The organism is Kitasatospora sp. NPDC058243 (genome assembly GCF_042882025.1).
GTDB lineage: Bacteria > Actinomycetota > Actinomycetes > Streptomycetales > Streptomycetaceae > Kitasatospora.
This window is the reverse complement of the sequence record NZ_JBHVWW010000024.1, coordinates 1-55,886: the sequence shown is the minus strand read 5'-3', so window position 1 is coordinate 55,886 and position 55,886 is coordinate 1. Positions and strand designations below refer to the sequence as shown.

Below are 55,886 nucleotides of genomic sequence, written 5' to 3'. Positions count from 1 at the left end.
GGGACGGTGGTGCCGTTGCTCTGGGTTCTCTCGGTGCTCTTGGTGTTCGGGGTGTGCGGCGGCAGGGGGCCCCTTAGGGAAAGAGGGGTCGGCACTCCGCCGGGCTGGGGGGGGCCGGGCGGAGTGCCGGTGGTGGCGGCCGTCAGGGGCCGTTGTCCGGGTGGCCGTCCGAGGGCGTGCCCTCGGACGGCCTGACGGGAGATCAGCAGAACAGGCCGCTACAGAGCAGCACCGTGTCGCAGATCAGGACGGTGCAGACGCCGCTGCAGCCGCCGCTGCTGGCCTCGGGGGTCGGCAGGGTGGTCTCGGTGATGCGCGCGTCCAGGTCGCCGATGAGGGCGTCGAGGTCGGTGAGCGCCGTGATGTCGGGCATGGTTGTCCTCCTTCAGGAGCGGTGATGGGTGGAGACCGCCCCGGTGGCCCGCCCGCGAGGGGCGGGCGCACCGGGGACGTCGGGTTCGCCGCGCAGTGCGGCGGCGGCGGGCTCCGCGAGTTCCTCGGCGCCCTGGTCGAACGGAAGTCTGAGCAGCAGCTGGGCGGCGACGGCGGCACCGCCGTGCACGGGGTCGTGGAGCAGCAGGCCGCCCGGGTCGGGGAGCATCTCCTCGACCAGCAGGTCCGCACCTGGGTGGCGCGCGCAGATCCGCTCCAGCAGCGGGACCGCGGTCAGCGCCGCGAAGTCCACGGGAACCGGTTTCGGCTGGGGTACGGCCCGGACGAACGCGAAGCGCGGCAGCCCGGCCGAGCGCCCGAGGGCGGCGAGGGCGCGCACCTTGGTCAGGTCGCCGTCGCCGGGCCGCCACAGCTGGGCCGCCGGCACGCGCCAGACCGCGGGGCTGATGACCAGGGCGCCGCCGCCGACGGTCACCCGGGGCAGTCGGTCCGTGTCGGGGAACGCCTCGGCCAGGCCGTCCAGGCGGATCAGGCGCGAGCCCGCCGGGTGGCCGGCGGCCAGCAGCAGCCGGACCAGGACGTCGTACGGGGGCAGGGGCGTACGGGTGGCGTGGTGGACGGGCAGCAGCCGGCACCCGTCGGCCTCGGCGATGATCCGCGGGCCGACCCGTCGCAGGGTGATGCGCTCCAGCGGCAGGTAGCGGGCCGTCAGGCCGTCGGCTCCCTGGTACGGCAGGGGATCGGGATCCCCCGTCCACCAGCCGGTGATGACCGGCCGCCGGACGGCGTTGGCGGCGCGTCCGGCCAGCGGCGGCACCAGCAGTTCGACGAAGCGCGCCCCGGACAGCCGCTCGACGGAGGCGAGGAAGGCCCGGTAGCTCCGGAGGTTGTCGTAGCCGCCGTGCAGGGTGTGGAGCGCGTCGGCGAACCGGGCGTCCAGCACGCCCGCCGGTGAGGCGGTCTCCAGTACCGCGACCGGGCCGGGGCCCGGCAGCGGACGCAGCAGGCAGTCCAGGGGCCAGGGCGGCAGCGCGGTTGCGGCCGGGGGCGCCCCGAGCGTGTCCAGCAGGTCGTCGTCCAGGTCCACCGGTCCGCCGCCGGCCCGGGCGGACAGGTGGGCCAGCAGCCTCGCGTAACCGGAACCGGAGGTCTCGGCGGGGTGCCAGCCCGCGTACCGGCGTGGGGGCTTCGGCGGTGGCGGCGGGCAGCTGCCGTCGGGTAGGTGGCGCGCGAGGATCTCGCCGAGCGGGCACGGCCGTTCGGTGAGCTCCGCGAGCTCCGCCGGCAGCCGGTGCGGGTCCGGCCCCGCGAGCCGGTCGGCTTCCCGCAGCCACGCCACGCGGGCGGCGGTGCCGAGGCCCTGCTGCACCTGGCGGGCGGCTGCTCCGGAGACGGCCGAGGCTATGGTGCGGTAGGAGTCGGTGAACCACGGCCGGGAGTCGTCGGCGGGGGCGGCGGAGCCGGTGGTACGGAGCGCGGGTGCGGGTACAGCGGAATCGGTGCTCGGCGCAGGTGCTGGTGCGGGTGCCGGAGGAGGCGCCGGTTGCGGAAGGGTGCCGCGTGCGCGGACGTCCTCGGCGGCGAGCCAGCCCGTGGTGCGGCGGCGCGGGGCCGCGCAGGCCTGGAGCACGCCGAGTCCGAGCAGGTGCGCGAGGAAGCCGCGCAGCACCGTGGGAGCGGAAGCCGCCGCCCCGGTCGCGGCCGTGCCCAGCAGAGCCGCTTCGAGGTCGCCCAACGGGCGTGGGCCGTCGGCCAGTTGGGCCAGCACGTGATCCAGGGGGAGGGAGCGCCGCAGGTCGACCTGCCGCAACCGGCCCCGGTCGTGCGGGTCGGTCACCCAGCAGCGCAGGACACCGGCGCCCGGTGCGGTGCCCGCCGGCTGGGGGAAGTGCAGCGGAGCCAGGGCCAGCACCGTGGCCGGGTCCGCCGCCCGCAGGTCCAGGGCGCCGAGCCGGGCCCGCACGCCGTGGACGTTCTCCACGGCCTCGGCCGCCACCTCGCCGAGGGCCGTACCGGGCGGGACGAGCCGCAGCAGGGGGCCGTCGGCCCAGCCGCCGTTCCCGCCACTGTTCCCGCCGCCGTTCGCGCCCGCCGGGGTGACCGGCAGCAGGGTGACCTGGCCGACCCAGCCGCGCGGGGTGGTCTTCGCCGCGGCCCTACCGAGCGCCCGCCACACGTACGCCGCCCGTTTGCGCAGCCGCTTCCCGCTCCAGGACTCGCCCGCGGCCAGCCGGCCCGCCACGTCTGCGGCCGCTCCGGGCTCCACCTCGTCCAGGAAGGCCCGCATGACGGGCGACGCGCACACCAGGGACCAGCCCAGAGCGCCCACGCGCTCGCGCTCGGCCGTCACCGCGGCCTCCAGCCGCCGCAGAGCGAAGGCCGCCGACTCGGCTTCGCCGGACAGCCGTGCGGCGTCCGCGACGAGGCCGGCGGCGGCGGGCAGCCGCCCCAGCAGCCCGCAGTCGGCCGGGCCCGGTGCGGCGCCGGAGTGCAGCCGACGGCGCACGGCCAGCACGGCGCGGCGGTCGGCGGCGGTGAGGGCGGGATGCGGCACGACCACGCTGCCCAGCTGCTCGGCCAGTCGGCGGGCGTGCTCCGCCCGCCGTTCGTCCCGCCGGGCGTGGTCGGCGACCTGTGCGAACAGTTCCGGGTTGCCCGCCGCCGCCCACGCCGCCAAGGGCATGCCGGCCACGCGGAGCAGTGCCGCGGCGCCCAGTTCCCGGTCCTCGGACACGTCAGGACCTCCCGTCACCGGTGAGCGCGTGGGTCAGCAGGCTCTGCCGGGCCAGGGAGAACCGCCCCCGGTTCCAGTGGAAGACGACGTAGTGGGCGGCGGCGCGGCGCGGGCCGATCGCCGCCTCGCCGGACTCGAAGTAGCCGGTGCGCCAGCGCTCGGCGGCCCGGCGCACGGCGTCCCCGTGCACCTCGACCGCCGCTCGCCGGTGCGGCGGCAGCGGAGCGAGCAGGCTCTGTCCGTCGGCCCGCCAGGCCGCGAGGATGCCCGCGGCGGCGCGCCGGGTGTCCTCGTCCGGGTCGGTGCCCAGCCTGCGGCCGGCGTCGTCCTGGAGCACCTGCCAGACCCCGCGGTGCTCCCAGCCGACGATGCCGAGGCCGTCGAGGAGTTCACCGAGGAGGTACAGGGACAACCGCCAGTCCGCGACCGCCTCCGGTCGGCCCGGCGCCGCGACGGTGTCGTGGTGATCGAGCCAGGCCAGGGAGTCCACCGTGAACAGGTCGTGGACGTGCCGCATCGATCGCGGGCCGCCGAAGAGGTAGGTCTCCGGCTCGTACCGTCCGCACAGCGGCGGTTGCGGCTGTCCGTCCACCGCACGGAAGCGGCGCGTCAGTTCCTCGCGCAGCGCCCCGACATCGGACCGGCCCGCCTCGAACCGGACCCGCAGCCCGGGCGGTTTGTGCATGAAGAAGAAGGAGCGCGCCGCGCCGGCGGCGATCAGGTCGCGGGCCGTGTCCGCGACGGCGCGGTACGTCCGGTGCCAAGTGGCCGGGCCCGGTGCGAGGTTGATCTGCACCCAGCCGTCCTCGGGCCTGTCGTCGCGCAGCGCGGACAGCCCGGCCGTCAGGAACGCGCGGCGCGCGGCCTCGTATTCGGGGCCCGCGGAATCGACCGGTACCGTTCCCCACGGAATGTCGCGAGCGTCCTGGAGGCAGTCGGCCAGCAATCGTTCGACCTCCACCATGGTGCCCACCTCCTCGTGATTTCGGCTCTGCTCCTGGGGTTTCCACCATTCGGTCGGATTGAAAAACGGAAGGCAAATATTCATATGATGAAAAAGGGTGCGCCCGCTGCGCGCAAGGGACTTCGCGCGCTGAAGGCGCGTCCTGCGGGCGGATTCTGAAGCCTTCGCCCCCCCTGGCTCGATGATCGCCCGCTTGCTGGTGAGTTGGTGTCACTTCTGCTCGAACTCCCATTGAGCAAAACGGCGTTGGCGAGCCCGAAAGTGTCAGGAGAGCTCGGCGAGAGCGCCGGTGACGGACCGGGTGGGGTCGAGCAGGTGGGCGAGGCGGTGGGCGGAGGCGGTCCAGGACCAGTGGGTGGTGGCCCAGTCGCGGCCGGCGGTGCCCATCCGGGCGCGGTCCGCCGGCGGGGCGAGGAGGAGACGGGTGAGGGCGGCGGCCACGTCGGCCGGGTCGCGCCCGTCGACGACGGTGCCGGTGACGCCGTCGAGGACGGTGTCGGGGGCGCCGCCGGATCGGCCGGCGACGACGGGTAGGGCGGCGGCGGCCGCTTCGAGGTAGACGATGCCGAGGCCTTCGGCTTCGAGGCCCGCCCGGCGGGTACGGCACGGCATGGCGAAGACGTCGGCCTCGGCGTAGTGGGCGGCGGTGGCCGCGTGGTCGAGACCGCCGGCGAATTCGACGCTGCCGGGCTCGGTGCACCGGTGGGCGAGCGCGCGCAGGCGGTCCTCGTACGGGCCCTGGCCGACGAGGACGAGGACGGTGCCGGGGACGGCCCGGCGGATCGCCGGCAGGGCGCGGATCAGGACGTCCTGCCCCTTGCGCGGGACGAGCCGGGCGACGCAGAGGATCACCGGCCCGGTGCGGGCCCGCCGGGCGCCGGCGGCGCCGGGCCGGAAGCGGTCCGGGTCCACGCCCGGGACGAGGCGCGCCAGTTGGGCGTCCGGGCCGAGGGCGGGGGCGATCCGGGCGCGGGTGTACTCGCCGAGGTAGGTGACGACGTCGACGCTGCGGCCTATCCGGCGCAGCAGGCGGCGGGCGCCGGGGGTCCGGGCCCACCAGATCTCGTGGCCGTGGGTGGTGGCGACGGTGCGTTGGATGCCGTCGGCCTGGCGCAGCAGGCCGGGGGCCATCGCGGCGAGCGGGGCGGCGGCGCCGAACCAGACCCGGTCGCAGCCGTGGGCGCGGGCGATCTCGGCGGCGCGGCGGGTGGCCCGGGCGGTGGGCAGCAGGGTGCGGGTCCGGTCGCGGATCACCGGGAAGGGGAGGGCGGCGTCGTGCCGATCGGCGCCCGGTTCGGCGGAGGTGTAGACCACGAGGTCGGAGTGGGGCAGCCGGGTGGCCAGGGCGTGGACGAAGGTTTCGATGCCGCCTTGGCGGGGCGGGAAGTCGTTGGTGACGATGAGTGTGCTGCCCATGGGCGGGTGAGACCTCGGTTCGGTGTCGGAGAAGGCGTTGGCACCAGGGCCGGCCGGCAGCGGTCGCGGGTCCGGGGAGTCGTGCCGATTCATCACCCGTTCATTGCATCGTCGCAGGTCAGCCTGGTCATCACGGTCAGGTCGAGTCCTCTGGTCGGGTTTCCCCTACCATCCGTCGGGGCCTTCGCCCGGAGACCTTCGCATCCGATCTGACGTTCGGTGTTCGCTGGATTACGGAAAGTGCCCGCGCTCCCGCTATCGTGTCGGCGTGGTGAGGTCGTGGGATGCGGCAGTGGAGCGGGCGCAGGACCGGCTGGCGGCGGGGCCGCGGCTGCGGGCGGTCGCCGAGGGGGACGAACGGCGGTTCGCCCTCTGGGACTTGACGTCCCTGGTGGAGGGCGAGCTGGGGGAGCTGGTGGCCCCGGACGCGCTGACGCCGGAGGCCGAGCGCCGGTGGCGCGAGCGGCTGGGGGAGAGCGGTCGGGAGTGGCCCGGCGGCGAGCTCTACCGGCGCCGCTACTGGGTGCTGGACGAGGGCGGCGCCGCGGCCGGCACGGTGGCGGTGGACAACTGGACCAAGGGGCCCGGCCAACTCGCCGTCTCCTCCCTCTACTTGCTTCCGGAGGCGCGCGGCCGGGGGCTGGCCGCCGGGGCGCTGGACGAGGTGTACGCGGCGGCCGCCGCGGAGGGCCTGCCCGGCTTCCGGCTGGAGGCGCACTGGTCCTGGCAGCACGCCGTCCGCTACTACCTGCGCCGCGGCCTCTGGGTGGTCGGCTGGAAGCGTTCGCTGGCCCTGGCCCGGATGCCGCAGCTCCCGCCGTACCGGGTGTGCGAGGAGGGCGGCTGGCTGCACCTGCTGGTCGCGGACCGGGGCTGGGGCTGGGTGCCGATGCTCGCCGCCGGCTGCGAGGGCCGCTGGCTGCGGCTCGACGAGACGCCCGACTACCGGGCGGCCGACGGCTGGGTGCACGAGTACGCGCGTTCGACCCTGGCGCTGCATCTGGCGCTCGCGGGCCGGCCGCTGGTGCGCGGCCCGCAGTGGTGGGCGGAGGCGTGGCGGTGGTCGGACGCCGGGGAGCCGGAGGGGCTGGCCTACAAGATCGAGCACTTCGAGCAGCTGGCCCTGGCGGCGGGCCGCCAGGTGGTCAGCCCGTACCGCCCGGCGGTGGCGGCGTCCGAAGCGCCGACCCCGCCCCCGGCGCCGAGAGCGGAGGCCCCGGTGGCGGCGGCGCCGGGGCTGGCAGACTCGGGGGATGGCTGAGATCGAGATCGACGGCGTGCCGGCCGACCCGGCGCGGCTGGCCGCACTGGGGCTGCTGAACTATGGGCACTTCACCACCCTGCGCGTCGAGGCGGGCCGGGTCCGGGGCCTGGCGCTGCACCTGGACCGGCTGCTCCGGGACTGCGGGGTGCTGTTCGCCGCCGAGTTGGACCGGGCGGCGGTGCGGGAGCGGATCCGCGCGGTGCTGCCCGCCGACGGCGCGCCGGTGATCGTCCGGGTGACGGTGTACGACCCGGAGCTCGGCCTGGAGCGCCCCGGCGGCCCGGCGGCGCCGCGGCTGCTGCTGACCACCCGCCCGGCGGCGGTGGCCGCGCCGGCCCCGCTGCGGGTGCGCACGGTCGGGTACCGGCGGGAGCTGCCGGAGGTGAAGCACGTCGGCCTGTTCGGCCTGGTCCACCACCGCAGGCGGGCCCAACTCGACGGCTACGACGACGTGTTGCTGGTGGAGCCGGACGGCGGCGGGGTGGTCGAGGGCGCCACCTGGAACGTCGGCTTCCTCGACGGCCGCCGACTGGTCTGGCCGGACGGCCCGAGCCTGCCCGGGGTGACCGCCGCGCTGCTGGCCGGCGCGTACGGCGGGCCGCAGTCGCGCGAGCGGGTGGACGCGTCCGGGCTGGGCCGCTTCACGGCGGCGTTCGCGGTGAACGCGGGTGTCGGCGTCCGGCCGCTGGCCGCGGTCGACGGTACGGCCTTCGACCCGGCGCACCCCGTGCTCGCCGAACTCGCCACCGCCTACGGGGAGATCGCCGCCGACCCGGTGTGAGCCCGCCCGGCGCCGGCCCGCAGGCCCCCGGAGGGGGGTGGGGATATCCCCACCCCCGGTCCGCCAGCGGCCTCCATGGTCCGCCGGCCTGGCCTTTTCTAACGTGGAACCCGTCGACGACCACCGACGATCCCCGAAGGAAGGCCCACCCATGGCACGCCGCCACGACCGCCCATCGACCGAGCCGTACGCCGCCGGACCGCACGCCGCCGGACCGTACGCGACGGGGGCGTACGGCGGCGGCCCGTACACCGAGCAGGGCGCCCGTCCGGCGATCGAGCTGCGCGGGGTGCGCCGCACCTACGGCCGCGGCGCCGAGACCGTGCACGCGCTGCGCGGGATCGACCTGGCGCTGGCCCGGGGCACCTTCACCGCCGTGATGGGCCCGTCCGGCTCCGGCAAGTCGACCTTCCTGCAGTGCGCGGCGGGCCTGGACAAGCCCGACCAGGGGGAGATCCGCCTCGGCGGCGAGGACATCACCCGGCTGAGCGAGGACCGGCTCACCAAGCTGCGCCGTAGCCGGATCGGCTTCATCTTCCAGTCCTTCAACCTGCTGCCCTCGCTGACGGTGGAGCAGAACGTGCTGCTCCCGCAGCGGCTGGCGGGCGAGCGCCAGGATCGCGCCCGGGCCCGGGAGCTGCTGGCCCAGGTCGGCCTCGGCGAGCACGCCAAGCGGCGGCCCGGCCAGCTCTCCGGCGGCCAGCAGCAGCGGGTGGCGATCGCCCGCGCGCTGATCACCGACCCGGACGTGGTGTTCGCCGACGAGCCGACCGGCGCGCTGGACACCCGCACCGCGCACGAGGTGCTGGGCCTGCTGCGGCGCGCCGTGGACGACCTGGGCGCGACGGTGGTCATGGTGACCCACGACCCGGTGGCGGCCTCGTTCGCCGACCGGGCGCTGTTCCTGGCCGGCGGCGCGCTCGTCGACGAGCTGCACCACCCGCAGGCGCAGGCCGTCGCCGACCGGATGGTCTCGCTCACCGCCCGCCCGGTGGGGGTCGCGGCGTGAACGGGTGGCGTGGACCGATCGACGAGTGGAACGGGGCAGGGGCATGAGCAACGGACTGGCGCGCGCCTCGGTGCGCTTTCGACCCGCCTCCTTCGTGGGCACCCTGGTCGCCCTGCTGCTGGGCGCCGCCGTGGTGGTGGCCTGCGGCGTGCTGCTGCAGACCGGACTGACCGCGAGCGTCGCACCGCAGCGGTACGCGGGCACCCCGGTGGTGGTCGCGGCCGACCCGATGGTGCGGATCACCGCCAAGGTCGGCCGCGACACCGAGACCAGGGAGCAGACCACCCCCGAGCGGGCCCGGACGGACGCCGCCCTGGTGGGCCGGATCGCCGCACTGCCCGGGGTCGCCGCGGCCCGCCCGGACAGCGCCTTTCCGCTGCCGGCCGGCGCCGGCACCCCCGCCCTGACCGGCCGGGGCTTCGCCGCGCTCGGCATCGCCGGCCCGGCCGACCAACTGGTCGAGGGCCGTGCGCCCGGCGCCGACGAGGTGGTGCTGGACGCCGACACGGCGCGCGCCGCCCACCTCGCGCCCGGCGCGAAGCTCACCCTCACCGCCCCCGGCGGCACCGGCGACTACCGGGTCTCCGGCCTGGCCGCCGCCCAGTCGGCCGGCCCCACCGCCTGGTTCGCCGACGCCACCGCCGACCGCCTCTCCGGCCACCCCGGCCGGATCGACGCGATCGCCGTCCAGCCGCGCGAGGGCGTGGACCGCGCCGCGCTGGTCGCGCAGGTCCGCCAGGCCCTCGACGCCCAGGCCCCCGGCACCAAGGCCGTGGACACCAAGGCCGCCGGCACCCAGGCCATCGGCCTGGAGGCCAAGGCCGAGAGCGGCGGCGCCAAGGTCTTCACCGGCGACGGCCGCGGCACCGTCGAACAGCCCGCCATCGGCGAGGCCCGCACCCTGCTGATGGGGCTCGGCGGCAGCTTCGGCGGCTACGCCACCATGACCGCGATCTTCGTCGTGATGAGCACCGTCGCCCTGGCCACCGGCCAGCGCGCCCGCGAGTTCGCCCTGCTGCGCGCCATCGGCGCCACCCCGCGGCAGATCCGCCGCACCATCGCCACCGAGGCGATGCTGGTCGCGCCGGTCGCCGGGGCGCTCGGCATCCTGCCCGGACTGGCCCTGGCCCGCTGGTGGTTCGACGAACTGACCTCGCGCGGCGCCGTGCCGCAGGGCGTGCGACTGGACGTCGGCCCGCTGCCGATGCTCGCCGCCGTCCTCATCTGCACCCTCGCCGCGCTGACCGCCGGCTTCCTGGCCGCCCGCCGCCCCGCCAAGCTGCGCCCCGGTCAGGCGCTCGGCGCGGCCGCCGTCGAACCGGGCCACCCCGGCGTGGTGCGGACCGTCTTCGGGCTGCTCTTCGCCGTCGGCGGCGTGGTGGCCGCCGCCTTCGCGGCCGCCCTGGACGGCATCAACGCCGCCAACACCGCGCTCGGCGTGGTCATGTGCTTCATGCTGGCCGTCGCGCTGCTCGGCCCCTGGGTGGCGCGGGTCGCCGCCACGGTGTTCGGCGCCCCGCTGCGGGCCGGCGGCGCCCCCGGCTCGCTGGCCGCCGACAACACCCGAGCCAACGCCCGCCGGCTGGCCTCCGCGATCACCCCGATCGTGCTGGTCACCGCCTTCTGCGGCACCCTGCTGTTCCTCCAGAGCACCATCAGCCACGCCACCGGCGCGAACGTGCGGGACGGCATCGTCGCCGACCACGTGATCGGCTCCACCGGCCCCGGCCTGCCCGCGGGCACCGCCGCCCGGGCCGCCAAGGTGCCCGGTGTGGACGCCGCGGTCGGCGTGCTGCGCACCGCCGCCGTGTACACCCACGACATGCAGCTCGGCTCCGCCACCGCGCTCGGCGTCGACGGCGACCCGGCCCGGCTGTCCCGGGTGCTCGACCTGGGCGTGCGCAGCGGTTCGCTCGCCGACCTGGGCCGCGCCGCCGACACCGTCGCCCTGGACGCCACGCTGGCCGACGCCCTGGACGTCAAGGTCGGCGACCGGGTGCCGCTGCGGCTCGGCGACGGCACCCCGGTGCAGCCCGCCGTGGTCGCCGTCTACGACCGCGGGCTCGGCTTCGGCCAGGTGCTGCTGCCCCGGGCGGTCGTCGCCGGGCACGTCACCGCCGGGTACGACAGCCAGGTGCTGGTCGCCGACGCGCCGGGCGCCGACCGTACGGCGGTGGCGGCCGCGCTGGCGGGCCTCGCGGGCCCCGGCGGGGCGACCGTGACCGACCGGGCCGGATTCGTCGCCCAGTCCGACAAGATGATGGAGCTGAACGCCTGGGCCAACACCGTGATGGCCGGCGTGCTCGGCGGGTTCGCCGCCGTCACCGCCGTCAACACCCTGGTGATGACCGTCCTCGACCGGCGCCGCGAGGTCGCCCTGCTCCGACTGGCCGGCACCACCCGGCGCCAGGTGCGCGGCATGATGCGCTGGGAGGCGCTGCTGGTCGCCGCGACCGGCCTGGTGATCGGCGGGGGGATCGCCTGGATCGCCCTCGTCCCGATCGCCCGGGGCGTCGCCAACTCCTCCCCGTACATCCCGCCGGCGCTCGCCCTGCCGCTGGCCGCCGGAGCCGTCCTGCTCTGCCTCGGCGCGACCGGGCTGCCCGCCCGGGCCCTGCTGCGCACCCGCCCGGTGGCGCTGGGCGCCGCCCGGCAGTAGCCGAGGCCCGTGAAAAGCCCGAAGGGCCCCGTCCGGTACCGCCGGAAGGGGCCCTTCGGGCTGGTCACGGCACCTGCCAGGTCCTGTCCGGCCGATCTTGCCGGGCCCGCGACGCGCCCCCAGCCTGGCGGCCGGGAGGTACCCCCAGGCATCCCGCCTGGACGCACGCCCGAATCGCCCAAGTACGTCCAGTGCGAGGGCGATCCGGGCGCACGCCCAGCCGGGCGCCCACCGCCGCGGGCTGATCCGCCAAGATCGACCGGACAGGACCTAGAGGATCGCTGGACGGCCACACCTGAGCCTCGCTCGTACGGGTGACAAAAGCCGGGCCGAGTAGGCGCAATGGGGTAGCCGGGAAAGTCCAAACCCCTTTATTGGAGCTGATCGTGATGTCGGATCAGCTACGCTCTCGCCCGCCCCGTCGGACCCGCCCGACCCGCCGAAGCAGAGAGTAGCCCGACATGAGCAGTCCTCCCGCGGCCGCCGCGCCCCGCTGGCCGCTGATCCTGCTGCGCATCACCGCGACCACCCTGGCGGTCCTGGCCCTGCTCCAGGTCATGCTGGCCGGCAGCTTCCTCAACGGCACCTACGAGTCCCTCAAGGACCACGAGGGCAACGCGATGACGCTGGCCACCGTGGTCCTCTGCCAACTGGTGGCGGCCGCGCTGGTGCGCCGGCCCGGTCGCGGCCCGCTCTGGCCGCTGTGGAGCACCGCCGTGCTGACCGTCGCCGTCGTCGGCCAGATCGCGGCCGGCTACGCGCGGTCGATCAGCGTGCACGTCACCCTCGGGGTGCTGCTGGTCAGCGGGGTCCTGTTCGGGCTGGTCGGCGCCTGGCGGCTGCCGCTGCCCGCCCGCGCGGACCACCTGCCCGAGCCGGACGGCAGCGGACGCCTGCCGCGCCCCGGCGGGCCGCTGGAGGTGTCCAAGTGAACCGTCGACGGTTCCTGGGCGTCGGCGCCTCCGTCCTCGGCGCGGGCGCGCTGGCCGCCGTCGCCGGCCCCGCCGCCGCCCGGCTGTTCGCCGAGGGCCACCCCGGCCGGCTGCTCAGCAGCGGCCTCGACCTGCCCGAGCCGTTCCAGGTGCCGCTGCCGGTGCCCGCGGTGCTCCAGCCGGTGCGCACCGACGCGACGGCCGACTACTACGAGATCACCCAGCGGGTCGCCGAGCTGGAGATCCTGCCCGGCGTCAGGACCGAGGCCTGGACGTACGGCGGCACCTTCCCCGGGCCGACGGTGGTCACCCGGTCCGGCCGGGCGGCGGTGGTCAAGCACCGCAACGAGCTGCCGGTGCCGTCCGTGGTCCACCTGCACGGCGGCCACACCCCGGCCGACAGCGACGGCTACCCCGTCGACCTGCTGCTGCCGGTCGGCTCCTCCGGCGCGGGCCGGGGGGCGGCGGGCATGCCGGGGATGTCCGACATGCCCGGCATGGCGGGGATGGGCCACGAGGCCGGGCGCACCGCGGAGGGCGAGCGCACCCACACCTACCCGGGCAAGCAGCGCGCCGCCACCCTCTGGTACCACGACCACCGGATGGGCTTCACCGGCCCCGGCGTCTGGCGCGGCCTGGCCGGCTTCCACCTCGTCCACGACGACGAGGAGAGCGCCCTGCCGCTGCCGCGCGGCGACCGCGACCTCCCGCTGATGCTCGCCGACCGCTCCTTCACCGAGGACGGCTCCTTCCGCTACCCCGCCATCGACGAGGACCTCGCCTCGCCCGGCGTCACCGACGACTACATGAACGGCGTCCTCGGCGACGTCATCCTCGTCAACGGCGCCCCCTGGCCCCGCCTCGACGTCGACCGCGCCCGCTACCGGCTGCGTCTGCTCAACGCCTCCAACGCCCGCCCCTACCGGCTCCGGCTCGACCCGCAGCCCTCCGGCGGCGACGCCCTCGTCCAGATCGGCTCCGACGGCGGCCTGCTCGCCGCCCCGATCGCCCACGACGTGCTGGAGATCGCCCCCGCCGAGCGCTTCGACATCGTCGTCGACTTCTCCCGCTACGCCCCGGGCACCTCGGTGCGCCTGCTCAACCTCTTCGGCAGCGGCCGTACGGCGGAGGTGATGCGCTTCGACGTCTCCGGCAAGAAGGTCGGCGACGACTCGACCGTGCCCGACAAGCTGTCCGCGGTCGAGGAACTGGACGCCTCCGCCGTCGACGTCACCCGCAAGTTCATCTTCCGGCGCAGCGGCAGCTACGGCTGGACCATCAACGGCGACCTGTACCGGCCCGGCCACGACCTCGCCCGGCCCGCCCTCGGCAGCACCGAGCGGTGGCGCTTCACCTCCGACCTGCACCACCCCGTCCACGTCCACCTCAACCAGTTCCAGGTGCTCAGCCGCAACGGCCGCGACCCGGGCCCGTACGACGGCGGCTGGAAGGACACCGTCGACCTGCGCCCGGCCGAGGCGGTCGAGGTCCTGGTGCGCTTCACCGACTACCAGGGGACGTACATGATGCACTGCCACAACCTGGAGCACGAGGACATGGCGATGATGGCGGACTTCACCGTGCAGTGAGCCGGGGGCCGGGGGGCTTCGTCCGGCGGGCTTCATCCGGTCGGCCGAGTGCCGGAGGGCGCGCGGTGCGCGTTCCGGCACTCGTGGCCTAGCGTCGCGGGGAGACGCACCCCGCCCGCCGTTTCGCCGTTTCGTCTTCCCGCCGTCCCCGCCGTCCCGCCGACCGAGGAGCCGCGCATGACCACCCCCGCCGAACGCCGCCGGCACGGCCGGGCCGCCCGTGACCGCGTCTCCCGCTCCGCCCACGGGCGGTGGATCCCCGCCGCCGACCGGCCCGACCCGGTCGAGGTGCTGGTGCGCCAGGGCGAGGGCCGGGTCGCCCGGCTGCTGCCGATCCGCTACGGGCGGATGGCCGACACCCCCTTCGCCTACCTGCGCGGCGCCGCCGCCGTCATGGCCGCCGACCTCGGCGCCGTCCCCGACACCGGCCTCACCGTCCAACTCTGCGGCGACGCCCACCTGGTGAACTTCGGCTTGTTCGCCTCGCCGGAACGCGCCCTGCTCTTCGACGTCAACGACTTCGACGAGACCCACCCCGGCCCCTTCGAGTGGGACGTCAAACGGCTGGCCGCCAGCATCGCCGTCGCCGCCCGCGACCACGGACAGGACGAGGACCGCGCCCACCGCGCCGCCCGCACCGCCGTCCAGGGCTACGCCACCGCCATGCGCCGCCTCGCCGGGCTCGGCGAACTCGACGTCTGGTACTCCCGGATCGACGCCGGCGACCTGCTGGCGCTGCTCCGCAAACCCCGGCAGCGCAAGCGCGCCGAGGCCGACCTCGCCCAGGCCCGCCGCCGCACCAGCCTGCACGCCTTCGGCAAGCTCACCGAGGAACGCGACGGGCAGCGGCGCATCATCAGCGCGCCACCGCTCGTCGAACCGCTGAAGAAGAACGAACTGCGCGACATCGGCAAGGTGTTCAGCGACTACCGGGCCGCCCTCGCCGAGGACCGTCGCGTCCTCCTCGACCGCTACCGCTTCGTCGACGCGGCGATGAAGGTCGTCGGTGTCGGCAGCGTCGGCACCCGCTGCTACATCGTCCTGCTGGAGGGCCGGGACACCCGCGACCCGCTGTTCCTCCAGCTCAAGGAGGCCGGGCGGTCCGTCCTGGAGGACCACCTGCCGCCCACCCGGGTCGACGCCGAGGTCTCCGTCCACCGCGGCGGGCGCCGTGTCGTCACCGGCCAGCACCTCATGCAGGCCGCCGGCGACATCTTCCTCGGCTGGACCGTCGGCCCCGCCGGGCGCCACTTCTACGGCCGCCAACTGCGCGACATGAAGGGCTCGGTCGAGGTCGCCGACCTGGCCCCGTCCGGCCTGCGCGCCTACGCCGACCTGTGCGGCCGCACCCTCGCCCGCGCCCACGCGCGCACCGGCGACCGCCTCGCCATCGCCGGCTACCTGGGCGGCGCGGACGCCTTCGCCGAGGCGATCGCCGACTTCTCCGTCCGGTACGCCGACCAGACGGCGCTCGACCACGCCGAACTGGTCGCCGCGATCGACGCCGGCCGGATCGCCGCGACCCCGGGCGTCTGAGCACGGCGCGCCCCCCGGGGGGGGATACGGGGGGTGCGGAAAACGGGTTGCCCCGGCGGGCGCGGTCGGCGTTGGCTGGCCCGCATGACCGAACTGCGCACCGACCGCCTGCTCCTGCGCCCCTGGCGGGACACCGACCTCGCACCCTGGGCCGCGATGAACGCCGACCCCGAAGTCCGCGAGCACCTCGGGGACGTCCTCACCCGCGAGCAGTGCGACGCCTCGGTGGCGCGCTTCGAGGCCGGGACCGCGGCGCGCGGATACGGCTGGCTGGCCGTCGAGGTGCGCGCCACCGGCGAGTTCGTCGGCCTGGCCGGCCTCGACGAGGTCGACGAGGGCCTGCCCTTCACCGGCGTCGAGATCGGCTGGCGCCTCGCCCGCACCGCCTGGGGCCACGGCTACGCGACCGAGGCGGCCCGCGCCGTCCTCGCCCACGGCTTCGACGCCCTCGGCCTCCCCGAGATCCTCGCCGTCACCACCGCGACCAACCACCGCTCGCAGGCCGTCATGCGCCGCCTCGGCATGACGTCCGACCCCGCCGACGACTTCGAGGACCCGACCGCCCCCGAGGGCCCGCTGCGGCCCAACGTGCTGTTCCGCCTCCGCCGCGAGCAGCGGGCGGGCTGACGGCGGGCCGGGAACGAGCCGGGAACGGCCTGACGGCGGGCGCGCCCCGCGGCTCGGCGCCGTTGTCAGTGGCGTGTGGTTGGGTGATCCACATGCTGGCGATCGGGGTGCAGGAGAACGACGGGACGCGCCACCTCCGGGTGGAGGCGGCCGAGTTGGCGCGGCTGGTGCGGCGGATCGGCGCGAAGGGCGACCGCTTCCTGGTCGCCCAGCGGATACCGGACCTGCCGGACGTCTTCATCCAGGTGTGGCACGCCGAAGGCGGCGAGTACACGCTCGAACACCGCGACGGCTCCGCCGCCCGGCACTTCGAGGTGCGCACCGACGGGCCCGAGGCGGTCATCGCCGCGATGACGGACTGGGCGCGGCACGAGCCGGGCTGGGGCGACGGCCTGGACTGGCAGCCGCTCGACCTGGGCCCGCAGTCCGAGCCCGCCCCGCCGCTCGACCTGCCGGCCGAGGACCTGCGACAGTTGCACGACCGGCTGCGCCTCACCCTGGCCGGTGGCTACACCACCCGCGCCGAGCTCGCCGAACTCGCCGAGGACCACCTGGTCTCCGGCGACCACCGCCCGCCCTCCCGCGACCAGGCTGAGCAACTGGCCGACCGGCTCTGGCTGGAGCGCGTCGGCGAGCAGACCGGCTGGATCGGCGAGACCGACCCGGAACGCCTCACCCGGGCCTTCGCCGCCCTGGCGGAGGCCGGCATCACCGCCCGGGAGCACTTCAGCTGCTGCGGTTCCTGCGGCGACGCCGAGATCGCCGCCGCCGGGGCGCTGGACGCCCGCGGCTACGTCTACTTCCATACCCAGTCCACCGACTCCGCCGCCGCCGGCCACGGCCTCGCCCTCCGCTACGGCGGCTTCGACGCCTCCCCGCTGACCACCACCGCCATCGGTCACGAGGTGGCCGCCGCGCTCACCGAGGCCGGCCTGCCCGCCCGCTGGAACGCCGACCCCTCCCATGCGATAGAGATCCGCCCGCTCCTCTGGCGCCGCCGCCTGACCGGGTGAGGCTCGCGGCTCCGACGGGGAGACGGGTGGGTCACGGCACCAGGAGGTGGAGGGCGCCGGGGGCGGCGCTCACGTCGACGGGGAGGGCCGCGATGAACTCGCCGTCGGCGTAGGCGGTGATGGCGGGGGAGTCGATCCGCAGGGATGCGGTGCGGTGGGTGGTGACTTCGGGGTGGGTGGTGTGGGTGCCCTTGAAGAGGGTGGGGAAGAAGCGGGCGATGCGCAGCCGGGGCATGGCGGCGACGAGGGTGAGGTCGAGGAGGCCGTCGTCCGGGAGGGCGTCGGGGCAGATGAGCATGCCGCCGCCGTAGCTGCGGGTGTTGCCGACGGCGGCCAGGGTGAGGTCGCGTTCGATGACGGTGCCGTCGGCGAGGGTGATGCGGAAGGGCAGCGGGCGCAGGTTGGCGAACTCGGCGAGGATGGCCAGGTTGTAGCGCATCCGGCCGCGGGGCCAGCGCAGGCGGTTGGCACGGTCGCTGACCAACGAGTCGAAGCCGGTGGCGAGGACGGAGCCGTACCAGCGGGTGGTGCCGTCGGCGGCGGTGACCAGGCCGAGGTCGACGGTCCTGGTGCGTCCGGCGGCGACGACGTCGGCGGCGGCTTCGGGGGTGGCGAGCGGGAGGCCGTAGGCACGGGCGTGGTCGTTGCCGGTGCCGGCGGGTATCACGCCGAGCGGGACGGCGGTGCCGGCGACGGCCTGGAGCGCGAGGTTGACCATGCCGTCGCCGCCGACGGCCACGACGGCGTCGACGCCGTCCGCCACGGCCCGGCGGGCGAGGCGGACGGCGTCCTCGGGGTCGCGGCCGGCGTGCCGGTCGACCTGGAGGCCGAGGGTGTGCAGACGGGCGACGGCCCGGTGGGCGGCGGGCGCGGCGTGGCCGGCACCCGCCGCCGGGTTGCTGAGGACGGCCACTCGCCTGATGGCTCGCGGACCGCCGGTCACGGGATCAGCTTGCCGGGGTTGAGGATGCCCGCCGGGTCGAGTTCGGCCTTGACGGCGCGCAGGATGCGCACGCCGAGCTCGCCGATCTCGTCGCTCATCCAGGGCCGGTGGTCGGCGCCGACGGCGTGGTGGTGGGTGATGGTGCCGCCGGCGGTGACGATGGCGTCGCCGGCGGCGCGCTTGGCGGCGGCCCACCGGGTGAGCGGGTCCTCGCCGAGGGCGGCGACGACGGTGAAGTAGAGCGAGGCGCCGGTCGGGTAGACGTGCGAGATGTGGCAGAGGACGAGGGCGCCGGGCAGGGCGGTGGTGAGGGCCTCGGTGACGGCGGTCCGCAGCTGCGGGAGCCGGCTCCAACTGGTCGCGGTCTCCAGGGTTTCGCAGAGGGCGCCGGCGCCGAGCAGGGAGTCCCGCAGGTAGGGGGCGTTGAAGCGGCCGTGTTCCCAGGCCCGGGCGGGGGCCTCGCCGACAGACGTGGCGCCGGCGGCGAGCAGGGTGTCGCGGGTGAGCCGGTGGCGGGTGGCGACCTGTTCGGCGGTGCCTTCGAAGACGGTGACGGCGAGGCAGCCGGTGATGGCGGGGGCGCCGCCGATCTGTTCGGTCGTGGCGAGGTTGACCATCGTCTCGGCCTCGTCGGAGAGCCGGATGACGGTGGGGCCGGTGCCGGCCTGTTCGACGGCGCGCAGGGCGGCGCTGCCGGTGGCGAAGTCGGGCAGGCTCCAGGCCTCGTAGGCCTTGACGGCGGGCAGCGGGTGAACGCGCAGGCGGACGGCGGTGATGACGCCGAGGGTGCCTTCGGAGCCGAGGAAGAGTTCGCGCAGGTCGGGGCCGGCGGCGGAGGCGGGGGCGCGGCCGAGGTCGAGCACACCGGCGGGGGTGACGACGCGCAGACCGCGGACCATCTCGTCGAAGCGCCCGTGGCCGGCCGAGTCCTGGCCGGAGGAGCGGGTGGCGGCGAAGCCGCCGAGGGTGGCGTAGCGGAAGCTCTGCGGGTAGTGGCCGAGTTCGTAGCCGCGTTCGGCGAGCAGGGCCTCGGCGGCGGGGCCGGTGAGGCCGGCGCCGAGGACGGCCTCGCCGGAGGTCTCGTCGAGGTCGTGGAGCCGGTCGAGGCGGCGCAGGTCGAGCGAGATGACGGCGGTGAGGCCGCCGCGTTCGGGGTCGAGGCCGCCGACGACGCTGGTGCCGCCGCCGAACGGGACGACGGCGATGCGGCGTTCGGCGCAGAGCGCGAGGACGGCGGCGATCTCCTGCTCGTCGCCGGGCAGCACGACGGCGTCGGGCGCGTCCTGGGGGTCGCGGCTGCGGCGGCGCAGCAGGTCGGGGGTCGACTTGCCGCCGGCGCGGGGGAGCCGGTCGGCGTCGGCGGCGCTGACGTTGGTCTCGCCGACGGCGGCGGCGAGGGCCTTGAGGTCGTCGGCGGCGATCCGCGAGGGGTGCAGGACGACCTCGTCGGCGGCCGGTCCGGGGGTGGCGTCGCCGGTGACGCCGAGGGCGGCGGCGAGCAGTCCCTTGATGTCCGCGGACAGCTCCTTGGCGAGGGCCGGGTCGCCCCAGGCGTCCCACTTCATCGGGGGGAGCGGCAGCGCGGCGCCGGCCGGTCCCGCTTGCGTCTCAGATGCCATGCGTTACAGTTTCACACATCATGTCAAGTAGTAACGCCGAGCCCCCTGGCAGTCCCGCGCGCAGCACCGACGACGCGATCCTGGACGCCGCCGCCGACCTGATCGTCCATCTCGGCGTGCGCCGAACGCAGTTGGCGGAGATCGCCCGCCGCGCCGGGGTCAGCCGGCCGACCGTCTACCGGCGCTGGCCGGACGTCCGGGCGGTGATCGGCGCCCTGCTCACCCGGGAGATCCGGGCCACCCGGGAGGGCGTCGCCCTGACCCTCGGGGGCGACGGCGCCCCGATCGGCCGGGAGGCCTTCGTCGACGGGGTCGTCGAGGTGGCCGTCCGGCTGCGGGACCACCCGGTGCTCGGCGCGCTGCTGCGCTCCGCCGACTCCGACCTGCTGCTGGAGTACGTCGTCGAGCGGCTCGGCACCAGCCAGCGCGGCCTGCTGGAGGCGCTGCGGGCCGGCATCGAGCAGGGGCAGGCGCACGGTTCGATCCGGTCAGGGGAGCCGGTCGAACTGGCCGCCATGGTCCTGCTGATCGCCCAGTCCACCGTCCAGTCGCACCGCATGGTCGCCTCCCTGCTGCCGGAGGCTGCCTGGCGGCGCGAACTGACCAGAGCACTGAACGGATACCTCGCGCCATGACCTCGACGCCCGCCGGATCCTCCGCCGCTCGCTCCGCCGCTCCTTACGCCGGCTCCAGCCGACTCGACGTCGGCCGGCGCCGGGTGGAACTCGAAGCGCTGGGGGACCGCCCGCGGGTCGACCTGCTGGTGATCGGCGGCGGCGTCACCGGCGCCGGGGTGGCCCTGGACGCCGCCTCGCGCGGGCTGCGCACGGTGCTGGTCGAGTCCCGCGACCTGGCGTTCGGCACCAGCCGCTGGAGCTCCAAGCTGGTGCACGGCGGCCTGCGCTACCTCGCCTCCGGGCGGATCGGGGTGGCCCGGGAGAGCGCGATCGAGCGCGGCGTGCTGATGACCCGCACCGCCCCGCACCTGATCCGCGCGCTGCCCCAACTGGTGCCGCTGCTCCCGGGGTTGCTGCGCCCCGGGCAGGCCTCGCTGATCCGGGTGGGCTTCCACGCCGGGGACGCGCTGCGGCTCGGTGCCGGGACGCCGGGCGCGCTGCTGCCCCGGGTGCGCCGGATCGGCGCCGCGCGGACGCGGCAGCTGGTGCCGGGCGTGCGGACCGCCGGACTGTCCGGCGCGCTGGTCGCGCACGACGGCCAACTCGTGGACGACGCCCGGCTGGTGGTGGCGCTGGCGCGGACCGCGGCGCAGTACGGCGCCACCGTGCTGACCAGGGTGCGGGCGGAGTCCGTGACGGGCGGCTGCGCCCGGCTCACCGACACCGTCACCGGGCAGTCGCTGACCGTCGAGGCCGGCGCGGTGGTCAACGCCACCGGCGTCTGGGCGGGCGAGGTGGACCCGTCGATCAGGCTGCGCCCCAGCCGGGGCACCCACCTCCTGGTGGACGCCGCCGCGCTCGGCCACCCGACCGCGGCGCTCACCGTGCCGGTGCCCGGTTCGACCAGCCGCTTCGTCTTCGCGCTGCCCCAGCAGCTCGGCCGGGTGGCGATCGGGCTGACCGACGAGGACGCGCCCGGTCCGATCCCGGACGAGCCGCAGCCCGCCGAGAGGGAGCTCGCCTTCCTGCTCGACACCGTCAACGCCGCCCTGAGCACCGCGCTGACCAGGGCGGACGTGCGCGGCGCGTACGCGGGGCTGCGGCCGCTGATCGACACCGGGGGCGGCAGCACCGCCGACATCTCCCGGGAGCACGCGGTGCTGGAGTCGCCGTCCGGGCTGGTCACGGTGGTCGGCGGCAAGCTCACCACCTACCGGCGGATGGCCGAGGACGCGGTGGACGCCGCCGTCCGGCTGCGCGGCCTGCCGGCCCGGGCCTGCTGGACGGCCCGCCTGCCGCTGGTCGGGGCCCCGACCCACCGGGACAGCCGTCCGCTCCCGGCGGGCGCCGTGCCCGGCTCGCTGCTCGCCCGCTACGGCGGATCGTCCCAGGAGGTGGTGGCCGCCGGGGAGTTGACGTCGATCGCGGAAGGCCTGGACGTGACGCGCGCCGAGGTCGCCTACGCCGTCACGCACGAGGGCGCGCTGGACGTCGCCGACGTGCTCGACCGCCGGACCAGGATCGGTCTGGTCGCCGAGGACGCCGAGCGGGCCCGGAAGGCGATCGAGGAGATCGTGGCGCAGCGACTGTAGCGGGCAAGTCGCCCGGGAGATGGCGCTCAGCGCGCCGCGCGCTCCGGCATCGGGTGCTCGGCTCCCGCGACCTCCAGGACGCAGGAGTACGGGTGCTCGGCCGCGCCCGTGCGGTCCAGCCGTACCGAGAGCGGCAGCGGCGGCTCCTCGGCGAGTTGGGCGGCGAGCGTCAGCGGGTAGACGCCGTGCCCGTGGACGCGGTGGAAGGCGCATTCCTTGCCGTCCACCAGCAGCTCGGTCTCGGTGATCCAGCCGGAGCGGACGTTGACGGTGACCGAGTGCCCGGCCTGGTCGAAGTGGAAGCTGTACCGCTGGCGCATGGGGAACCTCCCGCGCGGGGGCCGCCGGTCGGGGCGGACCAGGGGATCCACCGCCAGTCTAGGGTGGCCACCGGGTCTCGGCCCGGCGGGTGCGGCGGCCGGGGCGGCGGGTGGTTCCCGGTGGAGCCCCTGAGAAATCCCCGGGGTGGGCCCCGACCGCAGGTGGATTCCCGTGATCTCTACAGTGTTGTAGATTCGTCCGCAGGGAGAGATCGAGGAGGGCATTGTGGGAGTTTCGCTGGCCAAGGGCGGCAACGTCTCGCTGAGCAAGGAGGCGCCCGGTCTGAGCGCCGTGATCGTGGGTCTCGGCTGGGACGTGCGCACCACCACTGGCGCCGACTACGACCTGGACGCCAGCGCGCTGCTCTGCAACGCACTCGGCAAGGTGGTCTCGGACCAGCACTTCGTCTTCTTCAACAACCTGCGCAGCCCCGATGGTTCGGTCGAGCACAGCGGCGACAACCTGACCGGTGGCGGCGACGGCGACGACGAGCAGATCAAGGTCGACCTGGCGCGGGTGCCGGCCGACGTGGCGAAGGTGGTCTTCCCGGTGTCGATCTACGACGCCGACGCCCGGCTGCAGAGCTTCGGGCAGGTCCGCAACGCGTTCATCCGGGTGCTGAACCAGGCCAACGGCCAGGAGATCGCCCGTTACGACCTCAGCGAGGACGCGTCCACCGAGACCGCGATGGTCTTCGGTGAGCTGTACCGCAACGGCGCGGAGTGGAAGTTCCGCGCCATAGGGCAGGGTTACGCCTCCGGTCTGCGCGGCATCGCGACCGACTACGGCGTCAACGTCTGATCGCAGCAGGTGGATCGCAGCAGGTGATCTGACGGGGTTTCGGCGGCCACGGGCCTGTGCGGCCCACGCTCACTCGGGACGCCCGAGGGCGTGGCCGCCGAAACCCCCGCTGCCGGTGAGCTGGCCGTGCCACCAGGCGACCATCCCCGGCTCGTCCATGGTCGACCAGTCCGGTGCGGCGGCGACCTGCTCCCGGCCGAGCCGTCGGCCCAGTTCCACCAGCTCCCGCCCGACCACGCCCCGCTCCTGGTCGTACGCGGCCAGCACGGACGGCCAGGAGTCGCCGTGCGCGGCGGCGGCCCGCCCGGCCTGCTCGAAGGCGTGCGCGTCCTGCAAGGCCTTCACCGCGCCGCTGGTGTTGTGCGGGCGGACGACGGTGGCCGCGTCCCCGCCGAGGAGAAGCCGGCCGGCCGTGCGGCGCGGGGTCTCCAGGTCGTAGACGGGCTGGAGGAAGGTCCGCTCGCGCGGGGTGAGGGTGACCAGGGCGGCCCAGTACGGCGGCAGGTGCCGTTCGGCGAGCCGGCGCAGGTCGTCCAGCTGCCCGTCGGTGAGGGTGCCCGCCGGGATGCTGGTCGGGCCGTCGAGGCGCAGCCAGGCGGGAGTGGGCGCGTAGAAGACCCAGTTCACCTGGGTGCTGCCGGGGGTGAGCCCGGGGATGCGGTAGATCACGACCTGGCCGCCGGGGTAGCAGACGGTGGCGCACTCGTCCTCCGGCCAGGCCGCGGACCCGCCGGGCAGCTCCGCCAGCAGTGCGGCGTCGTAGCTGCCGCGCCAGCACACGTACCCGGCGTATTCGGGCCGGGCCTGCGGGCAGACCGCCGCGCGGACCACCGAGCGGTAGCCGTCGGCGCCAATCACCAGGTCGTGCGGTTCGCGGGTGCCGTCGGGGCCGGCCGTCCAGGCGCCGTCCTGGTCGGTGCCGGCCGCGGTGACGGTGTGGCCTTGCCGGAACTCGATCCGGTCGGGGGTGCGTTCGCGCAGGGCCTGCCAGAGGACGGCCCAGTGGTGGGAGTGGAACGGCATCGGCTGGTTCCAGAGCACCCGCCCGCGCCCGTCCGGTCCGTCGCCGCCGCGGTCCTCGGCCGTCTCCCGGGTGACCCAGCGGCGGACGGTGAGGCGGTGGCGGCGGACGCCGTCGTGGAGGTGGCCGGCGCGGACCAGTTCGTCGAAGCGGTCGTCGTTGATGCAGATCCCGACGCCGCGGTCCTCCAGCTGGCCCTCGCTGCGTTCCAGGACCACGATCCGGTCCGCTCCCAGCCGGGCGGCGGCCCCGGCGAAGGCGCTTCCGGCGATGCTGCCGCCGATCACGGCTATCGAGCTATCCCGCATGGCGGTCCTCTCCCAGCTGCCCACACTATCGATCTGACAATACGCGGACCATGTCCGCGAGTTGGTGGGAACCGGCAGAGCGCGGGGCCCCGGCCCGCGACCCCGTTATGCAACTAGTTGCACATCGAGCCACCGTCCCCTACCCTGCGGTAACAACGACCCCCGCCGCCCCCAGGAGACGTCGATGAGCGCGTCGATGAGCACCACCCCCGGCAGCAGCCGCTACCCGCACCTGCTCAGCCCGCTCGACCTCGGCTTCACCACCCTGCCCAACCGCGTCGTCATGGGCTCCATGCACGTCGGCCTGGAGGAGGCCCCCGACGGCTACCGGCGGATGGCCGCCTTCTACGCCGAACGGGCCCGCGGCGGCGTCGGCCTCATCGTCACCGGCGGCATCGCCCCCAACGAGGCCGGGCGCCCCTGGGAGGGCGGCGCGATGCTCACCACCGAGGCCGAAGCCGACCGCCACCGCGTCGTCACCGACGCCGTGCACGCCGCCGGCGGGAAGATCGCCCTGCAGATCCTGCACTTCGGCCGCTACGCCTACCACCGCGACCTCGTCGCCCCCAGCGCCCTCCAGGCCCCGATCAGCCCCTTCGTCCCGCACGAGCTCACCGCCGCACAGGTCGAGCAGACCATCGAGGACTTCGTCCGCTGCGCCGAACTCGCCCGCCGCGCCGGGTACGACGGCGTCGAGGTCATGGGCTCCGAGGGCTACCTGATCAACGAGTTCGTCGTCGCCGCCACCAACCGGCGCGAGGACGAGTGGGGCGGCCCGTACGAGCGCCGGATGCGCTTCCCGGTGGAGATCGTCCGCCGCGTCCGCGAGCGGATCGGCGAGGACTTCATCATCGTCTACCGCCTCTCCATGCTCGACCTGGTGCCCGGCGGCTCCACCCTCGACGAGGTCGTCCGCCTCGCCCAGGCCGTCGAGGCCGCCGGGGCGACCATCATCAACACCGGCATCGGCTGGCACGAGGCCCGCATCCCCACCATCGCCACCTCCGTGCCGCGCGGCGCCTTCGCCTGGGCGACCAGGAAGGTGATGGGCACGGTCGGCATCCCGCTGGTCACCACCAACCGCATCAACACCCCGGAAATCGCCGAGCAGTTGCTCGCCGACGGCTGCGCCGACCTGGTCTCGCTGGCCCGCCCGCTGCTCGCCGACGCCGACTTCGTCGCCAAGGCGGAAGACGGCCGCGCCGACGCCATCAACACCTGCATCGGCTGCAACCAGGCCTGCCTCGACCACACCTTCAGCGGCCTGATCACCTCCTGCCTGGTCAACCCGCGCGCCTGCCACGAGACCGAACTCGTGCTCGCGCCCACCAGGTTGCGCAAGCGCATCGGCGTCGTCGGAGCCGGCCCGGCCGGGCTCGCCTTCGCCGTCTCCGCCGCCGAACGCGGCCACGACGTCACCCTGTTCGACTCCGCCGCGGCGATCGGCGGGCAGCTGAACACCGCCCGACTCGTGCCCGGCAAGGAGGAGTTCGACGAGACGCTGCGCTACTACCGCACCCGGCTCGCCGAGTTGGCCGTCACCCAGCGCCTCGGCACCACCGCCACCGCCGAGCAGCTCGCCGCCGAGAACTTCGACGAACTCGTCCTCGCCACCGGCGTCACCCCGCGAACCCCCGCCGACCTCGCGGGAGTTGACCACCCCAGCGTGCTCGGCTACCTCGACGTCCTGCGCGGCGGCGCCCCCGTCGGCGAGCGGGTCGCCATCCTCGGCGCGGGCGGCATCGGCTTCGACGTGGCCGGCTTCCTCACCGACCCGGGCGACGCGGCCAGCCTCGACCCGGCCGTGTTCCAGGCCAAGTGGGGCATCGACCCGGAGTACCGCGAGCGCGGCGGACTGCGCCGCCCCGAGCGGCCCGCACCGCCGCGCGCCGTCCACCTGCTCCAGCGCAAGACCAGCAAGGTCGGGGCCGGGCTCGGCAAGACCACCGGCTGGATCCACCGCACCGAACTCCGGCACCGCGGCGTCACCATGGTCGCCGGCGCGACGTACGACCTGATCGACGACGCCGGCCTGCACTTCACCGTCGACGGCGAGCGCCAACTGCTGCCCGTGGACACCGTGGTGCTCTGCACCGGCCAGGAGCCGCGCCGCGACCTGTACGAGGCGCTGCGCGAGCGCGGCCTGGAGGCCCACCTGATCGGCGGCGCCGACGTCGCCGCCGAACTCGACGCCAAGCGGGCCATCAAGCAGGGCACCGAACTGGCCGCCGCGATCTGACCCTTCCTTGCGCGCTGGGTCCTGTTCGGCCGGACAGGACCTGGGCACGCCTTGGGCACGCCCTAGGATCGACGGCATGTCGCTGCCGCACGCCATCCTCACCGCCCTGCTGGAGAAACCGTCCTCGGGGCTGGAGCTGACCCGGCGCTTCGACAAGTCGATCGGCTTCTTCTGGCCCGCCACCCACCAGCAGATCTACCGCGAACTGGGCCGGCTGGAGGCCTCCGGACAGATCCGGGCCCTCCAGCCGTCCGGCCCCGTCCGCGGACAGAAGAAGGAGTACGAGGTCCTGCCCGAGGGCCGCGCCGAACTCGCCCGCTGGACGGCCGAGGGCGCCGCGCCGCGCGCCGTCCGCGAACCGCTGCTGCTACGGCTGCGCGCCGCCGCGGTGGTCGGTACGGACGGCCTGGCGGCCGAGGTGCGGCGGCACCTGGCGCTGCACCGCGCGCAGTTGGACGACTACCGGGAGATCGAGCGGCACGACTTCCCGGCCGAGACGACGGCCGGGGAGAACCGCCTCCAGCACGCCGTGCTGCGGGCGGGCATCGGACTGGAGGCCTTCTGGGTGCAGTGGCTCACCGAAACCCTCGAAACCCTCGAAACCCTCGAAGCGCTCGAAACCCCCGAAACCCCCGAAACCCTCGAAACCCTCGAAGCACTCGAAGCGCTCGAAGCACTCGAAGCGCTCGAAACCCCCGGACCGCTTCCGCCGGACCAGCCGGACCAGGGGGCCTGACCTGCGGTGATCCGCGCCCGCGAGCCCCGTATCAGGCCCGGTGGGACACTGGTGCCTGTCCCTGCCCGCACTCTCGACCGGGGGGCCCGCATGTCCCACCCGAAGCCGCTCCACGCCCTCGCCGCCGCCGCCCTCGCCGCGGCGGTCGCCTTGGGCCCGGCCCACCTCGCCGCGGCCGCGACGCCCGGCCAGCCCGCCCAGGGCCTGCCCACCTCCGAGCAACTCACCGCGGCCCTGCTCACCGTCGACGACATCGGCCCAGGCTTCACCCAGGTCCCCAGCACGGCCAGCCCCAGCGCCGGCCCCAGTACGATGCCGTCCCCGGCCAACGGCTGCGACGCCCTCAGCGACCTGATCAACATGCACACCGGCATCCCCGGCCCCGAGACCCCGCACGCCGAGGCCGAACTGGACGGTCCGGGCGGCAACCCGATGGTGACCGAGTCCCTGACCGCCGAGGACGCGGGAAAGCTCACCACCGACTTCGACGCCGCCACCGCGGCCCTCAAGAGCTGCCACACCATCACCTTCAGCGCCGGCACCAACGACTCGGTGACCTTCACCGTCACCCCGGTCACCCTCGGCGACCGCCAGGACGCGCCCGCCGTCCGCCTCGACGGCACCCTGGCCGGCGTCCAGCTGAACGCCTTCGTCGGCGTCGAGCGCTTCGGCACCGTCGGCATGGCCTTCGGCTTCTTCCAGCGCGGCGGCGACTCCTCCCAGCTGGCCTCCTTCCAGTACCGCGCCGCTGTCGCCAAGGTCCAGCGCGCCCTCGGCGCCACCGCCGGCAGCACCACCCCGCCCACCGCCACGGCCCCCGTCACCCAGGGCACCTCGGTCTGAGCCGGACGACGCGACGGCCCCCGTCGGGCAGGCAGCCCGACGGGGGCCGCGGCGTGCGGTGCGCGGGGAAGCGTTGCGGCCGGTGCTGGTGGGGCTGTATCGGGCGGGTGCGGAGCCGGCGGTGTCGGCCGGTCAGGCGCTGATGCGCCGCCGGTCCCGTGCGGGGGCCGGCGCCTGGATCGGGGCCGGGGTGCGGCCGGCGAGGCGGCAGCCGAGGCAGTGGGGGTGGCCCCGGCGGCCGGCCGGGTCGGGGGTGCGCCAGTGCCGGTGGGCGGGCGGGCGCGGGCCGGTGGGCTTGCCCCAGCCGGCGAGGTGGAGCAGCCAGCCGGCGAGCGCGCCGAGGGCGGTGAGGATCCCGCCGGCCCAGAGCCCGGCGGCCGAGCCGAGGACGAGGGCCGCGCCCGCGACGGTGAAGCCGAGGATCGCGATGACGGAGCCGGTCCAGCCGGCGATGGTGTGCCCCATGTCGTGGTCGCCGTGTGCGCTCATTGCTCCTCGTTTGGTGTGATGGGCAGGTCGGGATGGACGGGTCGGCCGTTTATCTCACGAGCTAAGTAACTTAGATGCTAAGGAGATATCGAGTGAAGGGCAAGCCGCGCCCCCGGGCGACGCCCGAGCAGGCGCTCTACGCGATGGACCGGATGATCGCGCTGGCGCAGTTCGGCCAGCAGGACATCGCCGCCCGGCTCGGCCTCAACGTCACCGACCTGACCTGCCTCGGCTTCGTCATCGAGGCCGCGATGGCCGGGGAACCGCTGGCCGCCGGCGACCTCGCCGAGCGCGCGCAGCTGACCACCGGCGCCGTGACCGGCGTGCTCAACCGGCTGGAGAAGACCGGCTACGCCCGCCGCGAGGCCGACCCGGCCGACCGTCGGCGCGTCCGCGTGGTGATGGCGGAGGACGCGCAGCAGCGCATCCTCCAGGTCTACGGCCCGTTCTACGAGCGGATCGGCGTGCTGTTCGCCGACTACACGCCGGACGAGATCGCGGTGATCGCCGACTGGTTCACCCGGGCCAAGGGGGTGCTGGGGGAGTCGCTGGACGAGATCCGGGCCGAAACGCCGTAGCGGCCGACCCCCCGGGGAGGGGCCGGCCGCCACGGTCTCGGAGCAGCGTCGCGGTGCAGCGCCTCGGTGCAGCGTCGTGGAGCAGCGTCGCGGGGCGACGTCTTGGTGCAGCGCCTCTGGGCAGCGCCTCAGGGCAGGTACGTCACCTCGGGGAAGGCCGCGGACGGGCCGTCGAGGAGGCGGCTGGGGCGGCGCCGCAGGTGCAGGTCGAAGAAGGCCACCGGGTACGCCTGCTGGATCTTCACCGCGCGGACCGGGTCGAGGGTGCCGATCATGTCCCGGACCTGCTCGTCGGTCAGGCCGAGGAGCTTGGCGGCCTGCGGGATCAGCACCTGGTCGTCGCCGTACGAGACGTGCACGGCGCCCTGGGCCTGGACGTCGAGCCGCCAGCCGCGCAGGTGCGGCCAGAACTCGGCGACGGCCGGCTGGCCGGCCCGGGTGAACGCGGCGGTCATCATCATGAACGGCCGGTCCAGGTCGGTGGTGATGGTCGGCTGCATCGGGCCGTCCAGGCTCAGCCCGGCGCGGACGCGCCGGTCGGCGAGCATGGTGTAGGCGGTGGCCGTGCCGCCCTTGGACCAGCCGAACATGCCGATCCGGTCCGGGTCGAGGGCGTGCAGCAGGCCGGCGGGCAGCGGCCTGCCGTCGGTGTCGGGGTTGCGCCCGGCGGCGAGGGCGTCGACCTGGTCGAGGAGGAAGCGGATGTCCGCGGCGAAGTCCTTCGGCCCCATCGGGATGCTCCGGTCCGGGGTGAGGACCAGGCCGTCGGGGAACTCGGTGATCGCGTCGCGGGTGTGGTCGACGGTGACCACCACGTAGCCGTGGCTGGCGAGTTCCTGGACCATCACGGTGTGGTCGGCGCGGTGGCTGTGCGCGCCGTGCGAGTAGACGACGACGGGCAGGCGGCGGCCCGCGCGGTGGACCGGGGCGCCCACGCGGCCGGAGGTGAGCGGGGCGAGGGCGGGGTCGATGGCGAAGCCCGTGTCCGCGAGGAACGCCCGCAGTGCGCCGTCGGCCATCCAGGGCGCGAGCGGGTACTCCCCGGCCTCGCGGGCGGGGTACCAGACGCTCGCCATCAGCTCGCGGAACCGGCCCGGGCCGGCCAGCGGGTCCGGGCGGGAGGCGTCGAGCAGGTGCAGCGGGACGGTGCCCACGGGGTGCGGCCCGGTGGGCTCGGGCAGGGTGAGCCGCGCCGGGCCGCCGGTGGGGGTGGTGGCGGTGGTGACGGTCCCGGGTGTGGCGGCCCCGCCCGCCGCCCACGCGGGGTGGGCGAGGGCGAGCGGTGCGGCCGCCCCGGCGGCCCCGGCGGCCAGTGCGGCCCCCAGCAGGCGGCGGCGCGTCATGGCGTGTCGGCTCGTGAACGGCGTGGTGGTCATGGGCCCTCCCTGGGTGTGCTGGACAGAACCGGGCCGAGGCGCGCGGTCTTCGCAGGTGCGGCCGTCGTTCGACACCGGTCCGCCAGGGAAGCGCCCCTGACGGACCGTCCGATGGATCTCCGTGCACCTGAACGGAAGGCTGTCATCGCGGCGTACCCGGCCACATCCGACCACCGGATGACGGTGCGGCGGCGCGCATTGGCCCGGGGGTTTACATCCGTGGGCTGATGCGGCGGCGTGCCGGGGCGGGGTGGCGCATAGCGTTCACGCTCAATCCAACGCAACGGATGGCGTGACTGACGTTGCGTTAAATCCGTAACTGTTGCAACGATAATGAGATTCTGACCTGCGATGATGCTGATTGTGCGCAACATGCCTGTTGCCGTGAAGCGTGAAGGCAACGTAGCGTTTCCGTTGTCAGAAAGAACGAGCCACAGGAGAGCATCATGCAGAAGTTCGCCACCCCCGCCCCGGTCTCCGCCGTCCTCGACATCCCCGCCGGGCGCATCCGGCTCATCGCCGCCGACCGGGCCGACACCACGGTCGAGGTCCTGCCCGCCGACGCCTCGAAGAGCCGCGACGTGAAGGCGGCGGAGCGGACCACCGTCGAATACGCCGACGGCGTCCTGCGGATCGAGGCGGCGGCGGCCGAGAACCGGATCCTCGGCCAGTCCGGCACCGTCGAGGTGACCGTCCAACTGCCCGCCGGCTCCCGCATCCAGGCGAAGACGGCCAGCGCCGAACTCCGGGGCGTCGGACGCCTCGGCGACGTCACCTTCGAAGGCGCGCAGGCCTCGGTCAAGCTCGACGAGACCGCCGGCGCCCACCTCGCAGTCCTCGCCGGCGACATCTCCGTCGGCCGCCTCGACGGCCCCGCCGAGATCACCACCGCCAAGGGCGACATCCACATCACCGAAGCCGTGCACGGCGCGATCACGCTGCGCACCGAGGCCGGCGACGTGTCCGTCGGCGCCGCCCGCGGCGTCTCCGCCTCCCTGGACGCCGGCGCCACCTACGGCCGGATCCACAACACGCTCAAGAACACCGACGGCGCCGCCGCCGGCCTGAGCATCCACGCGACCACCGCCTACGGCGACATCACCGCCCGCAGCCTCTGAAGCCCCAGCCCCGGCCCGAGCCCCAGCCCGCACCCGCACACTCCGATCGCGAGACAAGGAACAACCATGAGTGAATCCCGCCACGCCGCCGAGATCGCCGTCGAGGACGCCGCAGGTCAGGACCGCCCGGAGCTCCAGCAAGCCATCCAGGAGTTCGTCGACGCCGGTTTCGCCGGGATACAGCTGCGCGTGCACGACGAGCACGGGGAGTGGGTCGGCAGCGCCGGGGTGCGCAAGCTGGGCGAGGCCGCGAAGCCGTCGGTGGACGGGAAGTTCTGGGTGGGCAGCACCACCAAGACCTTCGTCGCGACCCTGGTGCTGCACCTGGTGGCCGACGGCGCGACCGGGCTGGACACCCCGGTGGCCGACCACCTGCCGCAGTTCGGGCTGGACCGGCGGATCACCGTGCGGATGCTGCTCCAGCACACCAGCGGCCTGGCCAGCTACACCGGCGACCTCGAACCCGACGGGACGTTCGTGCCGGGGATCCCCGCGATGGGCAAGGAGTGGGTGGACAACCGGTTCCACAGCTACCGGCCCGAGGAGCTCGTGCAGTTCGCCCTGTCCAAGCCGGCACGGTTCGAGCCGGGCACCGACCAGAGCTACTCCAACACCAACTACACGCTGGCCGTGCTCCTGATCGAGCAGGCCGCCGGCCGCCCGTACGCCGAGGAGATGCAGCGGCGGATCCTTCGGCCGCTCGGACTGCGGGACACCGTGGTGCCGGGCGACTCGCCGGAGCTCCCCGCGCCGCACGCCCACGGCTACTACCGCTACCAGGACGGCGACCAGTGGAAGCTGGTCGACGTCGCCCGCCAGAACCTCTCCCTCCTGGTCGGCGCCGACGACCTGATCTCGACCACCCGGGACCTCCACACGTTCTTCGCCGCACTCCTGGGCGGCAAGCTCCTGCCCGCCCCCCTGCTGGACGAGATGCGCACGCCGCACGGGATGCTCGGTTACGGCCTGGGCCTGTTCATCCAGGACCTCGGCCCCGACGGCGGCACCATCGTCCACCACAACGGCGGCGCCCCCGGCGGCTACGGGGCACTGATGATCGGCACACCCGACGGCAGCAAGACCCTGACCGCCGGGCTCACCACCGGCGACTCCGCATCCGACCCGGCACAGGAGTTCCCCAAGGCGCTGGACCGGCTCATCACGGCGGTGTTCGGCGGCGGCAGCGGTGTGCGGGCCGAGGGCTGACGGCGTGCGGTTTCGGCGTGAGGAGTGGGAAGTCGACAGGCCCGACTTCCCACTCCGTTCGCTGAAGGGGTGGTGCCCCGGCGCGCAGCGGTGGTGAGGTGGTGGTGAAGCGCGAAGCCGCGCTCCGGAAGGTGGTCGGCGTCGTCGCGTTAGCGTCGCGCTCCGCGATGGTGAAGCGGCGTGGCGTAATGCAGTTCCTTGTCAGGCAAGTTCCTTTCCCGAAACGGGAGTTGGTATCTGCCTATGCGTCGGAAGATTGTTGCGCTCTGGAGATGGTGGCGCGGGCCGTCGAGGGGGACTTCGACTGGCGCGGGAAAACCCGCAGCGCCCTGGACGTACGCTGGCCGTGGATTCGACGAGCACCGAGAGTGCTGGTTCGAATGCGGAGGGTTGGCCCGCAGGTCGGCCCGGATCAGTCGGTCGAACGGGTGGGTGATTATCGTGGGTGGCGTCGAGCGCACGGTCTTCGATGACGGCGAGACGGTGGAGAACTCCGATGGAGTTGCGGAGTTTTACGCTGCGGTGGGCAAGCTGATCAGGCACTTCCGGGAGCGGGCCGGGCTGACGCAGCGTGAGCTGGCTGAAAAGCTCGGGTACAGCGAGGACCAGCTGGGAGCGGTCGAGCGCGGCAAGCGGACGCCCAGAGTCGAGATCCTCACGAAGGCGGACGAAGTCCTCGGCGCGGGCGGCGCGTTGCTGGTCGTCGCGGACGACGTGATGAAGGCGAAGATTCGGATCAGCGAGCGGCACCCGGCTTCCTCAAGGGCCTTCACGTCCGAGGAAGGCCGGGCCGTTGAGATCCACGAGTACAGCACGATGGTCATCCCGGGGCTTCTCCAGACTGAGGCCTACATTCGGGCGCTGTACGAGATGCGGCGGCCGCTGCTCTCTCCCGAGCAGATCGATGAGTGGGTAGCGGCGCGGCTGGCTCGGCAGGAGATCCTGACCCGATGGCCCCTGCCGGTGGTGACGTGGGTGGTAGACGAGAGCGTGCTGCGTCGACCCCTGGGTGGGTGGGACGTCCACGCGGAGCAGCTCCGGCATCTCCTCAAGGTGGGGCAGGTGCGAGGGCCCGAGCTCCAGGTGATGCCGCTCGACCGGATGAACCACGCTGGCATGGGCGGCTCCTTCACGATCCTCACCCCTCCCGGTCGGCCGCAGGTCGCCTATGCGGCTGCGCAGCACGTGAACCGGTTGATCACGGATCCGGTGGAAGTCCGTAATATGGCCGCACGGTACAGCAGCATCAGGGCACAGGCCCTGGGCCTGAGGGAGTCCCTGGCCCTGATCGAGATGATCCTGGGAGAGCGGTGAGCATGTCCGAGTTGGCGTGGTTCAAGAGCAGCTACAGCACGAACGAGGAGGCTCAGTGCGTCGAGGTCGCTGAGACGCCTGGTGTGGTCCACGTGCGTGACTCCAAGGACAAGAGCGGCCCGCAGTTGGCCTTCGAGCCAGCCTCGTGGCAGGCGTTCGTGGCGTTCGCTGCGGCCGCCGAGGTCTGATTCAGCCTTCTCCCGACGGCTCGCCGCTTCCGCGCGGCGAGCCGTCGGCGTACCGTCGGGGGTCCGTCGGGAGATGACGGCCAATCGGCGGACGGGCGGGTGGAATGCGGGTGTCGTCGGGCCGGTGTCGGGTGGGGGCTGCTACCAACGGTCCCATGTCCCATCACCTCAGCGGCCCCAACCTCCGCTCGCCCCGAGGCGACTCGCGGCTCGACCTGACCGACGTGTTCGCCTTCCCGGCCGCCGATGCGCCCGGCCGGACCGTCCTGATCATGAACGCGAACCCCTACGCCCCCACCCAGGCGGCCGAGTTCCACCCCGACGCCGTGTACCGCATCAACATCGACACCGACGGCGACCACCGCGCCGACGTCGCCTACTCCTTCACCTTCTCCGCCCCCACCCACACCGGCGCCCAGACCGTCACCGTCCACCGGGCGACCGGCGCCGCCGCGCAGAAGCACGAGCCCACCGGGGACGTCCTGTTCTCCGAAGCCCCGGTCGCCTTCGGGGACGCGCCCGACGTCATCGAGGCGAACGGCCGCAAGCTCTCCGTCGGCCTGCGCAGCGATCCCTTCTTCGCCGACCTCGAAGGGATCGTCAACGACTTCACCTGGACCGGCAAGGACGCCATGGCCGACGCCAACGTCTTCGGCATCGCCCTCGAAGTCCCCGACACCGACCTCGGCCCCGACCCGACGATCGGCGTCTGGGCCCGGGTCAGCCTCCGCCAGGACGGCCGGCTCGTCTCCGTCGACCGTGGCGCGCACCCCTCCCTCACCGCCTACTTCAACAAGGAGGAGGTGAAGGACGCGTACAACGCGGGCGAGCCGGCCGACGACTGGGACACCTACCGCGAGGCCTGGACGGCCGTCCTCCAGCACACCGGGGACTACACCACCGAGGCCGCCACCGAGGCCCTCAAGCTCGTCCTCCCGGACATCCTCCGCTACGACCGCTCCCGCCCCGCCGCCTACCCCAACGGCCGCACCCTCGTCGACGACGTGACCTCGGCCCGCCTCACCATGGTCTCCGGCGGCAAGATCACCAGCGACCACATCCCCCCGCACACCGACGTCCTCCCCGTCTTCCCCCACCTCGGCCACCCGCACCCCGTCAAGTAGCGAGTCAAGTGGCCGGACGACAAAGCGGCGGTCAAGAATCCTTGACCGCCGCTTCGCACTTCCCGCTGTGATCACGTGTCAGGCTGTGCGCCCCCGCCCGGCAATGAGGAGGTCCGGTGAACCGCGCGCGCCCACTGATCGAGGACTTCCCCGCCCACCCGGACGGCGACCCGGCCGGCGCCCTCGCCCGCGCCGTCCGCGAGCGCCGCACCGCCCTCGGCCTCTCCATCGCGGACCTCGCCAAGCGCGCCGACCTCACCGACGCCCAGATCCGCGCCATCGAAGCCGGCCACGCCGCCCCCACCCTCCCCCTCCTCACCGCCCTCTCCCGGGCGCTGAACGTGGAGTCGTGAGGGGCTCAGGACGGGCAGGGCCCCTGCGGCTGGTGCATGTCCGCTCCCACCGTCAGCGACGTTCGATGACGCTCTTCTCCCAATCCGAGAGATCGTCGGCGAATCGGCGCCGATCGGCCCAGGTCCCTTCGGGCAGGGACACCCGCAGGACCAGTTGCCGCCCGAACCGCGTGGGCGAGAGGTCGACCTCACCCCGTGCCACCAGGTCCACGAAATCCAGGACCCGATGGGCGGGGACGCCGTCGAACACGTAGTCCTCGTAGAGAACTCTGGCTTCGCCGAGGTCTTCCCTCAACATCACCAGATACTCGTGCCCGGACAGGGCCTCCAGATGGAGGTCGACCAGCCTCGGCTCGGCCGCGACCTCGACCGCCTCGATCCCGGCGAACCGCCCGGACCGATGGGCCGCCGCCACGAGATCCTCCACCGAGCACCCCGGGGGTAGTCCTTCCTGTCCCATCCAACTGCCTCCACTCTGCAGGTCGATTCCCGCTCTACCAGGTGCGTCCAGCGCCACGGTGACCGGCCACGGCAGAACGTGGAACGGCCCCCGCGACCGGCTCTCGGCCGATCGCGGAGGCCGGGGGCTCCCTCAGTTCGGTGCTACGCCGCGAGCGGCCGCAGCGCCACCTCCCAGGCCCGGAACTTCAGCCGGAGCGTGGAGGCGACGATCTCGAACACCGGTGGCAGGTCGGCCCCGTACTCGTAGTACGTGACAGTGTCGATCCCGTCCGGTTCCTCCGGAGGGTCACCCTGCCAGCCGTCCGAGCTCACCGCGGTCTGCTGCATGACCAGTTCGCCGGCGTCGTGGAACTCCAGCGCGAAGCGACCGCGGGTCGGGTGCCTGAACTCCAGGCTCACCGTCGCCTTGGGGTAGCCCACCAGGGCGACGCCGTGAAGCTCGCAGTCGTTGTGGAGGTCGATGAAGCCGCCCGGCACGTCGAGCTCGACGTAGTCGCCCGGGGCCTCCCATGCCTCCAGACCGCTGAATCGGGCCTTCACTTGATTCCCTTCTTCTTCGGCTTCATCAGATGGAACTGGGCTCGTCCGATGTCACGCCAGGTCATGCGCTGGGTGTTGTTCCGCTGGAGCGGACCCCAGCCGCTCGGTGCCCGGGGCTCGCGGTAGCTCGGTACCTTGTGCGGGGTCGGGACCTTCTCGGTCTTCCCGCCACCGAGTTTGTTGGTGTGGGTCTTCCCACGAAGGTCGTAGTACCACTTCGTCTTCCGGCCCTCGACGATCACCCGGCTCTTGCCGCCATTGTACTTGTCGGCCAACTTGCTGGCGTAGCGGGCCTTGGCCTCCGTGTTCTGGATCCGCGCGTATCGGTAGACCACCTTGGCCTTGGTCGCTATCCGATCCACCCGAGCCGCGGCCCGTACGGCCTTCACCGCTGTGATGGTGGCCTTGGCAACGGCTCCACCGCCGACGACCTGAGCCACCGCGACCACCGCCATCTCGGCGGCCTTCGCCGTGTCCCCGGCCACTGCGTAGGAGACCGAGGAGACGGCTGCTGCCACCGCGCCGATGGGGCCGGGGATGTAGGCGGCGACCTCGGCGACCTTGGCGACGACCTCGACCGTCTTCTTCAACCACTTGGGCATGCCCCAGTTGCCGTCGAGGTCGGTGCAGTTGACCGGGTCGCCGGTGCAGTAGTCGTACGGGCTGGCGTTGCCTCCGGGGACCGGGTCGATCTGGAGGAAGCGGCCGAGGGCCGGGCTGTAGAGGCGGGCACCCATGAGGATGTCGCCGTCCTGGGCTTCTGCGGAGCGCTGCTTGCCGCCGAGCCAGCCGTAGCGGACGTTGGCCTGGCCGTCCTGCGGGATGCCGAACTCGTCGAAGTCCAGCACCACCGGCTTGGTCAGCGCGGTATCGGTGGTGACGACCACCGAGCCGAACAGGTTGGTCAGCTGGAGCTGGACGTCACCGGTCTTGCTGGTGGTGGCCGTCAGATCGGCGTCCGGGCCCGAGACGTTGCGGGTCAGGGTGCCCTGGGCGGTGTCCTCGACGGTCCAGCGGACCTCGTCGGAGTCGTCGCTGTAGTGGTTCAGCTTCGACGTGGCGTTGGCCCAGGAGCCGTCGGCCTGCTTCTTGCTGGTGGTGAACGCGGTCAGGCGGTGGGCGGCGTCGACGGCCCACTCCTGCTTGGTGTCCCCCTTCTCCTGGGCGGCGACGCGGTCGTTCGCCCAGTAGGTGTTGGTCGCGCCGGTGGCCGTCTTCACGGTGCGCCCGAAGGCGTCGTAGACGAAGCCGGGGTCGGTGAGCCGGTCGGCGCTGTCGTAGGTGTGGTTCTCCGCCGTGGCCCCGGCCGTGCTGCACTCGCCGGCCGCCCCGCGCGGGGAGGTCTGCTTGGACAGGCGGTTGGAGTGGGCGTCGAAGGCGTACTGGCGGGTGACGCAGCCGGCCGCGACCGTGGTCTGCTCGGCCTTCACCAGCCGGCCGAGCCGGTCGTACTGGTAGGAGCGGGTGGCGGTGGAGCTGGTGTCCTTGGCGACCTGGCCCTGGGTGGACATGTCGGTGGTCTGGGCCCAGACCACCGTGTTGTCCGAGGTGCGGGTGTAGGTGCGGCCGGTGGCCTCACCGACGGCGTTGAAGGTGTCCTTGCGGACGATCCCGCCGGGGTAGGTCTGCTCGACCAGTTGGCCGTCCGGACCGTACTTGGCGGTGAACTCGCCCGCCACGCTGTCGGTCACGGAGGTGACCAGCCCGCGCGGCTCCTTCGCCCGGTCGTAGGCGTAGGTGGTGGACCCGGTTTGGTCACTCACCTTCGCCGGCTTGCCGAACCGGTCGAACTCGGTGGTGGTGGTGGCACCGTCGGCGTCCGTGTAGGAGATCAGACGGCCGAGCGCATCCAGGACGCGGGTGAGCGACTTGCCGCCGGCGGTCGTCTTGACGATGTCGCCGGTGGCGGGGTCGTACTCGGTGGTGACCTTCGGAAGCGGCTTGCCCTCGTCCGAGGTGATCTCGGTCGAGACGATCCGGTCCAGGCCGTCGTAGACGGTGACGGTCTTGCGGGACTTGCCCGCGTTGGTCTCGGTCGTCTCCTCAGGCTCGTTGAACGCGGAGTAGCGGGTGACCCGCTTCACCGGCAGCGTGGTGGACATCCGCGAGGCGTCCGCCCCGGTGACGGCGCCGCCCGGCATGGTGACGCAGGGCAGGCCCGCCCACTCCGGGCGGTTGGCGCACGCGGCGTCGTCCGGGTTGGTTCCGGCGGTGTAGAACACCGACTTGACCGTCCCGGCGTCATTGCCGGTGGAGCCCGGCTTGCGGGACTCCAGAGCCCGTCCGGAGGCGTCGAGCTTGACGTAGGCGGTCAGCTTGGCGCCGAGTGCGTCGGTGGTCACCGAGGTGGCCGCCTTCAGCGTCCAACCGGAGGTGCCGCCGATCGGCGTGTCGTAGCCGGTCTTGGTGACGCGCAGTTCGACGTCGTCGGCGTAGCCGTCGATGCGGGCGCCGTCGGTCGCGGTGGTGACCAGGTGGTAGGTCTGGCCGTCGGGCTTCCCTTCGTCGTAGGTGTTGGTGTTGTGGTCGCGGGCGACGACCGGGGTCCCGGCGGCGAGCGTCGGGTTGACGGTCGCCTTGGTGAGGGTGACGGTGTCGATGCCGGTGTGGAACCGCTCGCCGCCGCTGGCCGCGTTGGTGTCGACCACGGTGAGCTTCAGCTCGTGGTCGCCGCGCGTGAGCTTCACGGGTGCGCCGGTGGTGTACGGGGCCACTGCGCCGCTGGCGCTGTAGGTGTCGATCCGCTGGCCGACGTCCTTGCCGTCGATCGCCCACTGGATGACGCCGTGGTCGCTGTTCTTCGTCAGCTGGCCGGAGAGGACGTACTCGCCCTCCTCGGGAACGGTGACGCGCATCGCGTCGAACGCGCCCGCCGCCGTGCCGCGGATGCCCAGCTGGGCACCGCCGGACCAGGTGACGCCGCAGCAGTCGTTGTCGATCTGGACCTTGGCGTTGGTCCCGAGCTGCGGCAGCTTCTCGGCCTCGGCCGTGACGACGGCCGGGTTGGTCTGGCCGTTGACCTGCTCGGCGAGCGAGGCACGGTAGACCGGACCGAGCGTCTCCGTCACGTCCAGGCCGTCGGCGGAGTACGTGGTACGTGAGTCGAGCAGGCGCGCGCGGGAGGCGGAGTCCGCCGGGAGGTTCAGCTCGGCGGCGAACTTGTCCGCATCCGGGTACGTGCCCAGCGCGATCGAGCGGTTGGCCGCCCCCAGACCGCGCACGACATGGCCGTAGCGGTCGTACTCCTTGGTGTCGATGTCACCACCGGGGGTGACGGACGGGATTGCGGTGTTGACCACATTGCCGGAGGCGTTGAGGTAGTGGATGGAGGCCGACTTGTAGGCGTCCGGGCCCGGCTTGGCGGCCGAGGCGGTGTTGGTGCCCGGGTCGTCCTCGGGGCCGAACACGGCGGTGGCGTCGGTCGGCGCATCGGTCTGCGCCCACTTGGCCACGTCCGCACCCGCCAGGTCGTACGGACCGCCGGCGCCGCGGGTCAGCGGCACGTCGTAGACGACGCTGGATGCGGCTTCGCCGGTGACCTGGTCCTTGCTGCCCGGCGCGAGCATGCCGCGACGGACCTTGAGGAGACGGCCAGGGTCCTGGTCGGCCGCCGCCTTGCCGTAGTCGAAGTTCCACGGCAGCTCACCGGCGCTGCCGATCCGGGTGACCCGGCCGGCGTCGTCGTAGCCATAGGCGGTCTTCAGCGGGGTGGCCAGGCGCGGGTCCCAGACCTGGGTGAGGCGGCCGCAGTCGTCGTACGAGTAGTGCGCGACCTCGACGGCCTCCTGCTTGGAGGTGGCCGGGTTCCACGTCCAGACCTTCACCCCGCGGACGCGGTCCAGGTAGTCACCCGGGGTCGCGGCCGTGGCGGTGGTCACCTTGGCGTAGTCGTACTCCATCACCTCGCAGCCGCGCGGCAGCGGGTCGACGGTGCAGCCGTTGACGTCGTCGATGCCCGGCTCGACGGCCGGGACGATGCGCTTGACGAGCGAGCGGCCGTCGGTGGTGTCGTACTGGTAGCGGGTGGTCGAGGCCGCGTCGGGCCCCGTCTCGCTGACCACCTGGTAGATGTTCGAACCGGCCTGGCGGGCGAAGACGGTCTTCGAGCCGTCCAGCTCGCTCAGCTCGTAGGCGGTGCCGGCGGTCTGGATGTCCCAGACCTGGTTGGGGCCGGCCCAGCAGACCCAGATCGAGGCGCCCTTGTCGGCGTCCAGGCACTGGCCCGAGTGGCGGTTCATGACCGTGCCGTTGGTGCGCACCTCCCACTGCTGGTTGTCGCCGCCGTTGCAGCCCCACAGCGTGAGCGGGGTGGCGTTGCCGGTCTGGCCCCAGGGGTTGTCCAGGCAGTAGCCGAGCAGGCGCAGGGTCAGGTCGTCGCCGCGGGTCCACTGCTGGTTCGACGCGCCCGTGCACGGAGCGGGCTGCAGCCGGGCGCCGTTACCGGCCGCGCCGTTCGGGACCTCCAGGCACTGGCCGCTGGTCGACAGGACGATCGCACCGGACTTGGCCGGAACGGCCTTGAGCGACAGCGACTCGGCGCCCGGCTCGGGGAAGAACGTTCCGTCCGTGCCCTTGGCGAAGGTCAGCGAGGTGTCGTCGTTGTCCTTGATCTCGACCAGGTCCGACTGCGGGAAGGACAGCGCCCGGTAGTCCGAGCCGGTGCCCGCGTCCGGGCCGCCGGCCCACTGCGGGCCGAACGGGGCGACGATCTCCTTCAGCGACAGGTCGTCGAAGAAGACCTCCTTGCCGCTGCCGGCGGTGTTGCCGTTGTAGAGGCGGAACCAGGCCTCGGTGGCGTCCTTGGGCACCGTCAGGTCCAGCGTCAGCTGCTGCCAGCCGTCGGTGAACGACGCCTTCGGAGAGGCGGTCTCGCCGTAGCCGGCCGGGGTGCGGTAGACGCCGACCATCCGCAGGCCGCGGTTGGCCAGCGGGTTGTCCAGGCCGGTCGCGCCGGGGACGTAGATCCAGCCGGTGAGCCGGTAGGTCTTGCCGGGCTGCATGCCCTGGCCGAGCGTGTACTCGGGGCCGAGCGCGGCGAAGGAGTCCCAGCCGGAGCCGGCCGGGACGACCAGGAGCGAGTCGGGCGAGTTGTCGTGGCCGCGGACCGTGGAGCGGGACAGCGTCGCCTGTCCGGCGGTGAAGCCGGTCAGGTCGGTGCCGACCTGGCGCTGGTTGAGCGTCAGACGCTCGCCCTGGGGCTGCCAGCCGCGGCCGAGGTCACGTGAGGAGGCAGTGCGCTTGACCGACAGACCGCGCTCGTCGGCGTCGGTGACGTCGGTCGAGTAGTCGCCGGTGAGCAGGTTGACCGAGCCGGGGCCGATGTTGGCGCCGGTCGCGCCGTCGGCGTTGCGGTCGACCGTGATGGTGTTCCAGACGGTGGCGTAGCCGTTGCCGGAGCCGTCCTCGGGGAAGAGGAGGGCGCGGACCTGGACGACGCCGCCGACCTGGCCGAGCGTGTCGAGGACGCTCCAGTTGGCGTGCGGGCCGAGGTCCGCGAGCCGCGGCTTGTCCTCGGTGACCGCGGTGTTGTCCGCCTTGGTCAGGTTGGTGCGCGGGACGTTGTACTCCGCGGCGCCGGGGCCACGGCGGTACTGGTAGACGACGCGCTGGAACTGCGCCTGCGCGTCGACCGCGAGCTTGACGCGCTTCGCGGACTGGGTGCCGTTGACCGGCGAGCTCATGCCCGCCTGGCCGACCTGGAAGGTGTACGTCGCGGGCGGGGACAGGTTGCCCGCGCGGTCCTTGGACTGCACGCTGAGCACGCGCCGGCCCTCGGTGGTCGGCGTGATCGACGTGGTCAGCGCGCCGGTGGCGGCGACCGTCACCGGGGTGCCGCCGTCCAGGGTGTAGACGTAGGCCGCGGTGTCGTCGGTGCCCGGGGCGGGGGAGAAGGTGAACGACCCGGCCTGGTTGGCGGTGCCGTGCCAGAGCCCGTCCGCCGGGTAGTCCGCCGAACTCACGAACGGAGTACCGGGCTTGACGGTGTCGGCGATGACGTTGGTGCCGACCCAGCCGGAGCGGGACTTGCCGTCGTCGAGCATGGCCCAGATCGTGTACTGCACGCCCTCGTCGAGCTTGGCGATGCCGTAGTCGGAGGGGCGGACGGTCGCGATCGCGCCGTTCGGGGTGTCCCGGACGATGCTGCCGATGAACGTGCCGCCGCGCCACAGGTCCAGGTAGACCTTCAGCGGGTCGCCGTCGGGGTCGGCCGCCTGCACCTGGAAGCGCGGGTTCGCGTCCGAGGTGTAGCGGGGGTTGCCCTGCTGCGAGGGCTGCACCTCCACCGTCGCCGGGGTGGCCGGGACGGTGTTGTAGGTGATCGAGAGGTACGGAGGCCAGTAGCCCTCGGCGGAGCTGAACTTCTTCCAGGACAGGTTGCTCGACTCGTCGGCCGCCTTGAGGGCGAACCCGTATTCGTTGTGACCGAACCCGGCGAAGTACCGGATCATCTCGGTGACGTCGGCCTTGGCCCAGAACGTGCCGTCGGAGGCGTAGCAGTCGTGGGTGTCACCGTCGTTCGCCACGTCGTACGTGTCGTTCGAGGTGGCCCACTTGCGCTCCATCGCGGGCTGGTTGCCCCAGCGGGTCCACCAGGCCGCGCCGGGCGCGTTCCAGACCTCCCACTGCTTCGGGATGCAGGACGAGGAGTGATGGTTGGCGAGGTTGAGCGTGGCGCCCAGGATCTGCTTGCCGTTGAACGACCCGCCCGGGACGGTCAGGAACGACCGGGCCACGACCTTGCCGTCGTAGCTGCCCAGCTTGAGGTCCGTCGACGCGGAGGCGTCGATGTTCTCGTTGGTCTGGACGTAGGTGTCGAAGGTCGTGCCGACGTCCACCACCGGGTCGATGGTGACCGGGAACTGGGTCTTCGGGTCCGCGAGGAAGGCGGCGTCCGGGGTGAACACCAGCTCGGTGTCCGCGCCCTGGCCGTGCACCTCCATCGTCACCGCGCCGCGGTTCAGGTGCTCCTGCGAGGCAGGATCGACCGCGGCGTCCCACATGACGGGGGTCGGGATCTTGACCGTCGCCTTGCCGGTCGCCTTGTCGAGCAGCTGGATCGAACCGTCCTGCTGCGGCGAGACGGTGAGCCCGGTGGTGTCCAGCGGGAGCGTCACCGTGCCGGTCTGGGCGACGGCGGAGCGGTCCTTGACGATCAGGAACTGCTCGAAACCGGTCCGGGTGGCTTCGAGGACCAGGTCGACGCCGGGGCGGGCGTTGACGTAGGTGGCCTTGTTGCCCTCCAGCTTGGGCTTGGGCAGCTTGCCCAGCCAGCCGAACTTGACCTGCTGCTCACCGGAGCCGATCTTGACCAGCTCGCGCTCGGCGGGGACCGGGGCGGCGGCGCGGGCGCCGCTGCGGGAGGCCCGGTTCGCTTCGGCCGAAGCCGAAGCCGAAGCCGAAGCCGAGGCGGACGGGGACGACGACGGGGACGACGACGGGGACGACGACGGGGACGCGGAAGCGGGGGCCGTCGGTATCGCACTGGGCGACGTCGCCGGCGCAGTGGCCGGCGCAGTGGCCGGCGCAGTGGTGGCCGCGGCGCTCGGAGCCGTGGCCGGAGCAGTGCTCGGTGCGGCCGTCGGTATCGCGGCGCCCGGCAGGCTGTCGCCGACCGTCACCCCGGCGTCGCCGCCCTCGAAGACCACCCCGCCCGGGTGCGCCTTCGGCGCCACCTTGCCGTCCGGGGTCTGCACCAGCGTGGTGTCGACGGGCACCCAGGCCTCGCCGACCTTCATCCGGATCGGCCCGGTGGAGCGGTCGGAGGTCAGCGTGCCGTCCGGGTTCGCCCACAGGGTGGTGAACTCCGTCCGGGCGTTGGTGACCTCGATCCGCCGCTTCTGCAGCCGGGCCGAGAGCAGCGCCGAAGCCTCGTCAGGTGCCTCGGTGGCCGGAGCGGCGGGCGGAGTGGCGGGTGAGGGTGCGGCGGTGGCCGGAGCGGCCGTCACCGCGTCCACCACCACACCGGCCTGCACCAGCAGGCCGAGCGTCAGGAGCGCTGATACGGGGCGCATCCGACGCGTAGAGAAGGCCCCGCCCGCAAAAGCGGACGAGGCCCGAGACCGTCGTTTCATCAAAGACTCTCTCAAGAGATATGCATTGTTTTGAATGGCTCGATCGAAGCCGAAGCACAATCTCTCACCCCCAGCTGACTCCCAGCGACCAATCAGGATGACGATTGCGTAACAGATCGCCTACGCTGAGGAGTCGTGAGAAATGGAGTCATTTCGATGACATCACCCCAGGTGGGAGAGGTTTCCGAGATGCGAAGAGGGCCCCCTATCGCGTGCGCGAAGGGGCCCGGGACGGTCGTGAATTAAGAAGTGACGTGTAGTCAATTACTGTGCGGGCTTTCCGTCGCAAACCGCCGACGGCGGGACACCCGGAGGTGCCCCGCCGTCAGCGCCGTTCGCAGTGTGGAAGCCGAACGGCGGTGCCGTCAGGCGGTGCTGCGGCCCGCCCGGCGGCGGCGCAGCAGGGCGGTGCCGAGTCCGAGGGCGGCGAGGAGGGTGCCCGCCCCGGTGAGCAGGGCGGCGCTCGGGGTGGAGTCGCCGGCCGGCGCCGCGACGGGGGCCGTTCCCCGGTCGAAGCCGCCGAGCAGGTGCGCCTTGGCGTAGTCGGTGCCGGGCAGCTTGTCGGCGTACCGGTCGTGGACCACCTGCTGGTACTGGGCGAGGGTGATGCCCGCGTCGCCCACGGACCGGACCGCGTCCGGGTTGAGCGGCCGTACCTGGCCGTCGACCAGGGCGTACCAGGCCCGGATCTGCGGTTCCTCGAAGGCGACGGCGCCGCGGCCCAGTGCTGCCGCGGCGGCGGCGTGGTCGGTCTCGTCGCTGCCGGAGGCTATGTTGATCTCGGCCCAGGACCCGTTGTCGTGCGGGTCGGGGGCCGTCCACACCGAGGCCTTGCGGCCGTCGGCCGCGTCGGCCTCGGTCGCCATGAACGCGAACTTCGCGACCGGCGCCCCGACGGAGGCCGCCGCGACGAAGTCCGGGTTGAGGTAGTACACGGGGACGGTGTCGCCGACCACCCGGGCCGGGGCGGCGGCCTGCGCCTGGCGGGCGTCGGAGGAGCCCTGGCCGGAGCCGTGGGCGAAGAACCCGCCGAGGGTCTGCACGACGGGGGCGGCCTTCGCCGCCGCGGCGGCCGCGGTGACGTCGGCCGCGGACGGGGCGGACGGGACGCCGACTGCCGTGGCCGGGGTGGCGGCGAGGGCGGGGGCGGCGGCGAGCAGTCCGCTGCCGGCGAGGGCGATGGCGGCGAGGGCGCGCGGGGCGCGGAAGTGCGTCATCGTGTCACGCCCCGATCCGGTACAGCGAGTCGTTCCAGTTGAACTGGCCGTTGTAGCCGGCGTAGTAGCTGTACGACGCCAGGTTGTAGCGGTTGCTGCTGGGCCACGGGTCGCCCCAGTAGATGGACTTGTTGCTCTGGTCGTAGCCGTAGATGACCTGGGCGTGTCCGCCGCCGGCCAGCCAGGAGATGCCGGTCTCGATCGGCCGGCCCGCGTTGATCTCGCTGACGATGGTGTTGAAGGACAGGGCGCCGGTCTCCTGACCGGGGGACACCCCGAGTGCGGAGAGTGCGTTCTGCACCCAGGAGAGCTGGCCGGGCTGGTTGGGGCACTGGTACGAGGTGTCCTGGCCGTAGGCGAGGTCGCAGAACGAGTTCTGGTCGGTGCCGTGGCCGAGGAAGGTGGCGATGGTGTTGCCGGAGGCGGCCCAGCACCACTGGTCCTGCTCCTGCGCCTGCATGGAGATGTTGAGCCGGGAACCGGCGGCGAAGGTCTGGGAACTGCCGGCGGCGGCCTGGGGGGAGGCCGAGGCGGTGCCGGCGCCGGTGGTCACGACGGCGGCCAGCATGCACAGCGCGGCCAGTGCGGCGCGCAGGGACGACCCACGGATGGGTCCGCTCATGGGGGAACTCCTTCGTGCGGGGGCACGGGCGGCTCCGTGTGCACCCGGCGCCGCCCTGGGGTGTGCCTTGTGTGGGGGTGTGCTGTGTGGGGGATTGCCGCGCGGCCGACGCGGCGGGCCCGGACCGGGGTTGCTAGGAAGCGTAGGCAGCAGGCCGGGCCGCTCCCAGACCCCCGGGAGGGGAGCGGGCGGTGCTGTGAACGGGGCTGTGAAGAGGGGTGGTGCGGCGGAGGTGCTGCGCCGCAGACGGGTGGCGGGGAGCGGGGCTCCCGGATATGGACGCGGCCGGGGTAAGCCGGTAATTTCACAGCGCGCCGCGTCCCCCCGTACCGCGTCCCCGCACCCCCGCCCCCGTACCGCGTCCCCCTCACCGCCGTCCCCGCACCGCCGCCGTGTCCCCTCGGCCCCGCCGCCGCCGCGCGCCGGCCGGGCCAGTAGCCCCGGGAGCCCCGATGGCCAGTCGTCAGGAACCGCCGCCCGGTGCTGCCCCGGAGAGCGCCGCCGTGCTGGCCGCGCTGCGGAGCGGGCCCTTCGGCCTCGCGCTGCGCACCGCGATCGAGGCCCGCGGGCTGCCGCTGGAGCGGCTGCGCAGCCGGCTGGCCGAGCGCGGACTGCGGATCGCCGTCACGACCCTGAGCTACTGGCAGCGCGGGCTGCGCCGGCCGGAGCGCCCGGAGTCGTTACGGGTGGTGGCCGCGCTGGAGGAGATCCTCGGGCTGCCGGCGCACGCGCTCACCGCCCTGCTGGGTGCGCCGCGGCCGCGCGGCGGGGCGGACCGCGACGGCGGCGGGCCCCGCCCGTACCCGCAGATGGTGCGCACCCCCGGTGATCTGGGCGGGCTGCTCGCGGATCTGGACAGCCCGGCGGCCGGGAAGCTCCAGGTGGTCACCGAGTACGCGACGGTGACGGTCGGGCCGCGTCGTGAACTGGCGGCGCTCAGTTCGATGGTGGCGGTCCGGGCCCGTCAGGACGGGGTCGACCGGGCGCTGCTGATCTACGACTGCGACGAGGGGGTGGACGAGGGGGCCGTCGAGATCGTGGCGGGGGACAGCTGCCGGCTGGGCCGGGTGCGCCGGGATCCGGTGGCCCGGGTGGTGCTCGCGGAGCTGCTGTTCGACCGCTCGCTGCACTGCTCCGAGACCCAGGTGTTCTCCTTCGAGGTGCGCCCGCACAGCGCGGCCGAGTGCTGCCGCTACCGTGCGGCCTTCCGCTTCCCGGCGGACCACTACGTCCTGCGGGTGCGCTTCGATCCGGGCGAACTCCCGGTGCAGTGCCAGTGGTTCACGGCGAGTGACTCGGAGGGTCCGGACGACAGCCTGGCCGACCTCACCCTGGACAGCCACCACCTGGCGCACGTGGTGGCGACCGCGCTGGGGCCCGGGGTCGCGGGCATCCGCTGGGCGTGGACCTGAGGCGTGGACGTGGGGCGTGGACCTGAGGCGTGGACGTGGGGCGCGGCCCTGGGGGCGTGGACGTGGGGCGCGGCCCTGAGGTCGGGGGTCAGGCCGGTTCGTGCGCGGTGCCGCCGACGAGGGCGCGGGCCTGCGGGGCGGTCATGGGGTGGGCGAAGAGGTAGCCCTGGCCGAGCGGGCAGCCCATGGCGGCGAGGAGGTCGCGCTGTTCGGGGTGTTCGATGCCTTCGGCGATGACCCGGACGCCGAGGGTGTCGGCGATGCGGGTGATGCCTTCGACGAGGGCGTACTGCTGCGGGGAGAGGCCGAGGCCGTCGATGAAGGACTTGTCGATCTTGAGGATGGAGATCGGGAACTCGCGCAGGTAGGAGAGCGAGGAGTAGCCGGTGCCGAAGTCGTCGATGGCGATGCCGACGCCGAGGTCGCCGAGGGTGGCCATGTCGGCGTGGACGCGGTCGTCGCGGCGCATCAGGACGGATTCGGTGAGTTCGAGGACGAGGGTGTGCGGGTCGATGCCGGAGCTGCGCAGGGCGCCGCGGACGACGTCGACGAAGCCGGCGTCGCGGAACTGGCGGGCGGAGACGTTGACGTTGACCCGCAGCGGGGGGAGGCCGGCGGCGGCGCGGTCGGCGGAGCTGGCGGCGTGCCAGGCGGCGGCCTCCTGGGCGGCGCGTTCCAGGACCCAGGCGCCGAGGGGGACGATCTGGCCGCTCTCCTCGGCGAGGGCGATGAACTCGTCGGGCAGCACCATGCCGCGCCGCTGGTGCGGCCAGCGGACGAGCGCCTCGAAGGCGACCAGGTCACCGGTGCGCAGGTCGACGATCGGCTGGTAGTACAGCTGGAAGGAGGATTCGGCGATCGCCGCGTCCAGGTTCTCGTTCAGCTCGTGCCGCTCCACCAGCCCGGTCTGGAGGGCGGGCTGGTAGTGGCGCCACTGGCGGCGGCCGGCCGCCTTGGCGGAGTAGAGCGCGAGGTCGGCGTGGGTGAGCAGTTCGGCCGCGTCCACGCTGTCCTCGGTGGTGGCGACGCCGATGCTGGCCGTCACCCGGACGGCGCCCGCGCTCAGCCTGAACGGTTCTGCGAACACCGTCAGCACGGTGTCCGCGATGGCGTCCACGTCGGCCGGGCGCAGCGCGTCCTCGACCAGGACGGCGAACTCGTCGCCGCCGAGCCGGGCGGCGGTGTCCGAGCTGCGCAGCGCGGTGGAGACCCGCAGCGAGACGGCGATCAGCAGTTCGTCGCCGACGGCGTGCCCCTGGGTGTCGTTGACCACCTTGAAGTCGTCGAGGTCGAGGAAGAGCACCCCGGTGACGGCGCCGCTGCGCTCGCCGCGGGACAGCGCGTGGCCGACCCGGTCCAGGAACAACACCCGGTTGGCGAGGCCGGTGAGGGAGTCGTGGAAGGCCCGGTGGGTGAGTTCGCGCTCCATCTGGCGCTGCTCGGTCACGTCGCGCAGGGTGAGCACCAGGCCGCCGACCGTCGGGTCGGCGCGTAGGTCGTTGAAGCGGACCTCGGCCTCGATCGGGGTCCGGTCCTGCCGCAGCAGCCGCCAGTGCTCACGGGGCTGTTCGCGCAGCGGTTCGCGCGGCGGCGAGTGCAGCGGTTCGCGCGGCGGCGAGTGCGGCGGCGAGTGCTCCGGCGCGTGTGCCGGGGCGGCGTCCACCGGGCCGCGCATCCGGGCCAGCGCCTTGCCGACGGCCCGGCTGTCCTCGGGCGGGACGAGCTCGGTGAGCAGGGTGCCGTCCAGGCTGGGGTAGCCGAGGACCCGTTCGGCGGAGGAGGAGGCGTAGCGGACGCCGTCGTCGGCGTCCAGGATCAGGATGACGTCGCTGGCGTTCTGCACCAGGGTGCGGAAGTACAGCTCGCTGTTGCGGCGGTTGACCTCCTGGCTCAGCACGACCCGTTCGACGGCCAGCGCGGCCTGCGCGGCCAGGATCTCCAGCGAGCCCCACAGGCTGGTGAGCTCCTGCGCGGTGCCGGTGACGATGAGCGCGCCGATCAGCGGGTCGCCGGAGGGGCGCTCGTCGAGGGTGAGCGGGCACAGCAGGGCGGAGGGCATGCCGTCGAGGCGGGCGGCGAGGTCGCTGCCGATGTCCTCGACGGGCAGCAGCCGGGTCTCCCGGTAGGCGGCGAGGGCGAGCGCCTCGTCGGAGTCGGTGACGGGGCCGAGGTGGTGCTGGGCGGCGCCGCGTTCGGCGTGCCGCACGTGCAGGACGCCGGCCTCGGTGACGGCGAGCAGGGCGACGTGCCCGGGCTCGGTGGGCATCAGGGTGGAGGCGGTGGCCTGGACGGCGTCCGCGACCTCCTCGACGGTGACGGCCGCGGTGAGTCTGGCGCCGGCCTCGCGCAGGGCCCGCTCGCGGGCGATCGCCTGCCGGCGGGCGACCACGACGACCGCCAGTCGGGCCAGCACCAGCAGGTACAGGAGGGCGGAGAAGGCGCCGATCACGCCGGCGTTGCTGGTGTTGCCGTTCAGCGACTCGATGATCAGGATCGCCGGGGCGATCAGCGAGGCCAGGGTGAGCAGGGCGAGGCGGCCGGCGCTCAGGTCGGGTTGCTGGGTGGGGACGGGTCTGGTCAGCTCGACCATGGACGGGTGCAGCGCGGCCGCGCCCCAGGCGGTGTAGAAGGCGGCCCAGCCGAAGTCGACGGGGGTGCCGATGTGCCAGTTGCCGTGCAGCTGGATCAGCCCGTACAGGGTGTCCGCGACCAGCATGCCGGCGGTGCCGACGGTGAGCAGTTGCAGCGCCCGGCTGGTGCCGCCGCGCGGGGTCAGCAGCCGCAGCAGCAGGGCGAGGACGACCACGTCGCCGAGCGGGTAGCCGATCGAGACGGCCTTCTGGAACCAGGAGAGGTCGGGGTTGCGGGCGTACGGGAGGATCAGGTAGATCCAGGCGAGCAGCGCCAGGCCCATGGTGAGGATCAGCGCGTCGAGCAGGCCGGCGCGGTCCTGACGGGCCGTGCGCCAGCGGATGAAGCCGAGCACGCCGGCCGCGTACAGCACGAACTCGGCCAGGTAGAAGCCGTCGGCGACGGACGGGAACGGGTTGTGGAGGTGCAGGAACTGGGTCTGGACGACCTGGACGACCTCGCCCGCGGTGAAGCTCAGGTTGGCGAGCGCCAGCACGTACCAGAACAGCGCGTGCGCGGGGCGGTTGAGGCGGACGCCGGCCACGATGGCCGCGCTGCTGCCGAGTCCGATGCCCGTCCACCAGATGATCCGCTGCGAGGGGTTGATGTAGTAGACGCCGGTGAACAGCACCATCCACAGCAGGTAACAGACCATCAGGCGTTGTCGCCGACGTGTCAACGGGGCTACCTCCTCCGCGTCGCCACCCGGCCGGTGGGACGGGGGAGTTCGGGCGAGGACGGGTCTCGGCGGTCGCGGGGTCGTCTCGTCCCGGGCTGACGGGCACACGGCAGCGTCGCGTCCGGTCGGGTTGCGATCGGACGTTCGTCCTGTGCCCTGAGTGCGTATAGTCGGAAATGTCGCACCTCCCAGGAAACTGCCGCCACAGCACGAGGTCAAGCCGGTGGACGACGCAGCAGACAGCGCACAGGGCGTACGAACGGATGTGAACTCCGGGCGTCACGCCGTGGTTCGCAACGACAGCGGTCAGTACGCGATCTGGCCCGGCGACTTGACCGTGCCGGGCGGCTGGCACCTGGTGTACGGGCCGGCCGGCCGCGACGACTGCCGGGCCCACGTGGCCCGCGAATGGCGCCCGCCCGGGCTCGGCTTCCCCGGGCTCGGCTCCCCCGGGGAGCGCGGCCGCGGGCGGGCCGCGGGCGGCGGCGGCACCGTGCACGGACTGCTGCGCTCCCGCGCCGCGCAGCACCCGGACGCGGTCGCCGTCGCCGCAGACGACGCCACGCTGAGCTACCGCGAGCTGGACCGGCGCAGCGACCGCCTGGCGCGGGCGCTGCGGGCCCGCGGGGTCGGCCCCGAGGAGGTGGTGCCGGTCTGCCTCGAACGCGGCGCGGGCCTGGTCGTCGCCTGGCTCGGCGTGCTGAAGGCGGGCGCGGCGCTGCTGCCGCTGGACCCGGCGTACCCGGCGCGGCGCCTGGCCCGGCTGGTCGAGGACAGCGGGGCGCGGGTGGCGGTCACCGAGGGCGGGGCGCTGCCGGGCGTCGAGCCGCTGCCGGTGGACGGCGTGGACGGCGTGGACGGTGCGGGCGGGCCCGACGGCGCCGGTGAGCCCGACGGTGCCGGGCCCGACGACCTCGCCTACCTGATCTACACCTCCGGCACCACCGGCACCCCCAAGGGCGTCCCCGTCACCCACCGCGCCCTGGTGTTCACCCTCGACCGGGTCGTCCACGCCTACGGCCTCGCCCCCGGCGAACGCGTGCTGCAACTCGCCGCGCTCGGCTTCGACACCGCACTGGAGCAGGTCTTCGCGACCCTGCTCGCCGGGGCCACCCTCGTCCTCGGCGGCGGCCGCACCTGGGCGCCCACCGAACTCGTCCACCGGATGCGCGGACTCGGCCTCGCCGTCGCCGACCTCACCCCCGCCTACTGGCACCACGTGCTCACGCTGCTCCCGCCCGGCGGGCCCGGCCCGGAGGGGCTGCGGCTGGTCGTCGTCGGCGGGGACGTCGTGCACGCCGACGACTGCCGCAGCTGCCTGGACCGGCTGCCCGGCGTCCGGCTGGTCAACGCCTACGGGGTCACCGAGGCCGCCGTCACCTCCACGCTCTGCGAGGTCACCCCCGCGCTGCTGGACGCCGTCGGCCCGGGCGGCCCGGCCGCGCCGGTGCCGATCGGCCGCCCGCTGCCCGGCGTGCGGGTGCACGTCCTGGACGCCCGGCTGTCCCCCGTACGGCCCGGCGAGAAGGGCGAGATCCACCTCGGCGGGCCCGGCCTCGCCCGGGGCTACTGGCGCGCCCCCGCGGCGACCGCCGAGGCCTTCGTCCCCGACCCGTACGCGCCGGTGCCCGGCGAGCGGATGTACCGCACCGGCGACGCCGGGCGCTGGCGGGCCGACGGGCAGCTGGAGATCCTCGGCCGCTTCGACGACCAGGTGAAGGTGCTCGGCCACCGCGTCGACCCCGCCGAGATCGAGGCGGCCCTCGCCGCCCACCCCGACGTCCGGCAGGCCCGTGTCGCCGCCGACGGCGGCGACCCCGACGGCGGCCGCGCGCTCACCGCCTACTACACGCTCGCCGACCACGCCGACGCCGCGGCCGGTGCCGGGGCCCGCCGCGACCGGCTCCGCGCCTACCTGGCCGAACGGCTGCCGGAGTACATGCTCCCGGCCGCCTTCGTGGCGCTGGACCGCATGCCGCTCACCCCGGCCGGAAAGGTCGACCGCCGCCGGCTGCCGCACGCCGAGCCGCGCACCCCGGGACGGGCCGACGCGGGCGGCACCGGGGCGGCGGGCGGCGGGGGAGCCGTCGAGGACGTCATCGGGCAGCTGTGGGCCGAACTGCTCGGCGTCGAGGACGTCGGCCCCGCCGACGACTTCTTCGCGCTCGGCGGCAACTCGCTGCTGGCCATGGAGATGCTCGCCCGCGCCCGGATCATGCTCGGTCTCGACGTCACCCGCGTCCGCGCCCTCACCCGCGCCCTGCTGCGCGACGCCACCCTGCGCGCCTTCGCGGCCGCCGTCCAGGCCGCCCGCACCGCCCGCGCCGGTCCCAGCCCCAGCCCCGGCTCCGCCGAGACCGCCGTCGACTGGGCCGCCGAAGCCCGGCTCGCCCACCCCGTCCAGCAGTCCTGGAGCCCGGCGCCCAGCCGCGCCGAACCCGCCGAGATCCTGCTCACCGGCGCCACCGGCTTCTGCGGCGCCCACCTGCTGCACGCCCTGCTCGCCACCACCGGGGCCCGGATCCACTGCCTGGTCCGCGCCCCCGACGAGGAGCACGCGCTGGAACGCCTGCGCGCCGCCCAGCAGCGCTTCCTGCGGCACGACCTCACCGACACCCGGGTGGTGCCGTTGGTCGGGGACCTCGCCGCACCCAGGCTCGGGCTGATGCAACGTCAGTTCGAGGGGCTGGCAGGGACTTTGGACGCCGTCCACCACCTCGGCGGGCAGGTCAACTTCCTCTATCCGTACCACCAGCTGCGCGCGCCCAACGTCGGCGGCACCCGCGAGATCATCCGCCTCGCCGGGCTCAGCCGGGGCGTGCCCGTGCACTACCTGTCCACCCTCGCGGTGCTGGCCGGCTTCGGCGCGGCCGGCGTCCGCGAGGTCACCGAACGGACCCCGCTCGCCCACCCCGACCGGCTCGGCGTCGGCTACGTCGAGAGCAAGTGGGTCGCCGAACAACTGCTGCACGAGGCGGCCGCCGCCGGGCTCCCGGTCACCGTGCTGCGCACCAACGAGGTCACCGGCGACCTCGCCACCGGCGTGATGAACACCGGCACCGAGATCTGCGGGCTCATCGCGTACCTGGCGGACAGCGGCACCTGCCCGGACGTGCTGCTGCCGCTCGACTTCGTCCCGGCCGACCGCTTCGCGCGCGCCGTCGCCCACATCGCCGCCCACGCCCCCGCCGACGGCGAGGTCTACCACCTCACCTCGCCGCGCCCCGCCGCCCTCGCCGACCTCGCCGAACGGCTCCGGGCCCGGGGCCACCCGATCGCCGAACTCCCGTACGGTGACTGGGTGCAGGGCCTGGTCCGGTTCGCCGCCGGGCACCCCGCCCACCCCGTCACGCCGTTCGTCCCGCTGTTCGTCGACCGCGCCCCCGGATCGGCGCTGTCGATCAGTGAGCTGTACTTCCGGCCCGTCTTCCCGCTGTTCGACCGCGCCAACACCAATGCCGCGCTCGCCGGCAGCGGGATCGACCTGCCCGCCGTCGACGCCGGCCTGCTCGACCACTACCTGGGGCGGCTGGCGGCGGAGGGCTTCCTCGGGCCGCCGGCATGAGCCCCTTCGACGGGCTGGACGTCCAACGCGGGCCCGGTGGCGGGCCGGTGGCGTTCGGCGCCGGCCTCGGCGCGTCGGACCTGCTGGCGGCGTACCGTCGGGGCCTGTTCCCGATGCCCGCGGCGGACGAGTACGCCGGCGCCTACAACGAGGCGCGCTACGAACAGGCCGTCGAGGCGGGCGAGGTGGTGCTGCTGCCCGGCGGGGACGACCCGTACGCGCTGGCCTGGTGGTCGCCCGACCCCCGGCCCGTCCTGCCGCCCGACGGCGTCCGGCTCGGCAGTCGCCTCGCCCGGCGGCTGCGCCACCGGCCGCAGTGGTGGACCAGCGCCGACCGGGCCTTCGGCGAGGTGCTGGCCCGCTGTGCCGAGGGCCGCCAACCAGCCTGGCTGACAGCGGAGTTACGGGCCGCACTGGAGCAGCTGCATGTGCTCGGGGCCGCCCACAGCGGCGAGGTGTGGGAGGGCGAGGAGCTGATCGGCGGGGTGTTCGGCGTCGCCGCCGGGCCCGTCCTCAGCCTCGACTCGATGTTCCACCGCCGCCCCGACGCCGCCCGTGTCGCCGTCGCCGACCTCGGGGCGCGCTTCGGCGCGGCCGGCGGGCGGCTGCTCGACGCCCAGTGGGACAGTCCGCACATCCGCAGCCTCGGCGCCGAGCCGGTGCCCCGCTCCCGGTACCTGGCCGAGCTGGCGGCGGACGCCGTGGTGGGCCCGCTGCCGGGAGCTCCGCTGCCCGTGGCCCGGCTGGTCTGACCTGCGTCTTTTACCCTGCTTGGCCTGTCTTCGACAAACTTATTCCCCGTCAGTAACATGACGCCGCGTGTTCAAAAGCTCCATGGGCAGGGCCGTCGGCCCCGCCCTCCTCACCCTCGCCCTCGCCGGGGTCGCCGCCTGCGGGCCGACCACCTCCGGCACTCCGCAGGCCGCCGCCGGCACCACCGAAGCGGCCGTCACCACCGGCACGACCACGACCACGACCACGGC

At 73.8% G+C, this 55,886-nt stretch carries 40 protein-coding genes and 1 pseudogene; 25 read left to right on the top strand and 16 right to left on the bottom strand.

Annotated elements, in window-relative coordinates; translation table 11 throughout:
• Window positions 1-202: 202 nt before the first annotated feature.
• The 4 genes from ACFVX9_RS18060 to ACFVX9_RS18045 form a co-directional block, all read right to left on the bottom strand.
• Window positions 203-373: a hypothetical protein gene (locus tag ACFVX9_RS18060; RefSeq protein ID WP_350883108.1), complete on the bottom strand. Its 171-nt coding sequence runs from the start codon at window positions 371-373 to the stop codon at window positions 203-205.
• Between the two features lie 12 nt (window positions 374-385).
• On the bottom strand, window positions 386-3,127 hold the full coding sequence (locus ACFVX9_RS18055; RefSeq protein WP_387982445.1) for a lantibiotic dehydratase: 2,742 nt from the start codon (window positions 3,125-3,127) through the stop codon (window positions 386-388).
• 1 nt (window position 3,128) lies between these two features.
• Window positions 3,129-4,091 carry a thiopeptide-type bacteriocin biosynthesis protein gene (locus ACFVX9_RS18050; protein WP_387982443.1) on the bottom strand — a complete coding sequence of 321 codons (963 nt, stop codon included), beginning with the start codon at window positions 4,089-4,091 and terminating at the stop codon, window positions 3,129-3,131.
• Between the two features lie 264 nt (window positions 4,092-4,355).
• Window positions 4,356-5,507 (bottom strand): glycosyltransferase family 4 protein, encoded by a 1,152-nt coding sequence (locus ACFVX9_RS18045; RefSeq protein ID WP_387982442.1) that lies wholly within the window; start codon window positions 5,505-5,507, stop codon window positions 4,356-4,358.
• A 268-nt stretch (window positions 5,508-5,775) separates the two neighbouring features.
• Between ACFVX9_RS18045 and ACFVX9_RS18040 the strand changes: the two genes are divergently transcribed.
• The 9 genes from ACFVX9_RS18040 to ACFVX9_RS18000 all read left to right on the top strand — a co-directional run bounded on the left by ACFVX9_RS18040 (window position 5,776) and on the right by ACFVX9_RS18000 (window position 16,917).
• Window positions 5,776-6,768, top strand: coding sequence for a GNAT family N-acetyltransferase (locus ACFVX9_RS18040; protein WP_387982440.1), 993 nt, complete (start codon window positions 5,776-5,778; stop codon window positions 6,766-6,768).
• Entirely contained in the window at window positions 6,761-7,552 is a 792-nt protein-coding gene (locus tag ACFVX9_RS18035; RefSeq protein WP_387982438.1) for an aminotransferase class IV, read from the top strand. Before ACFVX9_RS18040 ends, ACFVX9_RS18035 begins: the two co-directional genes overlap by 8 nt.
• Before the next feature lie 151 nt (window positions 7,553-7,703).
• Entirely contained in the window at window positions 7,704-8,561 is an 858-nt protein-coding gene (locus tag ACFVX9_RS18030; RefSeq protein ID WP_079135965.1) for an ABC transporter ATP-binding protein, read from the top strand.
• A 43-nt stretch (window positions 8,562-8,604) separates the two neighbouring features.
• Window positions 8,605-11,220 (top strand): FtsX-like permease family protein, encoded by a 2,616-nt coding sequence (locus ACFVX9_RS18025; protein WP_387982436.1) that lies wholly within the window; start codon window positions 8,605-8,607, stop codon window positions 11,218-11,220.
• Between the two features lie 461 nt (window positions 11,221-11,681).
• Entirely contained in the window at window positions 11,682-12,152 is a 471-nt protein-coding gene (locus ACFVX9_RS18020; protein ID WP_387982435.1) for a hypothetical protein, read from the top strand.
• Window positions 12,149-13,741: a multicopper oxidase family protein gene (locus ACFVX9_RS18015; RefSeq protein ID WP_387982433.1), complete on the top strand. Its 1,593-nt coding sequence runs from the start codon at window positions 12,149-12,151 to the stop codon at window positions 13,739-13,741. The genes ACFVX9_RS18020 and ACFVX9_RS18015 overlap by 4 nt, the downstream gene beginning before the upstream one ends.
• Before the next feature lie 177 nt (window positions 13,742-13,918).
• The gene (locus ACFVX9_RS18010; RefSeq protein WP_387982431.1) at window positions 13,919-15,277 is read left to right on the top strand and encodes a DUF2252 domain-containing protein; all 1,359 of its coding nucleotides are present in this window, start codon (window positions 13,919-13,921) and stop codon (window positions 15,275-15,277) included.
• Between the two features lie 84 nt (window positions 15,278-15,361).
• Complete coding sequence (locus ACFVX9_RS18005; protein WP_387982429.1) at window positions 15,362-15,904, top strand: GNAT family N-acetyltransferase; 543 nt, start codon at window positions 15,362-15,364, stop codon at window positions 15,902-15,904.
• Between the two features lie 92 nt (window positions 15,905-15,996).
• A complete protein-coding gene (locus ACFVX9_RS18000; protein ID WP_387982427.1) occupies window positions 15,997-16,917 on the top strand; it encodes a DUF6891 domain-containing protein in 921 nt (306 codons plus the stop codon).
• Between the two features lie 31 nt (window positions 16,918-16,948).
• Here the strand turns inward: ACFVX9_RS18000 and ACFVX9_RS17995 are convergent, their stop codons facing one another.
• Window positions 16,949-17,860 (bottom strand): diacylglycerol kinase, encoded by a 912-nt coding sequence (locus ACFVX9_RS17995; RefSeq protein WP_387982425.1) that lies wholly within the window; start codon window positions 17,858-17,860, stop codon window positions 16,949-16,951.
• On the bottom strand, window positions 17,857-19,479 hold the full coding sequence (locus tag ACFVX9_RS17990) for an FAD-binding oxidoreductase (protein WP_380478270.1): 1,623 nt from the start codon (window positions 19,477-19,479) through the stop codon (window positions 17,857-17,859). The genes ACFVX9_RS17995 and ACFVX9_RS17990 overlap by 4 nt, the downstream gene beginning before the upstream one ends.
• Before the next feature lie 20 nt (window positions 19,480-19,499).
• Here ACFVX9_RS17990 and ACFVX9_RS17985 point away from each other — a divergent pair, with 20 nt between their 5' ends.
• Together ACFVX9_RS17985 and ACFVX9_RS17980 are read left to right on the top strand one after the other, a co-directional pair.
• Window positions 19,500-20,114: a TetR/AcrR family transcriptional regulator gene (locus ACFVX9_RS17985; protein ID WP_063349765.1), complete on the top strand. Its 615-nt coding sequence runs from the start codon at window positions 19,500-19,502 to the stop codon at window positions 20,112-20,114.
• The gene (locus ACFVX9_RS17980; RefSeq protein WP_387982423.1) at window positions 20,111-21,688 is read left to right on the top strand and encodes a glycerol-3-phosphate dehydrogenase/oxidase; all 1,578 of its coding nucleotides are present in this window, start codon (window positions 20,111-20,113) and stop codon (window positions 21,686-21,688) included. The genes ACFVX9_RS17985 and ACFVX9_RS17980 overlap by 4 nt, the downstream gene beginning before the upstream one ends.
• A 26-nt stretch (window positions 21,689-21,714) precedes the next feature.
• Here the strand turns inward: ACFVX9_RS17980 and ACFVX9_RS17975 are convergent, their stop codons facing one another.
• On the bottom strand, window positions 21,715-22,008 hold the full coding sequence (locus ACFVX9_RS17975; RefSeq protein WP_063349769.1) for a hypothetical protein: 294 nt from the start codon (window positions 22,006-22,008) through the stop codon (window positions 21,715-21,717).
• Between the two features lie 226 nt (window positions 22,009-22,234).
• Here ACFVX9_RS17975 and ACFVX9_RS17970 point away from each other — a divergent pair, with 226 nt between their 5' ends.
• The gene (locus ACFVX9_RS17970) at window positions 22,235-22,810 is read left to right on the top strand and encodes a TerD family protein (RefSeq protein WP_063349770.1); all 576 of its coding nucleotides are present in this window, start codon (window positions 22,235-22,237) and stop codon (window positions 22,808-22,810) included.
• A gap of 69 nt (window positions 22,811-22,879) precedes the next feature.
• Here ACFVX9_RS17970 and ACFVX9_RS17965 read toward each other — a convergent pair whose 3' ends face one another.
• Window positions 22,880-24,139 carry an FAD-dependent monooxygenase gene (locus ACFVX9_RS17965; RefSeq protein ID WP_380478274.1) on the bottom strand — a complete coding sequence of 420 codons (1,260 nt, stop codon included), beginning with the start codon at window positions 24,137-24,139 and terminating at the stop codon, window positions 22,880-22,882.
• 184 nt (window positions 24,140-24,323) lie between these two features.
• Here ACFVX9_RS17965 and ACFVX9_RS17960 point away from each other — a divergent pair, with 184 nt between their 5' ends.
• From ACFVX9_RS17960 to ACFVX9_RS17950, 3 genes and pseudogenes are all read left to right on the top strand, one after another.
• On the top strand, window positions 24,324-26,378 hold the full coding sequence (locus ACFVX9_RS17960) for an FAD-dependent oxidoreductase (protein ID WP_387982421.1): 2,055 nt from the start codon (window positions 24,324-24,326) through the stop codon (window positions 26,376-26,378).
• Between the two features lie 76 nt (window positions 26,379-26,454).
• Window positions 26,455-26,991: pseudogene (locus tag ACFVX9_RS17955) on the top strand (PadR family transcriptional regulator); the annotation flags it as partial.
• 213 nt (window positions 26,992-27,204) lie between these two features.
• Window positions 27,205-27,957 (top strand): hypothetical protein, encoded by a 753-nt coding sequence (locus tag ACFVX9_RS17950; RefSeq protein ID WP_380478279.1) that lies wholly within the window; start codon window positions 27,205-27,207, stop codon window positions 27,955-27,957.
• Window positions 27,958-28,089: 132 nt separating this feature from the next.
• Here ACFVX9_RS17950 and ACFVX9_RS17945 read toward each other — a convergent pair whose 3' ends face one another.
• The gene (locus tag ACFVX9_RS17945) at window positions 28,090-28,446 is read right to left on the bottom strand and encodes an HGxxPAAW family protein (protein WP_387982419.1); all 357 of its coding nucleotides are present in this window, start codon (window positions 28,444-28,446) and stop codon (window positions 28,090-28,092) included.
• A 92-nt stretch (window positions 28,447-28,538) separates the two neighbouring features.
• Between ACFVX9_RS17945 and ACFVX9_RS17940 the strand changes: the two genes are divergently transcribed.
• Complete coding sequence (locus ACFVX9_RS17940) at window positions 28,539-29,024, top strand: MarR family transcriptional regulator (protein WP_387982417.1); 486 nt, start codon at window positions 28,539-28,541, stop codon at window positions 29,022-29,024.
• Between the two features lie 128 nt (window positions 29,025-29,152).
• On the opposite strand, the gene ACFVX9_RS17935 is transcribed toward ACFVX9_RS17940, so the two are convergent.
• Window positions 29,153-30,400, bottom strand: coding sequence for an alpha/beta hydrolase family protein (locus tag ACFVX9_RS17935; protein WP_387982416.1), 1,248 nt, complete (start codon window positions 30,398-30,400; stop codon window positions 29,153-29,155).
• Between the two features lie 446 nt (window positions 30,401-30,846).
• Here ACFVX9_RS17935 and ACFVX9_RS17930 point away from each other — a divergent pair, with 446 nt between their 5' ends.
• The 6 genes from ACFVX9_RS17930 to ACFVX9_RS17905 all read left to right on the top strand — a co-directional run bounded on the left by ACFVX9_RS17930 (window position 30,847) and on the right by ACFVX9_RS17905 (window position 35,703).
• A complete protein-coding gene (locus ACFVX9_RS17930; RefSeq protein ID WP_387982414.1) occupies window positions 30,847-31,518 on the top strand; it encodes a DUF4097 family beta strand repeat-containing protein in 672 nt (223 codons plus the stop codon).
• A 66-nt stretch (window positions 31,519-31,584) separates the two neighbouring features.
• Window positions 31,585-32,724 (top strand): serine hydrolase domain-containing protein, encoded by a 1,140-nt coding sequence (locus ACFVX9_RS17925; protein WP_387982412.1) that lies wholly within the window; start codon window positions 31,585-31,587, stop codon window positions 32,722-32,724.
• 441 nt (window positions 32,725-33,165) lie between these two features.
• Window positions 33,166-34,038: a Scr1 family TA system antitoxin-like transcriptional regulator gene (locus tag ACFVX9_RS17920; RefSeq protein ID WP_380335811.1), complete on the top strand. Its 873-nt coding sequence runs from the start codon at window positions 33,166-33,168 to the stop codon at window positions 34,036-34,038.
• Window positions 34,039-34,040: 2 nt separating this feature from the next.
• Complete coding sequence (locus ACFVX9_RS17915; RefSeq protein WP_380335814.1) at window positions 34,041-34,226, top strand: DUF397 domain-containing protein; 186 nt, start codon at window positions 34,041-34,043, stop codon at window positions 34,224-34,226.
• Window positions 34,227-34,381: 155 nt separating this feature from the next.
• Window positions 34,382-35,350: a DUF4331 family protein gene (locus ACFVX9_RS17910; RefSeq protein WP_387982410.1), complete on the top strand. Its 969-nt coding sequence runs from the start codon at window positions 34,382-34,384 to the stop codon at window positions 35,348-35,350.
• Window positions 35,351-35,466: 116 nt separating this feature from the next.
• Window positions 35,467-35,703, top strand: a complete 237-nt coding sequence (locus ACFVX9_RS17905) for a helix-turn-helix transcriptional regulator (RefSeq protein ID WP_380368776.1) — start codon at window positions 35,467-35,469, stop codon at window positions 35,701-35,703.
• 52 nt (window positions 35,704-35,755) lie between these two features.
• Here the strand turns inward: ACFVX9_RS17905 and ACFVX9_RS17900 are convergent, their stop codons facing one another.
• From ACFVX9_RS17900 to ACFVX9_RS17880, 5 genes are all read right to left on the bottom strand, one after another.
• Complete coding sequence (locus ACFVX9_RS17900; RefSeq protein WP_380335823.1) at window positions 35,756-36,130, bottom strand: hypothetical protein; 375 nt, start codon at window positions 36,128-36,130, stop codon at window positions 35,756-35,758.
• 176 nt (window positions 36,131-36,306) lie between these two features.
• Window positions 36,307-36,705, bottom strand: a complete 399-nt coding sequence (locus tag ACFVX9_RS17895) for a hypothetical protein (RefSeq protein ID WP_380335826.1) — start codon at window positions 36,703-36,705, stop codon at window positions 36,307-36,309.
• Window positions 36,702-44,717 carry a ricin-type beta-trefoil lectin domain protein gene (locus ACFVX9_RS17890; protein WP_387982408.1) on the bottom strand — a complete coding sequence of 2,672 codons (8,016 nt, stop codon included), beginning with the start codon at window positions 44,715-44,717 and terminating at the stop codon, window positions 36,702-36,704. The genes ACFVX9_RS17895 and ACFVX9_RS17890 overlap by 4 nt, the downstream gene beginning before the upstream one ends.
• Window positions 44,718-45,142: 425 nt before the next feature.
• Window positions 45,143-45,994, bottom strand: a complete 852-nt coding sequence (locus ACFVX9_RS17885) for a hypothetical protein (protein ID WP_387982406.1) — start codon at window positions 45,992-45,994, stop codon at window positions 45,143-45,145.
• 4 nt (window positions 45,995-45,998) lie between these two features.
• A complete protein-coding gene (locus tag ACFVX9_RS17880; RefSeq protein ID WP_387982404.1) occupies window positions 45,999-46,616 on the bottom strand; it encodes a papain-like cysteine protease family protein in 618 nt (205 codons plus the stop codon).
• Between the two features lie 452 nt (window positions 46,617-47,068).
• Between ACFVX9_RS17880 and ACFVX9_RS17875 the strand changes: the two genes are divergently transcribed.
• Complete coding sequence (locus ACFVX9_RS17875) at window positions 47,069-48,028, top strand: helix-turn-helix transcriptional regulator (protein ID WP_363366734.1); 960 nt, start codon at window positions 47,069-47,071, stop codon at window positions 48,026-48,028.
• A gap of 88 nt (window positions 48,029-48,116) precedes the next feature.
• Here the strand turns inward: ACFVX9_RS17875 and ACFVX9_RS17870 are convergent, their stop codons facing one another.
• Complete coding sequence (locus ACFVX9_RS17870; protein WP_387982403.1) at window positions 48,117-51,338, bottom strand: EAL domain-containing protein; 3,222 nt, start codon at window positions 51,336-51,338, stop codon at window positions 48,117-48,119.
• A gap of 160 nt (window positions 51,339-51,498) precedes the next feature.
• On the opposite strand from ACFVX9_RS17870, the gene ACFVX9_RS17865 reads away from it, so the two are divergent.
• Window positions 51,499-54,903, top strand: a complete 3,405-nt coding sequence (locus ACFVX9_RS17865; RefSeq protein ID WP_387982402.1) for an amino acid adenylation domain-containing protein — start codon at window positions 51,499-51,501, stop codon at window positions 54,901-54,903.
• Window positions 54,900-55,655, top strand: coding sequence for a leucyl/phenylalanyl-tRNA--protein transferase (locus ACFVX9_RS17860; RefSeq protein ID WP_380368797.1), 756 nt, complete (start codon window positions 54,900-54,902; stop codon window positions 55,653-55,655). The genes ACFVX9_RS17865 and ACFVX9_RS17860 overlap by 4 nt, the downstream gene beginning before the upstream one ends.
• The last annotated feature ends 231 nt before the right edge of the window (window positions 55,656-55,886 follow it).

Coding starts and splice junctions, on each gene's coding strand:
- ACFVX9_RS17945 (WP_387982419.1), bottom strand. CDS start 28,446: ATGAGCGCACACGGCGACCACGACATGGGGCACACCATCGCCGGCTGG.
- ACFVX9_RS18025 (WP_387982436.1), top strand. CDS start 8,605: ATGAGCAACGGACTGGCGCGCGCCTCGGTGCGCTTTCGACCCGCCTCC.
- ACFVX9_RS17890 (WP_387982408.1), bottom strand. CDS start 44,717: ATGCGCCCCGTATCAGCGCTCCTGACGCTCGGCCTGCTGGTGCAGGCC.
- ACFVX9_RS17975 (WP_063349769.1), bottom strand. CDS start 22,008: ATGCGCCAGCGGTACAGCTTCCACTTCGACCAGGCCGGGCACTCGGTC.
- ACFVX9_RS18020 (WP_387982435.1), top strand. CDS start 11,682: ATGAGCAGTCCTCCCGCGGCCGCCGCGCCCCGCTGGCCGCTGATCCTG.
- ACFVX9_RS17860 (WP_380368797.1), top strand. CDS start 54,900: ATGAGCCCCTTCGACGGGCTGGACGTCCAACGCGGGCCCGGTGGCGGG.
- ACFVX9_RS17930 (WP_387982414.1), top strand. CDS start 30,847: ATGCAGAAGTTCGCCACCCCCGCCCCGGTCTCCGCCGTCCTCGACATC.
- ACFVX9_RS18060 (WP_350883108.1), bottom strand. CDS start 373: ATGCCCGACATCACGGCGCTCACCGACCTCGACGCCCTCATCGGCGAC.
- ACFVX9_RS18005 (WP_387982429.1), top strand. CDS start 15,362: ATGACCGAACTGCGCACCGACCGCCTGCTCCTGCGCCCCTGGCGGGAC.
- ACFVX9_RS17925 (WP_387982412.1), top strand. CDS start 31,585: ATGAGTGAATCCCGCCACGCCGCCGAGATCGCCGTCGAGGACGCCGCA.
- ACFVX9_RS18050 (WP_387982443.1), bottom strand. CDS start 4,091: ATGGTGGAGGTCGAACGATTGCTGGCCGACTGCCTCCAGGACGCTCGC.
- ACFVX9_RS18045 (WP_387982442.1), bottom strand. CDS start 5,507: ATGGGCAGCACACTCATCGTCACCAACGACTTCCCGCCCCGCCAAGGC.
- ACFVX9_RS17985 (WP_063349765.1), top strand. CDS start 19,500: ATGTCAAGTAGTAACGCCGAGCCCCCTGGCAGTCCCGCGCGCAGCACC.
- ACFVX9_RS17875 (WP_363366734.1), top strand. CDS start 47,069: ATGGCCAGTCGTCAGGAACCGCCGCCCGGTGCTGCCCCGGAGAGCGCC.
- ACFVX9_RS18030 (WP_079135965.1), top strand. CDS start 7,704: ATGGCACGCCGCCACGACCGCCCATCGACCGAGCCGTACGCCGCCGGA.
- ACFVX9_RS17965 (WP_380478274.1), bottom strand. CDS start 24,139: ATGCGGGATAGCTCGATAGCCGTGATCGGCGGCAGCATCGCCGGAAGC.
- ACFVX9_RS17935 (WP_387982416.1), bottom strand. CDS start 30,400: ATGACCACCACGCCGTTCACGAGCCGACACGCCATGACGCGCCGCCGC.
- ACFVX9_RS17915 (WP_380335814.1), top strand. CDS start 34,041: ATGTCCGAGTTGGCGTGGTTCAAGAGCAGCTACAGCACGAACGAGGAG.
- ACFVX9_RS17950 (WP_380478279.1), top strand. CDS start 27,205: ATGTCCCACCCGAAGCCGCTCCACGCCCTCGCCGCCGCCGCCCTCGCC.
- ACFVX9_RS17960 (WP_387982421.1), top strand. CDS start 24,324: ATGAGCGCGTCGATGAGCACCACCCCCGGCAGCAGCCGCTACCCGCAC.
- ACFVX9_RS17910 (WP_387982410.1), top strand. CDS start 34,382: ATGTCCCATCACCTCAGCGGCCCCAACCTCCGCTCGCCCCGAGGCGAC.
- ACFVX9_RS17880 (WP_387982404.1), bottom strand. CDS start 46,616: ATGAGCGGACCCATCCGTGGGTCGTCCCTGCGCGCCGCACTGGCCGCG.
- ACFVX9_RS18000 (WP_387982427.1), top strand. CDS start 15,997: ATGCTGGCGATCGGGGTGCAGGAGAACGACGGGACGCGCCACCTCCGG.
- ACFVX9_RS17980 (WP_387982423.1), top strand. CDS start 20,111: ATGACCTCGACGCCCGCCGGATCCTCCGCCGCTCGCTCCGCCGCTCCT.
- ACFVX9_RS17990 (WP_380478270.1), bottom strand. CDS start 19,479: ATGGCATCTGAGACGCAAGCGGGACCGGCCGGCGCCGCGCTGCCGCTC.
- ACFVX9_RS17885 (WP_387982406.1), bottom strand. CDS start 45,994: ATGACGCACTTCCGCGCCCCGCGCGCCCTCGCCGCCATCGCCCTCGCC.
- ACFVX9_RS18010 (WP_387982431.1), top strand. CDS start 13,919: ATGACCACCCCCGCCGAACGCCGCCGGCACGGCCGGGCCGCCCGTGAC.
- ACFVX9_RS18035 (WP_387982438.1), top strand. CDS start 6,761: ATGGCTGAGATCGAGATCGACGGCGTGCCGGCCGACCCGGCGCGGCTG.